Source organism: Rhizobium sp. N621, assembly GCF_001664325.1.
In the GTDB taxonomy this organism is placed as follows: Bacteria; Pseudomonadota; Alphaproteobacteria; order Rhizobiales; family Rhizobiaceae; genus Rhizobium; species Rhizobium esperanzae.
Genome location: NZ_CP013497.1, coordinates 230333 through 288003 on the forward strand (window position 1 = coordinate 230333; position 57671 = coordinate 288003).

General features: G+C 58.7%; 35 protein-coding genes and 14 pseudogenes (1 of these 49 cut by a window edge). 22 read left to right on the forward strand and 27 right to left on the reverse strand.

The features are described from left to right. From AMK00_RS23690 to AMK00_RS23705, 4 genes are all read right to left on the reverse strand, one after another. Positions 1 to 591, reverse strand: the start of a protein-coding gene (locus AMK00_RS23690) for a CapA family protein (RefSeq protein WP_064811993.1). Its footprint begins 645 nt before the window's first position; only the first 591 of its 1236 coding nucleotides appear in the window; its start codon is at positions 589 to 591; the stop codon falls past the left edge of the window. An 81-nt stretch (positions 592 to 672) separates the two neighbouring features. After that, complete coding sequence (locus AMK00_RS23695; RefSeq protein WP_064811994.1) at positions 673 to 1515, reverse strand: transporter substrate-binding domain-containing protein; 843 nt, start codon at positions 1513 to 1515, stop codon at positions 673 to 675. Positions 1516 to 1572: 57 nt separating this feature from the next. Further along, the gene (locus tag AMK00_RS23700; protein ID WP_064811995.1) at positions 1573 to 2322 is read right to left on the reverse strand and encodes an ABC transporter permease; all 750 of its coding nucleotides are present in this window, start codon (positions 2320 to 2322) and stop codon (positions 1573 to 1575) included. A 4-nt stretch (positions 2323 to 2326) separates the two neighbouring features. Next, positions 2327 to 2992 (reverse strand): ABC transporter permease subunit, encoded by a 666-nt coding sequence (locus AMK00_RS23705; protein WP_029875813.1) that lies wholly within the window; start codon positions 2990 to 2992, stop codon positions 2327 to 2329. A 242-nt stretch (positions 2993 to 3234) separates the two neighbouring features. Here AMK00_RS23705 and AMK00_RS23710 point away from each other — a divergent pair, with 242 nt between their 5' ends. Further along, positions 3235 to 4146, forward strand: coding sequence for a LysR family transcriptional regulator (locus tag AMK00_RS23710; protein WP_064811996.1), 912 nt, complete (start codon positions 3235 to 3237; stop codon positions 4144 to 4146). Between the two features lie 172 nt (positions 4147 to 4318). After that, positions 4319 to 4496: pseudogene (locus tag AMK00_RS33225) on the forward strand (IS630 family transposase); the annotation flags it as partial. Positions 4497 to 4705: 209 nt separating this feature from the next. On the opposite strand, the pseudogene AMK00_RS32195 reads toward AMK00_RS33225, so the two are convergent. Further along, positions 4706 to 4816: pseudogene (locus AMK00_RS32195) on the reverse strand (IS630 family transposase); the annotation flags it as partial. 58 nt (positions 4817 to 4874) lie between these two features. Beyond that, a complete protein-coding gene (locus tag AMK00_RS31280; protein ID WP_010068053.1) occupies positions 4875 to 5069 on the reverse strand; it encodes a hypothetical protein in 195 nt (64 codons plus the stop codon). A 474-nt stretch (positions 5070 to 5543) separates the two neighbouring features. On the opposite strand from AMK00_RS31280, the gene AMK00_RS23720 reads away from it, so the two are divergent. From AMK00_RS23720 to AMK00_RS23730, 4 genes and pseudogenes are all read left to right on the forward strand, one after another. Continuing rightward, a complete protein-coding gene (locus tag AMK00_RS23720; RefSeq protein WP_004668584.1) occupies positions 5544 to 5720 on the forward strand; it encodes a DUF3606 domain-containing protein in 177 nt (58 codons plus the stop codon). Between the two features lie 884 nt (positions 5721 to 6604). Next, positions 6605 to 6814, forward strand: a pseudogene (locus AMK00_RS33230) (DUF5372 family protein); the annotation flags it as partial. A 136-nt stretch (positions 6815 to 6950) separates the two neighbouring features. Further along, the gene (locus AMK00_RS23725; protein WP_011053402.1) at positions 6951 to 7409 is read left to right on the forward strand and encodes a hypothetical protein; all 459 of its coding nucleotides are present in this window, start codon (positions 6951 to 6953) and stop codon (positions 7407 to 7409) included. 98 nt (positions 7410 to 7507) lie between these two features. Beyond that, positions 7508 to 8005: a helix-turn-helix domain-containing protein gene (locus tag AMK00_RS23730; RefSeq protein ID WP_237350492.1), complete on the forward strand. Its 498-nt coding sequence runs from the start codon at positions 7508 to 7510 to the stop codon at positions 8003 to 8005. A gap of 26 nt (positions 8006 to 8031) precedes the next feature. On the opposite strand, the pseudogene AMK00_RS33235 reads toward AMK00_RS23730, so the two are convergent. After that, positions 8032 to 8203: pseudogene (locus AMK00_RS33235) on the reverse strand (IS66 family transposase); the annotation flags it as partial. Positions 8204 to 8638: 435 nt separating this feature from the next. Between AMK00_RS33235 and AMK00_RS23735 the strand changes: the two are divergent. Both AMK00_RS23735 and AMK00_RS23740 read left to right on the forward strand, forming a co-directional pair. Further along, positions 8639 to 9094: a phasin gene (locus AMK00_RS23735; protein WP_010024976.1), complete on the forward strand. Its 456-nt coding sequence runs from the start codon at positions 8639 to 8641 to the stop codon at positions 9092 to 9094. 263 nt (positions 9095 to 9357) lie between these two features. Beyond that, positions 9358 to 9657, forward strand: a complete 300-nt coding sequence (locus AMK00_RS23740) for a hypothetical protein (RefSeq protein WP_016737472.1) — start codon at positions 9358 to 9360, stop codon at positions 9655 to 9657. 341 nt (positions 9658 to 9998) lie between these two features. Here AMK00_RS23740 and AMK00_RS23745 read toward each other — a convergent pair whose 3' ends face one another. The 5 genes from AMK00_RS23745 to AMK00_RS23765 form a co-directional block, all read right to left on the reverse strand. After that, on the reverse strand, positions 9999 to 10262 hold the full coding sequence (locus tag AMK00_RS23745) for a hypothetical protein (RefSeq protein ID WP_016737473.1): 264 nt from the start codon (positions 10260 to 10262) through the stop codon (positions 9999 to 10001). 23 nt (positions 10263 to 10285) lie between these two features. Beyond that, a complete protein-coding gene (locus AMK00_RS23750; RefSeq protein WP_004680432.1) occupies positions 10286 to 10591 on the reverse strand; it encodes a hypothetical protein in 306 nt (101 codons plus the stop codon). Positions 10592 to 11117: 526 nt separating this feature from the next. Continuing rightward, on the reverse strand, positions 11118 to 12089 hold the full coding sequence (locus tag AMK00_RS23755) for a hypothetical protein (RefSeq protein ID WP_064811998.1): 972 nt from the start codon (positions 12087 to 12089) through the stop codon (positions 11118 to 11120). Positions 12090 to 12171: 82 nt separating this feature from the next. Next, complete coding sequence (locus AMK00_RS32710) at positions 12172 to 12453, reverse strand: hypothetical protein (RefSeq protein WP_064811999.1); 282 nt, start codon at positions 12451 to 12453, stop codon at positions 12172 to 12174. A gap of 290 nt (positions 12454 to 12743) precedes the next feature. Further along, the gene (locus tag AMK00_RS23765) at positions 12744 to 14771 is read right to left on the reverse strand and encodes a type VI secretion system Vgr family protein (protein WP_004680430.1); all 2028 of its coding nucleotides are present in this window, start codon (positions 14769 to 14771) and stop codon (positions 12744 to 12746) included. Positions 14772 to 15320: 549 nt separating this feature from the next. Here AMK00_RS23765 and AMK00_RS33615 point away from each other — a divergent pair. Beyond that, positions 15321 to 15458: pseudogene (locus AMK00_RS33615) on the forward strand (CoA ester lyase); the annotation flags it as partial. Between the two features lie 105 nt (positions 15459 to 15563). On the opposite strand, the pseudogene tssG reads toward AMK00_RS33615, so the two are convergent. The 7 genes and pseudogenes from tssG to tssA all read right to left on the reverse strand — a co-directional run. After that, positions 15564 to 16535: pseudogene (gene tssG / locus AMK00_RS23770) on the reverse strand (type VI secretion system baseplate subunit TssG); the annotation flags it as partial. Next, entirely contained in the window at positions 16499 to 18385 is a 1887-nt protein-coding gene (gene tssF / locus AMK00_RS23775) for a type VI secretion system baseplate subunit TssF (RefSeq protein WP_008536039.1), read from the reverse strand. The gene tssF and the pseudogene tssG, both read right to left, overlap by 37 nt. Then, positions 18385 to 18888, reverse strand: a complete 504-nt coding sequence (tssE, locus tag AMK00_RS23780; protein ID WP_004680427.1) for a type VI secretion system baseplate subunit TssE — start codon at positions 18886 to 18888, stop codon at positions 18385 to 18387. Before tssE ends, tssF begins: the two co-directional genes overlap by 1 nt. A gap of 86 nt (positions 18889 to 18974) precedes the next feature. Beyond that, entirely contained in the window at positions 18975 to 19508 is a 534-nt protein-coding gene (locus AMK00_RS23785) for an Hcp family type VI secretion system effector (protein WP_004680426.1), read from the reverse strand. A 115-nt stretch (positions 19509 to 19623) separates the two neighbouring features. Beyond that, on the reverse strand, positions 19624 to 21111 hold the full coding sequence (gene tssC / locus AMK00_RS23790) for a type VI secretion system contractile sheath large subunit (RefSeq protein WP_004680425.1): 1488 nt from the start codon (positions 21109 to 21111) through the stop codon (positions 19624 to 19626). A 2-nt stretch (positions 21112 to 21113) separates the two neighbouring features. Next, complete coding sequence (gene tssB, locus AMK00_RS23795) at positions 21114 to 21668, reverse strand: type VI secretion system contractile sheath small subunit (protein WP_016737476.1); 555 nt, start codon at positions 21666 to 21668, stop codon at positions 21114 to 21116. A 35-nt stretch (positions 21669 to 21703) separates the two neighbouring features. Next, the gene (gene tssA / locus AMK00_RS23800) at positions 21704 to 22696 is read right to left on the reverse strand and encodes a type VI secretion system protein TssA (protein WP_004680423.1); all 993 of its coding nucleotides are present in this window, start codon (positions 22694 to 22696) and stop codon (positions 21704 to 21706) included. Positions 22697 to 22789: 93 nt separating this feature from the next. On the opposite strand from tssA, the pseudogene AMK00_RS32200 reads away from it, so the two are divergent. Continuing rightward, positions 22790 to 23146, forward strand: a pseudogene (locus tag AMK00_RS32200) (IS3 family transposase); the annotation flags it as partial. Between the two features lie 1248 nt (positions 23147 to 24394). Here the strand turns inward: AMK00_RS32200 and AMK00_RS23805 are convergent. Next, on the reverse strand, positions 24395 to 27064 hold the full coding sequence (locus AMK00_RS23805; protein ID WP_237352973.1) for a hypothetical protein: 2670 nt from the start codon (positions 27062 to 27064) through the stop codon (positions 24395 to 24397). 965 nt (positions 27065 to 28029) lie between these two features. Further along, a pseudogene (locus tag AMK00_RS31320) lies at positions 28030 to 28577 on the reverse strand (transposase); the annotation flags it as partial. A gap of 653 nt (positions 28578 to 29230) precedes the next feature. Between AMK00_RS31320 and tssK the strand changes: the two are divergent. The 8 genes and pseudogenes from tssK to AMK00_RS23850 all read left to right on the forward strand — a co-directional run bounded on the left by tssK (position 29231) and on the right by AMK00_RS23850 (position 41321). Then, the gene (tssK, locus tag AMK00_RS23815) at positions 29231 to 30586 is read left to right on the forward strand and encodes a type VI secretion system baseplate subunit TssK (protein WP_016737477.1); all 1356 of its coding nucleotides are present in this window, start codon (positions 29231 to 29233) and stop codon (positions 30584 to 30586) included. A gap of 7 nt (positions 30587 to 30593) precedes the next feature. Beyond that, on the forward strand, positions 30594 to 31814 hold the full coding sequence (locus tag AMK00_RS23820) for a type VI secretion system-associated FHA domain protein (protein ID WP_185171510.1): 1221 nt from the start codon (positions 30594 to 30596) through the stop codon (positions 31812 to 31814). Continuing rightward, positions 31814 to 33103 (forward strand): type IVB secretion system protein IcmH/DotU, encoded by a 1290-nt coding sequence (gene icmH / locus AMK00_RS23825; protein WP_008536065.1) that lies wholly within the window; start codon positions 31814 to 31816, stop codon positions 33101 to 33103. The genes AMK00_RS23820 and icmH overlap by 1 nt, the downstream gene beginning before the upstream one ends. A gap of 9 nt (positions 33104 to 33112) precedes the next feature. Continuing rightward, positions 33113 to 36718, forward strand: a complete 3606-nt coding sequence (gene tssM / locus AMK00_RS23830) for a type VI secretion system membrane subunit TssM (RefSeq protein WP_012489525.1) — start codon at positions 33113 to 33115, stop codon at positions 36716 to 36718. 296 nt (positions 36719 to 37014) lie between these two features. Continuing rightward, a complete protein-coding gene (locus AMK00_RS23840; protein ID WP_012489526.1) occupies positions 37015 to 38631 on the forward strand; it encodes a hypothetical protein in 1617 nt (538 codons plus the stop codon). A 99-nt stretch (positions 38632 to 38730) separates the two neighbouring features. Then, a pseudogene (locus tag AMK00_RS23845) lies at positions 38731 to 38969 on the forward strand (SIR2 family protein); the annotation flags it as partial. A gap of 823 nt (positions 38970 to 39792) precedes the next feature. Continuing rightward, a pseudogene (locus tag AMK00_RS31330) lies at positions 39793 to 40119 on the forward strand (carbamoyltransferase N-terminal domain-containing protein); the annotation flags it as partial. Between the two features lie 191 nt (positions 40120 to 40310). Continuing rightward, the gene (locus tag AMK00_RS23850) at positions 40311 to 41321 is read left to right on the forward strand and encodes a LysR substrate-binding domain-containing protein (protein ID WP_012489527.1); all 1011 of its coding nucleotides are present in this window, start codon (positions 40311 to 40313) and stop codon (positions 41319 to 41321) included. Between the two features lie 209 nt (positions 41322 to 41530). Here AMK00_RS23850 and AMK00_RS31335 read toward each other — a convergent pair. Both AMK00_RS31335 and AMK00_RS23870 read right to left on the reverse strand, forming a co-directional pair. Further along, positions 41531 to 42088: pseudogene (locus tag AMK00_RS31335) on the reverse strand (radical SAM protein); the annotation flags it as partial. Between the two features lie 2251 nt (positions 42089 to 44339). Continuing rightward, on the reverse strand, positions 44340 to 45227 hold the full coding sequence (locus AMK00_RS23870; protein ID WP_064812001.1) for a hypothetical protein: 888 nt from the start codon (positions 45225 to 45227) through the stop codon (positions 44340 to 44342). 523 nt (positions 45228 to 45750) lie between these two features. Between AMK00_RS23870 and AMK00_RS32205 the strand changes: the two are divergent. The 3 genes and pseudogenes from AMK00_RS32205 to AMK00_RS23885 form a co-directional block, all read left to right on the forward strand. Then, a pseudogene (locus tag AMK00_RS32205) lies at positions 45751 to 46261 on the forward strand (transposase); the annotation flags it as partial. Positions 46262 to 46297: 36 nt separating this feature from the next. Continuing rightward, on the forward strand, positions 46298 to 49891 hold the full coding sequence (locus AMK00_RS23880) for a Ulp1 family isopeptidase (RefSeq protein WP_442966353.1): 3594 nt from the start codon (positions 46298 to 46300) through the stop codon (positions 49889 to 49891). A 284-nt stretch (positions 49892 to 50175) separates the two neighbouring features. Beyond that, positions 50176 to 51342, forward strand: a complete 1167-nt coding sequence (locus AMK00_RS23885; protein WP_011053406.1) for an IS110-like element ISRel9 family transposase — start codon at positions 50176 to 50178, stop codon at positions 51340 to 51342. Positions 51343 to 51677: 335 nt separating this feature from the next. On the opposite strand, the pseudogene AMK00_RS23890 reads toward AMK00_RS23885, so the two are convergent. From AMK00_RS23890 to AMK00_RS23905, 4 genes and pseudogenes are all read right to left on the reverse strand, one after another. Then, positions 51678 to 52984: pseudogene (locus tag AMK00_RS23890) on the reverse strand (helix-turn-helix domain-containing protein). Between the two features lie 118 nt (positions 52985 to 53102). Then, a complete protein-coding gene (locus tag AMK00_RS23895) occupies positions 53103 to 54113 on the reverse strand; it encodes an IS30 family transposase (protein WP_029531208.1) in 1011 nt (336 codons plus the stop codon). Between the two features lie 252 nt (positions 54114 to 54365). After that, the gene (locus tag AMK00_RS23900) at positions 54366 to 55739 is read right to left on the reverse strand and encodes an ISNCY-like element ISRel26 family transposase (RefSeq protein ID WP_064810414.1); all 1374 of its coding nucleotides are present in this window, start codon (positions 55737 to 55739) and stop codon (positions 54366 to 54368) included. 116 nt (positions 55740 to 55855) lie between these two features. Beyond that, positions 55856 to 56104: pseudogene (locus AMK00_RS23905) on the reverse strand (biotin/lipoyl-containing protein); the annotation flags it as partial. Between the two features lie 620 nt (positions 56105 to 56724). On the opposite strand from AMK00_RS23905, the gene AMK00_RS23915 reads away from it, so the two are divergent. Next, positions 56725 to 57453, forward strand: a complete 729-nt coding sequence (locus tag AMK00_RS23915; RefSeq protein ID WP_029532496.1) for a carbonic anhydrase — start codon at positions 56725 to 56727, stop codon at positions 57451 to 57453. Positions 57454 to 57671: the final 218 nt, after the last annotated feature.

Sequence of the window (57671 nt, forward strand, 5' to 3'; positions counted from 1 at the left end):
ATTCGCGCGCTCCAAGGGCGAACTTAGAAGACGCTCCTGGATGGAGCGAAGCAAGTCGAATGTTCCCGCTTCCAAGTCAAATACCCTGGAGACTTTCAGACTATTGATGCCGGGCCTTGCTATCCTGCCCGCAGTTGCGTCCTCAGCGTACATGAAAGACGGGCCTGGCCCAGCGTCCATGGCAATCAGCGCAACATTTCGGGATCCGAACGTCATTTTCTGTGCGGTGGAAGCGTGATGCTTGTTGTGGCCGATGCCGGCATGCAGGAAATTGTGTGCCGCAACCTCCTCCAGCGTCGAGAGGATCCCCGGCGGTCCAAGATCGAAAGCATGGTTGTTTGCCAGAGCCAGGCTATTGAAACCGAGCTCCTTCAAGGCCGCCAAGACATCCGGCGCTGCAGCGCCGAAATAGCTGCCTTTGAGCGGCCATCCACCATGACGACCATAGATAGTCGTCTCGAGATTGGTGAAGGCAACATCGCTTGCTTTGAGGACCTCGGCGATCTCAGCGAGCCGTGGATCGCCGATCGCTCGAAGATCATGACGGATGAGCGACTGGCCGGTGACAGCAATGGAAAAGGGTGCGGACATATGGTCTACCTTCGATCTTTGGGACTGCCGACTGCTCACGCGCTATGGCTTCGGGGGAAATGCGTGTCGTAGAGCCAGTGTCTAGTTCGATGTCTGCGGCGAAACATCGATCTTGAACCATTGCTCGCTCAGCCGCTTCAGGGTTCCGTCGCTCGTGGCGGCCTCGATGGCGCTGTCGAATGCCGCAACCAGTTCGCCGTCGTCTTGCCGAAGTCCGACGCCGACACCCGGGCCCCAGAGGCCACCGGAGAGCTGGGGGCCGTAGAGCGTTGCAATGCCGCCATCCGTGCTGTCGAGGAAGGCTTTCCAGGTGAAATAGTCGGCAAGGCCGCCATCGATGCGCTCAGCTACGAGATCGAGATGCATGTTGTCCTGGGAATCGTAGCTCCTGATCGTCGCGACCTTTCCGAACAGTTCATTGAGCACCGCTTCCGAATTCGATGATCGCAATACGCCTAAAGTTCTGCCGTTGAGAGCGGCTCGAAGCTCCTCGATCTTTGCCTGCTTTTCAGGATCGATAGTTGTGAGGTCGAGCTCGGCCGACGTATCCGTGGGCGGAAGATCGAGATCTTTGAGTATGACGAGTTGGTTGAAACCTCCGGCGTAGGGCTTGGAAAAAGCGATCGATTTCTTCCGCTTCTCAGTTATCGCCATCCCCGACATGATGGCATCGAACTTTCCAACGGTGAGCGCCGGTATGATTCCGTCCCAGTCCTGAGGCACGAAAGTGCACTCGAACTTCATCCTCCGGCAAAGATCGCGGCCGACGTCGATGTCAAAGCCGGCGAGCTCCCCTTGGGGGGTGATGGCATTCCAGGGCGGCGAAGCACCTTCAGAGGCGATTGTCAGTGTCTTCCTGTCCATTGCTCCCGCGTTGTTGGCGCAGACGACAAGAGACAGGGCAAGCAGAAGTGTTCGTTTCACGACGATGTTCCTTTCATTGCTGAGTTTGATTGTTGGCGTCCGGGATGTGGGCTGGCGTCAAGTTTCAGCCGAGGCGAGAGGCGGCTTTCCGTTCGCTCTTCGAGGTACAGGTTGCGCCGGCGGTGGACGGTTTGCCGTCGGCGTCCAACGCGTCTCCAGCATCTGGAAACCTTGCGTGATCAAGAGGGTAAGCAGCAGATAGAAAGCCCCCGCGGCAATGAAGACCTCGTATGGGGCGAATGTCTCCGACACCAGCTGTCGGGCGAGCCCGGTCACTTCAAGCAGCGTGATGGTGCTTGCAAGGGAGCTTGCCTTCAGCATTCCAACCACCTCATTTGCATAGGCGGGAAGAGCGATCCTGAGGGTCAAAGGGAACACGATAAGACTGGCAGTGTGGAAACGGGAAAGGCCCAAGGCTTTGGCCGCTTCAATCTGCCCACGCGGGACCGCCTGGATCCCGCCGCGCAGAACTTCTGTCGTATGGGCGGCGCTGTTCAGGGTGAAAGCAATGAAGGCGCACCAGAACGGCTCTCGCATCACGGCCCATAGAAAGCTTTGGCGGACGAGGGGAAGCTGGCCAATCCCGTAGTAAATCAGGAAAAGCTGAACCAGAAGTGGCGTGCCGCGGAACGCATAGGTATATGCCAGCACGGACGCGGAAGCCCACGGATTTGATGATGCCCGTAGGAAGGCGAGCGGGACCGAGACGGCGAAGCCTGCGGCAAGCGATGCGAATGTCAGAACCAGAGTGAGAAGAAGGCCGCGGGGAAGGGTGAGAAACGCTTCAAGCGCGATGGTCATGCTCATTGCCTCAACCTTTCATCGCCGGGAGCGAATAGCGGCGCTCCAATAACCGGAACGAAAGAAGCGACAGGCTTGTGAGGGCGAGGTAGATTGCAGACGCTGCGAGATAGAAGGGGAGTGGAGCGCGCAGTGAGCCTGCGCCTATATAGGCGACGCGCATGACATCCGTCAGCCCGACGACGGAAATCAGCGATGTATCCTTTATCAAGGAGATGCAGAGGTTACAGAATGCCGGCAGAGCGATCGGGATCATCTGGGGAATGATGATCAGAAACCAAATCTGCGAGTTCGAAAGCCCGAGCGCTGCTGCAGCCTCTCGTTGGCCTGGTGCAACCGCGTTGATCGCACCACGGAATATTTCCGCGGCGTACCCACTGAACACGACGGTCAGTGCCGCGACACCGGCCGCAAATGCATTAATCTCGATGTAGCCACCGGCAATCGCGCTCAAAAGGGCGGTTCCGCCGAAATACGTTAGGAGGATGATCAGAAGTTCCGGAACACCCCGGATGATGCCCGTGTAGGCCCGCATGCACGATGAAACCGACTTGCGGGTCGAGTTGCGGAGAACGGCAATAAGCAAACCTAATAGGGTCCCGAAAGCGCAGCTCAAGGCAAACACTAAAAGTGTATTCTTCAATCCAGATAAAAATTGATCTACAAATGCGTACAATGCAAGTCTCCAATATTCTTGCGAGCGCACCGAAATCGGAAAGGTATTCTCCCGACATATACTAAGAGCTTGCCGAGATTTAACCGAGGGTAGATTGGATTTATTAGCTTAACCAGCGCTCTAAGTTCGCCGTATTTCAAAAATATACTTTGACTTGCCGTCGTCAATTTATAAGATTCAGGAAGTTTCAATAAGCGCTACTTATGAGGCGCGTCGCTCGACCACGATTGAGATTCCCGGCCATGGAAATCACCGAATCCGGAGTGAAGATCCGCCACCTTCAAATATTGCGGGAGGTTATGCGCGCCGGCTCGGAAAGGCTCGCAGCGCAGATGTTGCGAATAACCCAGCCGGCGGTCAGCCAAAACATCAAGCAGCTAGAGGAGACTGTCGGCTTCGCGCTCTTCCGCCGGGAAAACAACAGGTTGATACCAACCGTCAAGGCATGGGAATTTCTACGCACAATCGATGCGGCGTTCGCCGGACTTGATCGGATTGGGCCCTCAATCGACTTCCTGCGGAACAATGATACTCGAATGATCGGCATCGCAGCGCCAAGTGCTTTCTCCTTTGCCACTTTGCCGAAGGTGGTCAAAGGGATCCGGGAGAGGAGCCGCTCTTACGCTGTCCAGGTGAAAACAGGAACGTATCAGCAGATCGCAGATCACGTGTTAAGCGGCCGCTCGGATCTTGGCATCTCCCGATTGCCTCTTGACGAGCGCATCCTTGATTGGATGCCGGTCGGCTCGGCCACCAACGTATGTCTTTTTCCGGCCAACCATCGATTTGCGGCACAGCAGCTTGTCACTGCCGAAGATCTTGCTAGTGAGGCGATCATCGATATCGACCCGCAAATTGCCTCTCACCAAATGAGCGTCAATGCCCTTCGATATATGGGAACCGCTCCTGACATCGCCGTGGAATATGACGCCAATGGCCATGACATTGGCTATGTCATGGCAGGGATCGGCGTTTCGATTACGAACGAGATCATTGCGAGCGAATATGCTGAATTCGACGTTGCATTCCGCGAATTTCAGCCAGGGGCAACATATCACTACGTCGTCGTTTGGCAAAAAGATCGAAAGCTGAGTGATAGCCTAAGATTTGCATTGGAAGAGATAGTCGCGGCTTTGACAGATCGGGCTGCTTGACGATCGCATCGAGGTATGACCCTCGCACCGTAAAACAGATGTTGCGAGTTCATGCTGAACCGCGAGTTGTGCGCGTAAGCTTAGAGCGGGATGATTTAGGTAGACCCGTGAGAAGGATTCCCTATGACGCAAGTCAGATTCATCCTTCTGGCCGGTCAGGAGGCTGAGCTGGATGGCGAGACCTGTTTCGAATAACCGCGAGAAGTTGTAGAAGCGGTGATACAGGAGGGGTGTGGTGCCGGGCGGCGTCCAAGCGCTTCCGCATTGGCATCAGCATCGCGATCGATTGGGTGCGGCGCGTGACGCGACGGACAGCGCAGCCCGGCAGGATGAGTAGCCACAAGCCGCGAACGGCGGTGGCTTACCTAAGCCACCGAGCAGATAGTTGCACCATATCGTAGAAGAACATCGCGACAATCGGAACTGCGTCGGTTGGCAGAAGCGGACCGGTTGTTTGTGCGATCATTGGTGCCATGTTCTCTTTAAGTGATTCTGCAGTTATCTTAAAATGGCGGATGACACTTCAATTGGACGCAATATCGACTAGAGCAAATCCTGTTCAATCCGGCTCATATCCAGCAGCCCTGGAGTAGTTTGCGCATTCTGTCGGCGTGAAGCGGAGCATCAATGCGCCTAGGACGTCCCATAGAGCATCGATCTTTCGTTCCGCGCCCTCCGTGGTTGACTGCGGCCCCTAAACCGGGACCGCGTGCCGGTGGCGACGGAAGCTATGAGATCACATGCTCAATGCGCTCGAGGTGGTGCTGAGGCACGATCTGAAGGGGTTCCTCGGCCGCTGCGATTTCCTCGACCGTAAGTCCGGTGGCGATGGCCAGGTCCTCAAGGCTGTAGCCCTTCGCAATCCTGGCTTCGCGGCGACGAGCGGCTGCGGAGGTGTTGTCGGCGGTAGCAAATTGATCCATTCCAAACTCCAAATCACGTTGATGTAGCGGCTGAGGGGGATCTGTCCCCGATGGGTTGGCTCCTTCGTGGTGCCGACTCGGTCAGAGGTTAGCCGCAACCTGCCGAGCCGCTTGGTTTCTCTTCGCAGACGACGCTCTTGCGTGGCTTCCGCCGCGATCTTGTTCTGCGTTCGGATGCCGAGCGCTCCTGCATTAGCGCTGTTGTTCTAGTCCTGCTTTCTATGACAATCAATCCATGGGTTTGCTCATAGGCACACGACGAGCCGTACCAACTGCCTGGGAAGAATTGTCCGCTACTGATTAACTGCGGTCGCAGATATGCCTTGCGCGATCTCATCGTCGAAGTGAACCATCTCGCCCGAGGCCATGTGCAGCGCGTCCGCGACATCGCCGAAGCGCGCCTCACCATAACGGAGGCCGGAACTTATTGAATCGGCGCCCGTTCGTAAGGACCGACATTAGGAGGATCTCACCATGGCAACCACATCCAAAGCCCGCAGCCAGGATCGTGCTCGCGTCGCAGGTGGTCAGGATCACGAGGTGAAGTACGAAGCCCGGAAGGAAGGCATTTCCAAGGAAGCGGTGAAGAAGACCGTGAAGAACGTAGGCAACAGTCGCAAGAAGGTCGAAGCCGAACTCGACCGGCACTAATCCGGGTTGGAGAGTTCAACCGTGAGGGTCCGCAGCCATAAAGTCAGCGGCGGAAACAGCCGCTGAAAGTCTGGCTCCGACGGATCATAACGCAGCGGCGGAAGGCGCCTGACTGCAGGAGTTGACGACCCCGCAGGAAGCGTTTCGGAGCAAGGCTATCGAAGCTGCGGGATACAGCGCCGTCGAGCAAAGCCAAAAGTATTGGGACGCCGGAGCGTTTCTTGCAAGGGGCGGAGCCGCATCGCATGAGGAAGGGGCTGGCGAGCGAACCCAACGAGCTCCAAAGTCGCGATACGCGACGGCGTCGGCTGACTTTACCTGCAGAACAGAATTCAGAGGCCCACAGACCGTGGGGCACCGCGTGCGGACGCCGGTCCCGACCGGTCCGTTCAATCGACTTCTAGAAGCTGCCATCCCGTTTTTGGGACCGGCCAGCATCGTCGATCTTCTCGTGCTCACTGCGCTGAATAGGAAGCGCGGTCGGTATTAAGCCATTCTCCCGTAACGCCAAAGGCGAGCGGCGGAGCGCCGATCAATCGCCCGAGTCGGGTCTCCAGTGTTTGAAACGATGCTCAGGGAAGCGGTCGACGTGAACCTCGCTTAAATCCTGCGGAGTATTCCATTGCCGACATGCCAGTCGATCAGATCCCGAAACAGGCTTAGCGAGTGCCACGTGCATCGTCGTCCCGATGTGGACTGTAGACTAGCTTCCTGCATAGGGCGATGCGATCCTGAGTTGCGTTCATGTGTCCTCTCCTTCGCGACGGAGAGACCCTAAGCTATGCCGACTAGGCGGCTGCTATGGTGCCGGAAACGTTGGCAAAGTCGGTTAATCGGCATAGTTTGCTGGTCAGTATAAACGTGCTTTTGCCGCGCGCGGCAAAATGCAGTTTGAAGCAGCGTCGCGATCGTCGCCCAAGTCCTGCCGCCGCCTTCCGAGCCGGGTTCATAATGCCGGATTTCCGACGTTTGAAGCAAGGGTCACCTATCCCTTCCATCCACTGGTTGACCAAACCGTCTTGGTAACCGGCAGCCATGAGCACGAAGGCGTTCACTATCTGCTCATTCTGGCACACGGTGGTTCATTTCAAATTCCGGCATGGATGTTTGATCCTGCGGCAAGTTCGATCGAGATCGTAGCTGCGCCGCGCCTTTCGGCAACCAAACTCGTTGAACTGCGCGCCAAGCTTTGTTGCCTGACTATTCCGTTGCGGTCGCTGCGGTCGCCGATTGCACATTCAATACTCCGGGAAAGGCGGCAATACGCAGCGATATGTTTGTCGCGGCACGTTCGGCGCCATGGCGGTCGGCAACTGTATCGGGTTCGGCGGCATGCGGGTCGATCGGGCCGTGGCGCAGGAGGTGCTCGAGCGATTGCAACCTCTGGGAATCGAGGCGGCCTTGCGGGCAATGGAGGCGCACACGCAGCGTCATAGCGACAATCAACAGCAACTCGAGAACTTAATCAAGCAAGCACAATACGAGGCTGCCAGGGCGCGCCGCCAGTATGATGCTGTCGATCCGGGCAATCGGTTGGTCGCCGGCGAACTGGAGCGGCGCTGGAATGAGAAGCTGATCCTATTGCGTGATCTCGAGGTCCAGTTCGAGATGCTCTCGACCGACCGTAACACGCCTGCTTTATCGGCCGACGACCGTACAAGATTGATGATGCTCGGTAGCGATCTATAGTAAGGCATGGCACAGGTCCCGACGCGTCTATCGAGACACGCCAAAAGATCATTCGGCTGCTGATCAAAGAAATCATTGTCGATACCGTTGACGACACATTGGCGCTCGTCATTCATTGGCAGGGTGGCGATCACACCCGGATGACGGTGAAGAAAAACAAGATCGGCCAGACCCGCTGGGCAGTTAAGGCTGATGTTGTCGATCTCGTTCGCAACTTGGCGAGCCAGTTGCCCGATTTGTCGATCGCAGCGATCTTGAATCGATCCGGCAAGCGGACAGGGCATGGCGCCAGCTGGACGCGAAGCCACGTCTGCAGTCTTCGCAACATCCACGGCATCTCCGTCTATCGAGAAGGTGAACGGGCCGAACGCGGTGAGAGAACCCTCGACGAGGCCGCCGACATTCTAAAGGTGAGTCGAGCTACCGCCTACCGGATGGTCAGCAGCGGTGTCCTTCCCGCTCGCCAGTTATGCACCGGAGCGCCGTGGATCATCCAGCTTTCCGACCTTCAACACGAAACCGTGCGCCGCGAAGCCGATGCCAGGCGATCCCGGCGTCCGATATCTCAGGATCCGGTTCAAAATCCTCTTTTATAGACATCATCAGATGAGGAGTATGTCGCGCCCTCGTCACCTTCAGCAAACAGGCTATTTTTTCTTAACGCCTGGGGCTTGATTGCCCGCTCAACATGTGGAGTCCACTTCGACGCGGCCGTCTTTCAGGAAGCGCTCGAAGATATCGCGGCGCGATATGGAATAGCGGAGAGCTCCGCGAGTTTTGATTTTCCGGGTAACGCCCCTTAGCCACGAACAGGCACATGATCCTTGGCGCGATTTGAAGTCCACGTGAATTCCCTTGTCCCCAGCGCAACCGTCGACATTTCTCGCAAATGTCGGGCATCCGCCACTTTTGTCAGGTTTGTCGTGATTGGAACGTTTTGTTCGCCGGTCTCTCCGTCAAATACACATCAACCTGCCCTCAACCCGCCCATTGATAAAAGAAAATGATCTTCTTGGCGCGTCGGAGCAGTTGGCATGGTGTTTGCTGATCCCTGGTTACAAGCGGCAGAAAGCAGTCTGCATTATGCCGGTTCATGAAACGAACGGAACGGAGGCCACCTGACCGTTCGTCATCGGATCCGCGTTCTACCAAGCGGCCATGCATCCGCCGGCGGAAGGGTCAATCCCGATGTCACAGCTTGCAACCAACTCAAAGAGAAGGAAAATGCAATGACCAAGATTTCCGAAAGATCCTTTGAAACGATCGAAAACCCGGGGTCATCGTCGCTCAAGGTGCCAGATCAGTTCGGCGCATCTGTTGAAAAGGGGAACAAGAAGGTGACAGAGGCTTTTTTGAAATTTGCGTCCGGCGCTGAAGCGACACAGAAAATGCTGCCTCCGATCCTCGAAACGACAAGTCTATTCGGCAACGAATTGTGGTGGAAGACGATCGCTGCACTGCAGGCCGACGCCGAGGCCAGCTTCTCACATTTGCAAGCTTTGCTGGGCGCCAATTCGCCGTCGCAGATCCTCGAACAGCAGTCGACCTTTTTCCGCAAGCGGGTTGAGACAAGTTTGCAGCACGCCAAGGAAGTCCGGGTGCTCTCAAGCAGGGCGGTGGAGGAAATCTCAAAGCCGGTCAAGGATGCTTTTGACAAGGTGCTGACGGACCTCAAGGCGACGTAAAAGAGGACTCGCACTTAAATCGCCTGGACTGATCGGGGGCGGCCTACCTTATTCATGGACGGAAAAGATGGTGACGGGGACCATCAGGTCGGGAGAGAGCTGGAAAGTGTGTCCTGCGATCTCGATAGCTCCAGCTGACAAGCTCCTGAAAACGGATCGCGGGCGGCCGGCGTGACATATTGGACGGTTTGAACTGGCGAAGAACCCACCATCTTGGTATCTAACCGCGTAGGCGGCAGGGGGCAGGGGGCAGGGAAGTGGTAATGGATTCACGCAGGGACATAGCCGAGCGGGTCATCGCGCGTTGGAAGGCGCGAGGAATCCGGATCGATGAAGACCCGGGTTTCATGGAACTGGTCGCTCTTTGGACGGCAGGGTCGATTGCGTCCGGTGAAATGCGCCGCCGGTATTCGGCGCTCCAGCGCGAGCGGTCGCTGTCCAGGTCAAATCCACTTGATGTGTATCCCTGCGACGAAGGGGCGGAGGTCGATCATCGATCGATTGCGATTCCAGACGACGAACCAGATGAACGGGGAGGTCTCGGACTGCCGGCGCAAGGGTGACTCTTACAAAGGGCTCATCACGCACCATTTCCTGGCGAGCGCAAACTTCACGAAACAGCGGGTCGACAAGCGCTGCGTCGCGTTGTGCATATTCTCGGGAAGAGTCCGAAAAATCCTTGCCACGAGCCGCAATGGCTGGCGGCTCAGCAAGGTAGAAGGTGAGGAGCGGCCGGCGGTACTGAGTCGACATCTTTATCAACTGTGGGCGTGTCGGCTCAGGGCATCTTCAAGCATGGCAAGGCGGTCGCTGCCCGCTATACAGGGTGCATCGCTAATGCCGAGCTTGTCGGCACATCTTCAACGCTGAGTCCCTCAGTCTCGTGCGCCCAGCGTCCGACAAGTTATTGTCTTCCATGGGAGTCCGGCTTGCGCAAATTGCCCCCGATGAAGGTTGGTCCGCCCGGGTCTTCCGCATGGAAAACGCGCGTTGCCTCAAAAACGCCGGTGCGCCATGCATAGGTCGTATCGTCGATCATCTGCGGCAAGACCTCCTGGTTTGTCGGACGGCCATACCATTTGGTGACGATGCGGGCGACTTTGGCGACGAGCGCGGTACTCATGCGAAGGTTCGAGTGTGCATCGAACATCTCCGGCGCCAATAGCATCGAGACCTCGTTTGGGCGAAAGGTTATTCCTTTGCGGCAAAGCCTAGCTCAACGCGGCTGACATCTAAGATCGCCCGAAGGACGTCGATGCCGAATTTGAGGCTTTCCACCTCGACATCCAGCGAGATGCCCTCGGTGACTGTGCCTTTTGCGTTAGCGATTACCACCTCCTCCAGGTCTTCGAACCACTGAGGACTGTTCCCTTTGTGAAGCTTCGATAGTTCCGCAATCGCGACACTAAATGCCGATTGGACCGCGATTAGAGCGGCGCCGAGCTTTCGTTCGTCTACACCCGAGATGCAAACAATGGGGCTGTTTTTCTCATCCATGGGCTGTTCCTCTGCTGGCTCGCCACGAAAACTCTATTTCAACTAATAGGCGACAGAGTCGTCGATCGCCGACGAATGCAAATAGGCCCGTAGGCTGGAGTCTCGGGTAGTTAGATCAACGAATACGCGATGCTGGGGGTGGACCATGTGGAAATGGTGGATGCGCTTGAGGCCTGTTGAAATCTGGGTCCAGCTTCCGAACGTTCCAACCGGCGGCAATGCCTCTAGGCCGTAAGCGTCGCACCTCCTGGTACGCGATAGCGGGTAATCCTTTGTACGAACTGGCTCGCATGCAAGGTCGCCCGAAGGACACAAGTGCCGAGCCTGGGCTTTCCGGCCATAGTCTTCAGCGAGACGTCTGTTGCTTCCACAACTCAACACATTCCGGCGAGCGGCATAAACCTGCAAACTCATTGTTTTTGATCCGCACGCGTCATACCTGGCCTGCACCCCACCGCCATGGCTTCGGCAAAAGGCCTTTTACTCAAAACGCAGGGACCTAGTTTGGCCCGTTTGTCAGGCAGCATCACAAAAAGATCTGCGGAAGGCTCGTCCCGCTTTGCGCGCTGAGGTGCGCCCGCAGTCGATCTGGCAGCGGATTGTTATTCAGGTACACTTTGCAATGAGGCGGAAGCTGCGACAGAATGTACGGCAGTGCAGTTCGCCCGTCGCCAAGTCCTCTCAGGTTGTTTCCACGAACGCTAAGCTCCTCCAGCCCCCTCGGCAGGTTAGGGGGCAGGTGGGTCAGTTCATTACTGTCGGTGCTGAGCCACTTTAGGGTGGCCGGGAGGTCCTCGGGTAGGCTAGTCAGTTCATTGTGAGGGACTTCGAGCCTCGTGAGCTTTGCAGGAAGGCGCTCGGGCAGGCGAATTATATTATTGAGTTCGGCGCGGAGATCCGTCAATTCGAGGGGGAGATTCTCCGGCAGGTGCGCGATTTCGTTGCGGGTGACATGAAGCTCCCTGAGCTCAGGCGGCAGGTTATCGGGCAAACTGGTCAGCCGGTTGTGGTTGACGTAGAGATACTTTAGTCGGGAAGGAAGCTCGTTCGGCAATCTGGTCAGCCGGTTGCCGTCGACGTAGAGCGTCTCGAGCATGTCCGGAAGAACCTCAGGCAGCGTGGTCAGCTGGTTGTCGCAGGCAGAGAGCTTTCGCAGACCGGGCGGGAGGTTGTTGGGCAGCCTGCCCAACCGGTTGTCATTGGCGTTGAGCCGCTGGAGGCCGGCCGGTAAGGTGGGGGGCAGTGCCGTTAGGGACAGCGATGCTAAGTTCAGGGGGGCACGAAAATTGCGGGTTTCCGTCCAGGCCTCGATCCGTGCCATTGCCTCGTGCCGGTCCTCGTCCTGCTCCTGCTGCCCGTCTTCCGCCCAGGCCAGTAAAATTTCTTTCAGTGCCGCTTCGCCGGACGAGGAGCCAGTCAAGCCTTCAACCCAGTTAAAGGTGTCTTCACCGCCGTGTTCGGAACTATTGCCAACACCCTCCTGCCTTCTGCCGTACATTGCGTCGTTCCTTAGGTCATTGCGTCACTGCTGATGTTACTTCCGTCGCGACCTTTCCTTCCAATACCAAATTCGTATCCCGTTATGCTTCGGGGGCATGGCCAGCGTCCTCCCTCGAGCTGGACAGCGCATGATTTTTATCGCGACGTTGAACAATCCCAAACGCAAATAGAAGCGAGACACCTTCGAGCATGGTGAAAGGCTTCGACTGCTGCTCGAGGCGGCCACGCTCCGCCAGAAGCGCTTCGAGGCGAGAGCCCGCCCTGCAAAGCAGCGCTGTAACGCCCAGATCGAGAACGCTGATTTTTGCGCCGCCCGCGCCCTGATCGCAATTTCGTGACGCCGAGTGATAAAGGTATTTCATCCACCAGTTCCAGCTTGGTGGAGACCTAAACCAGACGCATTTGGAGCCGCTTGCGGCCGATTTCGCGTGGCAACTCCATCTAACTGAGGCGCAAGTTCCCGGAACAAACGCTCACGCGCGATAACCTTTCCTCATTTTCGGGCAATCTCGCAGTGTCACGTTGATTTGGTAGGTCAGCTTACGACGCCGAAGCCGTTACGCTTTTTCTCTACGCCTGCAGGGCCCTGCCGACTTAAAGGCAACGACTTCCGGACAGCCGAGGCCCAGAACCAGTTCACCTTGACATCGTGTCACTCGGGCGTAACAGGCGGCAGCCCGAGTGTCGCAATAAGCTTCATTATCGACGGCGTGGGTGGACCCGGTGTCGGCGGCGGCATGGAGACGATGGACCCGAGCCGCGGAGGCGTTGCCATAACGCCAATCATCGTGCCGATAATGGCGATCCCATCGCCGCTGATTTCGATGGCCTGCGGGCCGGTTCTGCCCGATACTACAAGGCGGATCTTGTCGGGTGTTACCTCGACGCGGCTACCTAAGGCCGCTGCGGCAGGGGAGTCGGGCGCGGCGCCGCCCGAGGTCAGGAGGAAGTGTCTCTTGACGTCGATGCTGTAGATATTCCCGACCTCGACGGTATGATTCTTCTGGGCCTTCAAATAGACCTCCTCACGGCCCTGCTTGTCCTCAAAGCGCAGTTCATTGTAGGCATTAGCGGCGCCGCCATCGGTATGCGTCCGGAAGGTCGACCGCGTTTTGTCGGTCGGCAGGGTTTCAGGCGGCAGATTTGAGCCATTGTATACGACGCCGGTCACCAGGGGCGTGTCGGGATTGCCGTGGATGAAATCAACCACGACCTCATGGCCGATCCGTGGGACGACCAGGTTGCCAAAACCCTTACCAGCGAAGTTCTGGGCCACCCGAATCCAGCAGGAGCTGTTCTCGTTCTTTCCGCCTTCTCGGTCCCAGAAGAACTGAACCTTCACACGGCCGTACTTATCCGTCGCGATTGACTCGCCCTCGGGGCCCACGACGACGGCCGTCTGCGGTCCGTGAATCAACCGCGCCGGTGTGCGGCGCCTCGGTCGGTACTGGGTGGTCGCGGGGATAATCTCTACGTTGCTGTGATAGAGGAACCGCTCGCCCTTCCCCCCCACGGTGTCCGCAGTGAGATCGTCCCCCACCTCACCGATGACAGTGAAGTCCTGTCCGACTGCCAGAAAGCGATCGGTGGGTTTCGGGCGGGAACCGACCTGGCCGTAGTAGAAGGGATTTGCCGCCTTGAATAATGACCCGGTCGTTATCTGGCGCGCAGTGCTTTCGATCCGCGCGCGATAAGCGTTGCAGGCGAGTTCCTCGGCACGGATGGTGGCGTAGAAATCACCATCGCTTTTTTTTGTATACTGGCCTGGATACTCGAAGACCTCCCGCATTGCCGTGCAGCCGCTGCTTGCCGACGAGGTCTCGCCCGTTCTGACCGCCACGCTCTCCCGCGGTCGGGTGATGGCGCTTCCCGTGAGCTTGCATGGCGGAATGCCGCCTGTCCTCACGGGAGGAACACGCGCGACAGACGTCAGTTCTGCCATCGGCTTCTCATGGTCATAGTCCCTGAGAACGACCTTGTTCGGCTGTAGCGATACGACCTCGTCCCAATGCAGGATGACATCTTCTTGGTAAAGACTTCGGGCAGGCCTGAGATTGTGGTGGGTCTCTACGATCTCAGGCGTGCAGGCCATGTGACTCGCGGCGTTGTCGACCAGCACCAGGTCATGTTGGTCCTCAGCATGTTCAAAATAGTAGTAGATGCCGTCCTGCTCCATGAGGCGGCTGACGAAGGCCAGATCCGTTTCATCGTACTGGACGCAATATGGGCGCTGTGGGAACCGTCGGGCGGTCTGATTCTTGAAATTGCCTTTATGTTCTCGAAAAATCGTGGTGATGATCTCGATGCTCGTCTTGTTCTGAAAGACCCGACTGTTAGAGCGATGCTCGAGCAATGAAATCCACGGCCGCACCTGCGCCACGTAGTTGAGGTGCTCGGTATCGTCGAGGCCGAGATATTGGAAGCGCGTAACAACACCGTTGAAGAAGCGGGTTTGCGAGTCCTTGAGCTTAAGGCCGATTGTCAGGTTTTGACCGGGGATCGTAGCAAAGTTCTGAACTGGATTGCGGCTGGCGAGCTTCACCTCGTAGAGGAAAGGTTCCCCCAGCCGCTCGGTGCCACTGAGCCGCCGGAGAGAGATTTCATTCAACTCGGACGCGGCCGAAGTGACCGCAACAAAACGATTGTGCCTTAAGAGACTCTCGATTCTTGACTCGACCATGGTGGTGTGTGTTCCGCAGATTTGATGAGAAGGCGCGGTTGCGCCCGATGGCGTGAGTAGGATGCTGCCGAAGCCATCGGCGAAGATGCCGAAAAGCGTTTATTTCGTGCATCGAAATCGCCGACCGTTGCTCAGCCAAGATGTCTTGCTGGCCCGCATCGTCAGAGCCAAGCGGGGGAGGGCGGGGTGAAGAAAGCGTGTGGGTCTCTTGGAACTCACCCACGCTAAATCCCACCCAAATCTCGCCATGCGGCCTTGTAACATCGATGAGTTGGCGGATTCCGGCGGTGCTAGCGACGACGTGTCTCCTGGAAGATTCAACCAGGCCCAGGGCGCAGCGCCCGAGCGGACAACCACGGTGGTCGAGTTTCGCCGCGATCGTCGGCTCGATAGGCCTCTCCGCTGCTGAAGCCTCAAGGGCGTCAAAATGGCGATAACGTTCCAAAGAGGCGTCACGGCGAATTTTGCAAAGGGCCTTGGCGGTCCCATTGCAGTTTGCGTTGAGCTTACTGAAGAGAGTCGAGCTTCCGATGCTTGTCATAACGGGCCTTCCAAGCCGCCGCCCGCCGTGCCGCCGCACTTGGTATCGAGGTTACGTGGGCCATTCACCCGTTCCAGATCGATCTCGCCAAGGAGATCTTCTCCCCGCCCGAAAAGAAGGTCGAGCGGGCCCGCCGCATCATGGATGTCCGTTTCAGGAGAGTGCCATGCGGCAGCCGGTGGGCCCCGGTCAGTCGGGGTAGTTGTCAAGTCATCGGCGTGCTGGCGCGTTTTCCGCTTGCCCATCCAACTGGACCATCCGAGTCTGCCGCAGCGACCCAACTGCACTTCCGGGACCTGCTCCTGACGGAGAACGAGGTTAATCTCCCAGTCAAGTTCATCTCCAAGGTAGTTGCAGATGATCTCCGCTATCGACTTAAGGCCGGGAGCTGCGGGCAGAAGCGATTCGTAATGAGCCAGGCTGAGGGGACCCACAATGAGTCGGAACCGATGGTGCCACACTCTGACCCTCGCACCTGCAATAGCGTTGCTGTTCAGCGTGCCCGTGGCCGGGTCGCGGCCCAGGAGGCAGAGCGATATGCGGGGCAGATCCACCCACTTTGGGGCAAATTCACGGATATCAACCGGCGCCTCGACGAAGCTGGCGAGGATGGCAGCGAGCCCCTCGGCGTTGCGGGTGTGTGAGGCGAGACGGCCGGTGAAGTGGAGTTTGGCCAGATCAGGCATAGCATCCCGCGCGCGCAGGGAGGTCATCCCGAAGCCGGCTAGCGCGCCGAGCTGAAGGGCAAATCGATCTTCTTGTGGCCTGTCATAGCTCACGGTCGGTTCGCCCTCCGCCCATGCGCGGAAGAAGAACGAGGCCATTCGATGATGAAAGGTATCAGCAAATCGGATCAGCGTCTCATCCGCGGCGTTGTGCTGCCGGAGAAGGGCGTACTCCGTCAGATGCAATGGGAGGGGACCGTGGGGTCCAAACAAGCCGAAGGCGTAGGTGGAGATTACGGGGTCGTTCTCCTCGTGCGCAGTCACGCCCGCGATCGATCGAGTCGGAAATGCAAGGGAGGGCTGCTGGGCGATCCGCACGCGATCCAGGCTGGGACCGCTCGATTCTCCCAGCCGAGGCCGATCTGAGCAGATTGCATCGATCCGCCGCAGAGCCTGGAAGAAGTCGCAGGCATGCGGTTCGGCCCTGAGCGAGCTTAGGAAGTCGCCGAGTGCCCCCGAAATCAAAGGATCGCCCGGCGGCCGGCCATCGTCGGCCATCGCATTACCTCCCCGCGCTGTAGCGTCGAGACGACCATCTCGGTGAAGCTGTTGATGGATACGTATTTCGCGAAGAACTGGTTGAGCACGGAGGCGAGCGGAAAGATGCCAACGCCTTCGAAGGCCGCTTCGTCCAGGATGATACCAACCTCAATCCCACGTGCTACGGCGGCTTGTCCACCGCTGGACAATCGCCTGACCGCAGGCCTGGACCGAATCTCCCGGATCCCGTCGATCTGCCGTGAGGCGAAGGCATTGACTGGATCGACGTAGAGGCGGAGGAGTTCACGTAGCGCTTCTGCGCCCCGGTGGTCGTTCCTATCGGAATTGCTGATCGAGAGGTAGTTCAGTGAAAGATGGCTAATTAATCGCCAAGTGATATCGCCATTGGCGAAGGAGTGGCGCGGTCGGCTCGGGGGCGATACGCACCGGGTGGCGGTAACTGGAGCGCCGATTTCCAGGGTGAAGTCTGTCTCGTCCCGGCCGATCGGCAGCAGCAGCGCCAGATCCCGGTTCGAGCACAGGCAGTTTACAGACAAATGCCGGAGTTCCGCCGAATAGGGAGCCGCTTGGCGATCAACTAGAGAAACGAACGTTTCGCTGCCGATGTAGCCAGTCCGCGCGCCATTTAGACGCTGGTGCTCCGACATGAGGCGCTGCTCCCGGCGGATCGCGTAGTATCTGGAATGCTGCTCCTCCTGACCGTGCGCGCTGATGCTATAGAACGGGTAGAACCTCACGGGAGCCGCTTCGTTTTTCGCCCCGTCTCCGCTCATCTCGAGGATCGAGTGGACCTCAAAGTCGAGCGGCCTCATCCTGTCAACAATCACATGATGCTCGGTGTTCTTGTCGCTCACGTGGACGAGATCTGCCTGGCGTTCGAAGAGATTAATCGCGGGCGTTGCGAAGAGAACGATATTTTGGGGTCCGAGCTGTCGTTCCAGCCGTGGCTCGACACGTCTGAGTGCGAAGACGATCTCAAGGGTCTCGGCAGTTGACAGGGCTACTGCGTCTGCCAGCCCGCTAACCTCGACGAACAACGTCCGCTCCGCGAGGGCGAAATACTCCTGTAGGAGACGGTACCCGTCGAAAGAGCGTGGCACCTCGGGCAGGAGAGCACAGCTCGGCTCCAAACCGCGTTGCTGCAGCGCATGAACCGGAATCTTTTCCTGCCAAGGGATAGGCCGGCCGACCGGACGGGCTATGATATTGCATGCGTCACCGAGAAGCTGTTCGGCGAGTGCGGCGCCGATGCCACCGGGGCCTGTTAGGTGCAGTGTGAGAGCCTCTAGTCCGAGTTTATTGAACGGCATGCCATTGGTGGTGCGAAGGCGTAGTCGCAAAGCAGCCTTCGCATCTTGCCGGGCCGGAAGATCCAGTGCGGCGATCTGCCCCGGCGTCGAAAAATAATCGGCAGCGCTCACCACAATTGGCCAGAGATGCACATCATGGGCCGTGCGGAACTCGCAATGTGTGACGGCGCCCGGAGCAAGACGGCCCAAAAGCTTGGTTCCCCGCGGCACGAGGTATCCATTTTCAAGTCGTCCGGCATCCTGGTCGGGCTCGAAACGGACGATCGTCATCGAGGGGAGCGGCGGTAGAAAATGCGGATAGACCATCTCCAGGAGGTGCTGGGTGAATTCCGGAAAGCGAGACTGAAGCTTCAATTGCACCCGCGCCGCCATGAAAGCGAAGCCTTCCAGAAGCCGCTCGACGTAGGGGTCGGCGACCTCCGCTGATTCCATCCCGAGCCGGGCGGCGACCTTCGGGAATGCGCGGGCGAACTCGGCCCCCATCTCGCGCATATAAGCAAGTTCGTCGTTGTACAGTCGCAGGAGCCGGGGATCCATCAGCTTATCTCTGTACCGAGATGAACGCGGGCGGATTCGAGCTCGGAATCTACCTCCGTACGCATCACCATTCGCACCGGCAACGGCTGCGCCCACAGATCGGCTTCGATCCTAAAGCGAAAAGTGCCGCAACCCTGACCATCGTCCAGGACCGTGACCTTCAGGGTGTCCGGTAAGAGACGCGGCTCAAAGCGCTGAAGGCTCTCGATTATCGCTTCGCGCAATGCGCTCTTATCCATCCCTTCGCGAATTTGTCCGCTGAGAGGCCAGGCACCATAATTAAGTGCACTGGCCGCTACGTGAGGGTACGCTTGTAGATCTACGGTTGCACCCAATTGATTGGTGTTCAACAACCAGGAAACATCGCGTAGAATCACCTCTTCCAGTTGGCGAACAGAGAAGCTGCGCTTGTCCTGCGCTTCACACGAGCTGCGCGGCTCATCGTCCGTAAGCCGGTCCAGGAGGGATGGTTGCACGAGATCCCGCTTAACATCTCTGCCCATGTTACAATCTCCAGGTGCAATAGCGACGAGTCGATCCGTCGTTTTCGCGCGCAGCCCCGAATATTCCCGGGTTGCCGATGGCCCCATCAGCCGACGAGCCTATTGAAGTCGGTGCTGTTCGCGATTTGGTTCCAGATGCCCTCGCCGGCTTTGGTAAGAGCGCCTTTTTCATCCTGCCTGTAATAAATGACCTTGCAGGCGCCGAACCGGAATGTGATCGTCTCCTCGGGGGCCTCTTCCGCATAGGACCACTCGACCTTCTCGACTACCAGCATGTTGAAACTCCAGTGCAAGAACAGGTTCGATTCTGATGTAGCTTGTCCGCTCCCCGTCGCTTTGAAAAGTTTCAGTTCGACGCTATTGAAGTGGGCGCCGCGACCACAGGCAACGTACAGAGAGGGCGATGACGTATCCACCTGCTTCTTGATAGTGAAGACCTCGAATTCGGCCTTGCCCGCGCCCGCCCCGGCGGTATGAGGCCCAATGTTCAGCTTGTTTTCGAGTGAAAAGCTCCATTCGTCCGCTAGGGTGATACCGTCCTTTAGAATGATAGATTCGCCCTTGGGCAAAATGCCGTCCTTGGACGCTTGCGTGAATTTTATAACCGCGTCGAACGCCATGATGGACTTTCCTTTTCTCGTTGATCTGATTGGGCCTGGATTGCATCGGCCAGCCCGGGGCAGCTATTCCGGAGTTTTGGCGCCGAGAACGGAGCACAATCATCTGCGGGTTTTCTCAGTCCTTGCGGGCGGATGGCAGGCGCGAGACAAGTCTCAAAGAGATGGTTAGGCCTTCGAGCTGGTAGTGTGGCCGCATGTAAAATCTCGCAACGTAATATCCGGGATTATCTTCGACCTCTTCCACCTTGACCTCGGCTGAGGAGAGCGGCTGCTGTGCCTTACTCTCTTCGCTCCCAAGCTCGGGCGAGGGGTGGACATAGCCCTGAATCCATTGGTTGAGCCACTCCTCGACCTCGTGGCGCTCCTTGAACGTGCCAATCTTGTCCCGGACCATACACTTCAAATAATGTGCGAAGCGGCAGGTTGCGAAGATGTAGGGTAGCCGGGCACTGAGTTCGGCGTTCGCTGACGCGTCGGGGTCTTCGTATTTGACCGGCTTGTTAATAGTTTGAGCGCCAATAAATACGCCGAGGTCCGTGTTTTTGCGGTGCAACAGCGGTAGAAGACCGTTTTTGGACAGTTCGGCCTCACGGCGGTCGCTGATCGCGATCTCAGTGGGGCATTTTAGGTCGACGCCACCGTCGTCGCTGCGGAAGGTATGTACCGGCAGACCCTCGACCAGGCCGCCGGATTCGACGCCACGAATTCTGGAGAGCCAGCCATAGAGCTTGAACGAGCGCGTGATATTTACGCCCATGGCGTAGGCTGCGTTCGTCCAAAGGTATTTCTCGCTGTCGCCGCCGTCTGTGTCCTCCTCGAAGGCGAATTCATCGACCGGGTTGGTTTTGGCCCCGTAGGGCAGCCGGCCAAGGGTGCGTGGTAAGGTCAGGGCCACGTACCGAGAGTTCTCGCTCTCGCGGAACGCCCGCCAAGGGGCATGTTCGGGCGTGAGGAAGATTTTTGTGATGTCACGCGGGTTCGCAAGCTCACGCCAAGAATCCATCTGCAGCAGATGTGGTGAGACGGCAGATATAAGCGGTGAGTGGCTCGCCGCCGCGATCTGCGCCAGTCCCGAAAGCAACTCTACGTCCGGTGGGGTATGGTCGAAATAGTAGTCGGCAATCAGGCAGCCATAGGGTTCACCGCCGATTTGGCCGTATTCGTCTTCGTAAATTTTTTTGAATAGCGGACTCTGATCCCAGGTGACACCCTTATATTTCCGCAGAGTTCGGGACATCTCCACCTTTGAAACTGGGAGAACGCGAATCTTCAACGTTTCATCGGTTTCGGTGTTGATGGCAAGGTGATGCAAGCCCCGCCAAGCTGATTCCACGCGCTGGAAATTTTCGTGATGGAGGATCTCGTTGAGTTGTGCAGAAAGCTTCTGGTCGATCGAAGCAATCATTGCTTGGATAGTCGTGACGACATCGTCGCTGATTAGCGACGTGTTTTGAAGTGCCTGCTCGGCCAGTGTTCGGACGGCACTCTCCACCAAGTCACGGGAGTGGTCCGAGCGGATCTTGAACTCGAATCGAAGCATGCGGGTGAAATCGCCGAGATCAACGGTGGCGACCTGTACATCTGTGGCATCTGCAGGCATCATGATCAGTTCTCCTCTGTGTCTGGGGATGGCAATGGCGGAGCGGCAACCAATGCATCAGGCTTCTCAGTCTCGATGCCATTGCCGAGGGCGCTTAGCAGTGCCGAATCCGCGAGGAAGTGGGTGAGCAACTCTTCGGCACCGTTCTTACCGTCCATATAGGCCAGCAGATTGGAGAGCTCCGTTCGCGCCTCGAGCAGCCTGCTAAGGCTGTCGACCTTGCGCGCCACGGCCGCCGGCGAGAAATCTTCGAGCCGCTCGAACGTCAAGTCGACAGCGAGTTGGCCTTCTCCGGTCAATAGGTTCGGCACCCGCATCACCACCCTGGGCCTCAGCGATCTGAGCCGATCATCGAAATTGTCGATATCGATCTCCATCATCTTGCGCTCCGCGACAGGGGCAAGCGGCTCGGCAGCATTGCCGGCGAGGTCGGACATCACGCCGACCACGAAGGGAAGCTGAACCTTCTTCTGAGAGCCATAGGTCTCGACGTCGTATTCGATCTGTACGCGAGGCGGACGAACCCGCGCGATGAACTTTTGACTACTCGCCTTTGTCATGTGTTCCACTCTCCTGATAGGGAAGATTGCGCACGTCACGTGCCCTCGCCGACCGCCAGACCGGCAATCGAACGGTATTGGGCAACCCCTTCTGGCGCCAACTCTTTGATAAGAGCCATGAAGTCCTTCGAGACAAGTCGCTGCGCGCGCTCCAGGAGGGCTGGCAGCGGGCTCGCGGGCTCATTCACCTGGTACCAGTGGCAAATGCGGCCAAGAATTTCGACAACGTCATCGCGGTTGCGGATCACTTCGGGGTAAGAGGCCTTGCTAGAGTCTGGCAATGGAGATGCCGGGGCTGCAGGCTGGGCCCTTTTCCGATGGGCGTCGACCAGATCCTTGGCCTGGGTGAGTAGCACTATCAGAGGGTCGAATCGAACGGCCTCGTCACTCGCGACGTGCTGCCGAACACTCGCGTCTAGATGGGTGGCGGCTGCCAGGCTGGCGTGGAGACCAGTGCTGATCTGCTCGAGCTGCAGTGGATCGGTGTCGATGAAGGCGTGCTCGATGGTCGAACGATCAATTTCCGTAGATTGGGACCGTAGCGCACCAGCCCAATCGCGGAGCGTGAAAGTCCCGAATTGCCTGGAGGAGGTGAGTGGGACTTGGCGTATTTCTGCCAAGAGCCCGGAGAGATCGCAGAGGCTCGCTAGAGCGTTGAGGCGAACGGTCTGATCTTCGTCATCTTCTGGATCCGGTCGCGGATGTAGCTCTGACCAGTAGAGCTCGACATAGGCCGCGAGCAGCTCAAGCCCCCGACTTAGACCAGAGAAGCCGAACTGACTGAGGGCGGATCGTGTGAGCAAGATTCCGACTCTTAGATCCTTAGTGCGGGCAGAAAGGTCGAGGCCAAGCCGCCACACCTCTGTCCAATCGGGAGCCTCCTCGGTGGCGATGGAGTCGCCTATCTGCTGGTGCGGCTTGCCATGCGACGCTATCTCCAGCTCCAGGAAGCTCAAATCGTAATCGAGAGCATCCCCGCATGCGTTGCCGTCGCTGATCGGTTTTAATAGATGATCTGCATCGAGCATGACCCAAATCCCAGTTTTCCCGACATAAAAGATCGTCGCGCCTCTGTTTCTCAATGTTTAGCAATGAGCAGACGCGATTGCTCATGCACAATCGACATTCGTATATGTCGTGAATGCTTGGGGCGTGAATGCCGCCGCTTCGGATCTTGACGCAGCTATGTGCTGCTCAGGCGCGAGGGACACCTTGTGAACAACAAGAAGCTCTTCCGGGTCCATCGGGAGGAGAAGCTCACGATGCGCAAGCGCCGTGGCCGGAAACGAGCGAAAGGCAAGCGTTGGTGTTGATCCCGCTGGCTGCCAATGATCGTTGGCGCGGGTTCAGGCTTCTGATGGTCGTGAGGAAAGCCGGACTCTCGTCGCCGATACTTCGCTCTCCGGCCTGCGGTCGCCTGTGGACTGGATCGGGTTATCGAGGAGCGTGGCAAGCCAAGCACTCTGGCCTCGGCTAACTAACCCTGCAGAGTTCGCCCAGATCGGCAACCCGCGACGTGATGCAGTGCTGCGCAGCCGGAATGGTCTCCGCACCTAAACCCGCCGATGCCGCCGCAGATGCGCAACCCACCGCTGGAGCGAACCCCAAACTGGATAAACTTGACGGTACAAGCTCAGCCAGATTGAATTGACATCGTCGGGCAGTCGTTGCAAAGGGCAACCTGCGGAGTACCGTTGCAAACGTGAGCCTGAAGGCCTCCAACTACGAAGTCTTCGCGCGGCCGCCTCCGCGCCAGTTGCTGCATAAGGTGGATGGCGTCCTCGGCGATCGCTCTTGGGGGTGTCGGCGCCATCGCGCGTGCAGCGACCCGGCGTCAGTGGTAGAACGGCTCGAGCACTTCAACGGCATTATATCTCCTGCGCTCCGCCGGACCGCCGCACGAGGCATATAGGGCGACAATCTGGATGAGATCCGTATTGACCGCATGTAACGATGCTCCCCGAGATTCGCACGTTGCCTCATTCATTTTGCTCCCAGTTGGAGCGAAGGAGTGGGGTGCGGAGATGGCGGGGTTTCGCAGCGGCCGGCCTCCTTCGTGAGCGCCATTGCCGTTTTCGACGGAAGTCGAAGGTTAATAACCATCGTCGCGGTATTTACTTTTGACAATGGGTGTGATGCGGCTTTGCGTGATCTTCTAAAAAGAATCGAGTCCCGCCGCCAATCCCCCGTTCTATCGCGCACCTACCGCATCCCAACGTGACTGTCGACCCTGCTTCCATTAGTCGTGCAGGGCAACCACGCGGTCTCTCGTGCAGATCCCTGCGATTTCGAATTGACGGACACCGACCCCGTTTGACGGTCGTGGAGTGCACGCACTTAGTCACCCTAGCCGCCCGCGCACTGCAACCCCGCTGTAGCGATCCTTCTACCTCTATGCTAAAGAAAGTTTTGGAAAAACTTGCCTCGTCGCCATCGTTCGACGGCGGCCTTGGCGCCAATCTTGCGAGGAGCGGGCTGATGGTCGCAGCGGCATGCGAGCCGACATTCTGCGCTCCCGACCGTCGAAGACGAGGTCGCTCTCGGCGTGTTAGTCAGCCGGAATGCGCCGGCCGTCGTGCCCCTAAATATCGATCTCGAGCCAGGTATTGGCCTCCAGACTGAAGAAAAATTCGGCGCTCTCACATGCTCATGCAATCCCGTGGTGGACAACCAACGCACATGATGGTGCAGTTCCTAGGGAATGTGGTGATGAGTCATGAGCCGTCCTATATCACCTTGAACGCTGCCCTCCTGGCTATCCGTTTCTTCGAGGCACCCACGATTATGGCGGCATCGGCGGCGCTGAGATCGGGATGGGCCGCCTTCAGTGCGTCTGCCCACGCCCCCTTGCTCTGCCCCGGCAGCTGCGGTGTCTGCCTAGCGATTTCGTCCAGCCTCGCCTGGTCCTGGGCCGACACCGTCTGGAACGCCGTCCTCACGGCGATATCGCGCCTTACGGCACCCACGACTATGGCGGCATCGGCGGCGCTGAGATCGGGATGGGCCGCCTTCAGCGCGTCCGCCCACGCCCCCTTGCTCTGCCCCGGCAGCTGCGGTGTCGCCGCCTTGATCTCGTCCAGCCTCGCCTGATCCTGGGCCGACACCGTCCGGAACGCCGCCCTCCTGGCGATATCGTCCCTAAAGGTGCCCAGGATGGTGGCGGCATCGGCGGCGCTGAGATCGGGATGGGCCGCCTTCAGCGCATCGGCCCAGGCCGCATTGCTCCCCCCCTGCCGCGGTGTTGCCGCCGCGATTTCGTCCAGCCTCGCCTGGTCCTGGGCCGACACCGTCCGGAACGCCGCCCTTTTAGCAATATCCTGCTTTATGGCACCCACGATTACGGCGGCATCGGCGGCGCTGAGATCGGGATGGGCCGCCTTCAGCGCGTCCGCCCAGGCCGCATTGCTCTGCCCCGGCAGCTGCGGTGTCTGCCTAGCGAGTTCGTCCAGCCTCGCCTGGTCCTGGGCCGACACCGTCCGGAACGCCGCCCTCCTGGCGATTTCGTCCTTTGCGGCGCCCACGATGGTGGCGGCATCGGCGGCGCTGAGATCGGGATGGGCCGCCTTCAGCGCGTCCGCCCAGGCCGCATTGCTCCGCCCCTGCCGCGGTGTCACCGCCGCGATTTCGTCCAGCCTCGCCTGGTCCTGGGCCGACACCGTCCGGAACGCTGCCCTCACGGCGATATCGTCCTTTAAGGCGCCCACGATTGTGGCGGCATCGGCGGCGCTGAGATCGGGATGGGCCGCCTTCAGCGCGTCCGCCCACGCCCCCTTGCTCTGCCTCGACTGTCGCGGTGTTTGCCTGGCGATTTCGTCCAGCCTCGCCTGGTCCTGAGCCGACACCGTCCGGAACGCCGCCCTTTTTACAATATTATGCTTTACGGAACCCACAATTATGGCGGCATCGGCGGCGCTGAGATCGGGATGGGCCGCCTTCAGCGCGTCCGCCCACGCCCCCTTGCTCTGCCCCGGCAGCCGCGGTGTCTGCCTAGCGATTTCGTCCAGCCTCGCCTGATCCTGGGCCGACACCGTCTGAAAAGCCGCCCTCCTGGCGATAACCCGCTTTACGGCGCCCACGATGGCGGCGGCATCGGCGGCGCTGAGATCGGGATGGGCCGCCTTCAGTGCGTCCGCCCACGCCCCCTTGCTCTGCCCCTGTAGCTGCGGTGTCTGCCTGGCGATTTCGTCCAGCCTCGCGTGGTCCTGGGCCGACACCGTCTGGAACGCTGTCCTTTTAGCAATATCCTGCTTTACGGCATTCACGATTATGGCGGCATCGGCGGCGCTGAGATCGGGATGGGCCGCCTTCAGCGCGTCCGCCCACGCCCCCTTGCTCTGCCCCGGCAGCCGCGGTGTCACCGCCGCGATTTCGTCCAGTCTCGCCTGGTCCTGGGCCGACACCGTCTGGAACGCGGCCCTTTTAGCAATATCCTGCTTTACGGCACCCACGATTATGGCGGCATCGGCGGCGCTGAGATCGGGATGGGCCGCCTTCAGCGCGTCCGCCCACGCCCCCTTGCTCTGCCCCGGTAGCTGCGGTGTCTGCCTGGCGATTTCGTCCAGCCTCGCCTGGTCCTGGGCCGACACCGTCCGGAACGCCGTCCTCCTTGCAATATCGTCCTTAAAAGAGCCCACGGTTATGGCGGCATCGGCGGCGCTGAGATCGGGATGGGCCGCCTTCAGCGCGTCCGCCCACGCCCCCTTGCTCTGCCCCGGCAGCTGCGGTGTCGCCGCCTTGATCTCGTCAAGCCTCGCCCGGTCCTGGGCCGACACCGTTCGATACGCCGCCCTCCTGGCGATAACCCGCTTTACGACGCCCACGATTACGGCGGCATCGGCGGCGCTGAGATTGGGATGGGCCGCCTTCAGCGCGTCCGCCCACGCCCCCTTGCTCTGCCTCGACTGCCGCGGTGTCTGCCTGGCGATTTCGTCCAGCCTCGCCTGGTCCTGGGCCGACACCGTCCGGAACGCCGCTCGATTGACGAGATCGCCCGTTGAGGCCCCCACGATTATGCCGGCATTCGCGGCGCTGAGATCAGGCGCCAACGCCAGCGGCCTTTGAGCATATAACGTCTGCCTGCGGCTGGGCCTGGGATCTGCGTCCTTCTCAGTAGTCCGCCTCTTGCGCCCGCCACCGGTCGGATCGCTGGGCTCCGCGGGCACCTCGGACATGGCCGAATGCTCCTCTCTTCCACCCGGCACCTCGGTGGGCCCGGCAACCGCTGAGGCTTCTAAATTCCCAAGGCCATGCAGCCCCCCGCGCTGAGGGCCAGTCTCCAGCGGCTGGCCCTCGACGAGGTGAATAGTGCGATCGGCATTATTGTATTCATCTGTTGTCCTCGTGAGGTTGAACGCGGTCTCTGCCGGGACGACCGGAACTCTCGTCAGTTCCGTCATGTCAGCCATCATTTGCGGGGTTTGTTCTTCAGGGCTTTGAAGCTCGGTCGGCGGGCTTGGCTGGTCGACGCTTAGCCTTTCCACGTAACGCAATACCGAATTCTCTTGCCAGATGTCGTCCGAATTGAAGTTGTCGGCCACTTGATCGACACGCGCCACTGAAGACTGCGCTCTTTGATCCGCTGGGTGCCGGCCCTCATCCGGCCGCGAAGAGCCCTGCCCCTTAGTCCGAGGGTCCCTGTCAACCATGCTCACCCCCCTGGGATATGGCCTTCAGGAAACAAGGGGTCAGCTGTCGGGCACCGACTGCTGACGGAAGGTCAGAATTTATCAGGGGCTCAAGCGACTTAACCAGAGTGCAAGGGGCGCGACTGCGACCATCGACCGCTCCAGCTTGCCGAGCCTCGTTCGGACGCCGCTCAATCACCGTGGGTCCCGTTTTTTGCTGTTGTGGCATGGGGCGGCTCTGCGGAATCGAGCTCAGGTGACGGGAGGCCGGCAGATCCCGAAGACATGGCCAGGCCGTTGATAACTGGTAGCGTAAACGCATCATTGCAGCAGAACCTCAAAAACCACGGAGAAGAGCCCGCGATTCAAACTAGCGCAGTCCCGGTATTGGATTGCATGCACAGGTGATATGCTCGCATCCGGTTAGTGAGCGGCTATGGCGCAGCTCCTGCGTGAACCCATAACGACAGCGGCGATCCTTCGAGAGATGCAGCGACGACCCGTTCTCCAGACCGGAGGTCCGTGCTTGATGTGGCGATCGGCTCGGATTGCTATCAACGCTGACGGCCGCCGGTGCCGCGCAAGCCGGTTACGACGAAACATCGACATGATCTCTTCTATGGTGGGATTGGCCCAACGATACCAGGGTAGTGGCAACTGTCGCCAATTGCGGCGCCAGTGAGGTCGGCCTTCGTCTTCGAACTCCTTGCTGGCTTCCGCTAAACAACGCGGCCTTATCACAAAAGGCTGGGAGATCTAACGATGATCCCGGCATCCGGACTTCTGCGCATTGCCGGCCGGTAATAGCGCGAAAGACTTGCAGCAATCGCAGCGCCGGCGGCACCCGTGACTAGTATCCGCACTGCCTGGCCCGTAACAATGCGCTGTGACCAGCGGAAGCCGATCTCGTGGAAAGACAAGGCATGCTGCGGGCTGATATGATGAAAGACGCCGGCAATGGTGCGGCGGACCCGGGACCTGAAACCTCCCACCGAGTGGACGGCGACTTGGACGAATTCGCGGCTCGAATGCTTTACGTTCTCATGCGTAGCAAAGCTCTTGCCAATCGCCATGAACGCCTCACCGCCCATCAGGCAGGTTGCGGTTCGATCCCTTTCGCCGTCGCGCGCCCTGCATGTATCGAAAGGCCTTTTCGGCCCCGTCCAGGCGGTAGACCGTCCGGATCCATTCTCGGTCGCTCACCGAGATGAAAACGGTCGATCTCCACCGTGCCATCTTGCATGTGCTCGCGCGCCAACATGAGGCGCAGCGCATATCCCATTCGCTAGCTATTGGGCATCACCAAATGTGGAAATGCCTATCTTCGCCGCATGAATGATCCATGCCGCCAGGCTGCTATCCCGCACCTGGCGCGAACCGGGACTGCAACCGGTTCGTGGATCGTGTCCAGGAGGTGGTTGTCTAATCGCTAAACTGGTCGTCAAGGTGCTTTAGGGGCGGCGGCGCGTGAAGACGATGTTGGCGGCGGCACTGCCTCAGCGTATTCAGGAACATTTTCGACGAGGCAATGCGCATCACGTGTCACCTTGCCTGTTGCGCTGCTCTTTTGGCCCCGTACTTGCGGCGCCGGGTCTCAAGGCTTCCGGGCGGTCATTTGCGAGATTCATCCCGTACGAGTGACAGGACAGGCGAATTGGCGCGTTGTAGGTCAGTGTGAACATGAACGACCAATAAGGCTCTGAGGGCAACGGGCTACTGAGCGACAGTCTAGATGAGACCCCTTGCTTGTCGCGCTGCAAGGGGGCTCATGACCAATCCTGATGAGCTTCGGCGCTTGCATATCTGAGCTGTCCCGACACGCGATGCCCTTCTACCAGCGCATTGTTGGATATCAGATGTGCATGCAAGGGGGCAGTGAAGCTCTGCTACTTTTACGGAGAAAGCCGTTCTGTCAGGTGGACGCGAGGCGAGTCTTGAATGTCGTGGAATAATAGGGTCGTCTGGTCGGAGGGCTTGTTCCTCCGCCCGCAGCATTTTCAGCAGGCCGATCGTCACGTCGAACAGCTGGTGCGCAGCAGGACGGCGGTTTTGCATGGGTACGGGTGGGGTATCAGCGAGCTGCGGCTCAATCGAGAGCTGCTTGGTCTCGGTAAGATCGCCATCGAAGCGGCTCGCGGCGTCTTGGAGGACGGGATGCCCTTCAGTATTCCTGACGAAGCCAACCAGCCAACTCCCTACGACGTTCCGCCGGATTTTCGAGATTCGCTTATTCACTTGGCGGTACCGTTTTATCAACCCGGCGCTCTTGAAACCGACGCGCAAGCGGGAATTGACGTACCTATCCGCTTCGCAGTCTCCACTGAGGATGTTGTCGACACCAACGCTGGCGAGCGAGGCAGCGCCTCCATCGACGTAGCGAGGCTGGATTTTCGACTGCTGCCGGACGCGGCAGACCGGTCTGGCTACACTTGCATCCCAATCGCCCGTATCATAGAGGTCCGGGCCGACCGACAGATCATTCTGGACGAAACGCACGTGCCGCCAACCCCCGACTGCGCCAGCTCCCGGGTCCTCTCGAACTACATCACTGAGATCACCGGCCTGCTTCACCATCGTGGTGAAGCTCTGGCCACTCGGGTCTCCCAGTCGGGAACGAACCGGGTTGCAGAGCTCGCGGACTTCCTTCTGCTGCAGGCGATCAATCGGTACGAGCCGTACTTCTGCCACCTGTCCAAGGCCGCCGTTGTAAATCCGGAATCGCTGTATGTTCTCATGCTCCAGTTGGCGGGTGAACTAGCCACGTTCGCCCGCGTCGATAAACGTGCCCCGACCCTTGGTGTTTACAAGCACGACTCTCTCGCGGAGGCGTTTTTGCCAGTGATACAGTCGATCCGGGCTTCGCTGGGTGCAGTGATTGAGCAGACTGCGGTCCCCGTACCGCTGCAGCGGCAAAAATACGGTGTCCATGTGGCTGAGGTGGCCGACCGCTCTCTCTTTACGACCTCGAGCTTCGTGCTGGCTGCTCGGGCTGATATTGAGGTCGAGCGCCTCCGGCGCGAGTTCCCGTCTCAGATTAAGATCGGCCCGGCGGAGAAAATCACGGAACTCGTCAATGTCGCACTGCCCGGCATTATCATCAATCCCCTACCGGTCGCGCCGCGTCAGATCCCCTTCCATGTTGGATTCAGCTATTTCGAGATCGATCAAAATAGCCGCTTCTGGAAGGATATGCCCCAATCCGCCGGCTTGGCGCTGCACGTTGCTGGCGACTTCCCAAATCTCGAAATGGCTCTCTGGGCCATCCGAGCCGGACAGAACCCACATTTGAGTTAGCCCACCAATGCCCCTCACGCTACGTGTACACAGCAATAGATGTAGTTTTCCGGAATATCTCGTGCCGGGCGACGCGGCTGGTGGACTGACTACCAGCCGAGCAGGCAACAGCCTGGTTCTGCCGGATGATCAGCAGATGGTCTCGAAATCCCACTGCTCAATCGAGTGCATGGCACGGCGATACGTACTGATCGACCGAGGCCGCGACGACACATGTCAAAATGACGAGGCGGTGCCGCTTCCGTCAGAGGCGCCGGTCGCCCGGAAAACCAGCGATGTTATTCAGATCGGCGCCTATATGACCGATGTCGTCGCGGTGTCGCCTTCGATATCCATTGCGGAGAGTGCCGCCGAACCGGAGGGACAACTTGCAGCGACAAGTGAGGAGTTGAGTCTTCTTGGCCCCCTCGAAACGGCCTCGTCGCTCCTGGCGGGCAATTGCACCCGGGGTGAAGAAGCGCTGCTGGACCTGAGGGACGGCGAGTTCCTACCATTGCCGTTCTTAGGCACTCGTTTAGACGCGCTGGCGGGCATGATGAGAAGTCCGTGGGATATCTACGCAGACAGTGTGCCAGATCGGGCCCCCATCTTGACGCAACCCAAGGTGGAGCAATCATCTCGCCAAGAATCATCGAGCGGCGGTCACGGCTTTCCTTGCCGCCTGCGGCTTATCATTGGCAGATGTCCGGAATGCCGGCATCGTAAGCGTGCTGGATCGTGCAGGGAAAATGCTTCTGTATTCCGCCGCGCTGCACAGCATACTCTCCGAGCGAGAGCTGGCGAACAATTATTCAGAAATAAGAGTTCCGACGAAAAAACCCTGAGTCTCGTTCCCGATGTCGGCGAGGCGTTGCGCGCAGTTCTGTGCAATGACTCCAGCGGGTCCCTCCGCGGAGACCTGGCCGTTGAGCAAGCCTTCACCGACCGTGGGACGCATGACGTGTCATTCGCGGTTGTGCAGAAGGCTCTGTCCAGCGTCCGTGCACGCTTGTCCCTAGCAGGGATCGAGAAGGCGATGGGGCGGCCCCGTTCCCTTTTGCACCGCAACCATAAGGCGCGAAACCGGAGTGCGTACGTGCGCGTCTTCAATGACGTCGTATCGAGCATCGAAACCGATTTGCTCCGGAGCTTCGGCGCCGACTTCGCGCGCCCAGTGCGAGAGCGTAGTCGACCCGCCCGCCGATCCCACGATGAGAGCGTCCGCTCCGAAGGGAAGTGGGCGGGTTGATGGTGGTGATTGAGGAAACGATGCCAAAATCCCAGCCACTCGTCCTCCTTCACGCCGAGGAGCAGTTGGCTGTCCCTTCGCCGTCATCGCCAGTGGCGGACGAACTTACCTGGGAGATGCTTGCGCTCGACCGACTTAATCCACTGGTCGCGGCCGCGGCGGCGCTGCTGGGTCTCAGCGCTCAGCTCAAGAGCAGTGCTAGCCATATCGACGTTGAAGCACTGCGCCTTAGGGTGCTGCGGGAGATCGATGCTTTTGAGCGTCGGATCACGCCGCTCGGATTGCCCTCGCGAGCGATCAAGGTCTGCAAATACGCCCTCTGCGCGACCATCGATGACATCGTTCTGAACACAGCCTGGGGCAGCAACAGCGTCTGGACGACGCGCAGCTTGGTGGGATCGCTGTTCAGCGATACCTGGGGCGGCGAGCGCTTCTTCGATCTGCTGACGCAATTGAAAAATGAACCGGCCATCAATATAGAACTGCTGGAGCTGCTCTACTACTGCATGAGGTTGGGCTTCGAAGGCCGCTACCGCGTCACTGCGGGAGGAGCCGCAGAGCTCAGTGTGCTGTGCGAAGACGTCTACCGCCTGATCCGAGCAGCCCGTGGTGACTTCGAGCGCGAACTATCCCCGCACTGGCGGAGGAACTCAAATAATCCGAAGCCACGCCGCACAATCGTTCCAATCTGGGCCGTCGTAGCGTTTGGGGCAGGATTACTCCTCTCGATCTATACCGGACTCCTGCATGCATTAAATGCCCGCGCCGACGCTGTCTTCAACGATATCGCGACATTGCCGCCGAACGGCGTTGTCAGATCGGCGAGAATCGCATTGCCACCAAAGGTTGTTATGAGCAGCGACCGACTGCGTAACTTCCTCGAGCCCGAAATCCGCGAAGGGCTTGTCACTGTGTCCGAGGACCCACAGCAGATCGTCGTTATCATTCGCGCCTCCGGGATGTTCGATTCTGCTAGTCCGGAAGTGAAGAAAATGTTCCTGCCGCTTCTTTTACGAATTGGTCGTTCTCTGAACGGTGAGTCGGGATCGGTCCTCCTGACCGGGCACACCGACGCCATTCCGGTGCAATCACTCGCCTTCCCTTCAAACGATTCCCTTTCGCTCGCGCGTGCGAGCGCAGCTGCCGAGATTATCAAATCCATGATGGATGACCCAGGCCGCGTGCGAGAAGAGGGCAGAGGGAGCGGAGAACCGGTCGCTTCGAACCACACGCCCGAGGGCCGCGCGCGGAACCGTCGGATTCAAATCATCATCACAAAGACACAATGAAGACAAGCCATGCAGTCAATCAAGAAAGCGCTTAGGTGGCAATGGCTCCGTGTCGGCGGGGCGGCGATCGTATGTGCCTTAATCTTCACGCTCGGACCGCATATCTCGGTCGGAGGATTTGCGCCGCTTGACAGCCTTCGCAGCCAGATCGCGGCATCGATGCTGATTCCGGTCGGATACACCGTGATCTACTTGATCCAGTCCCAGCTTTACAAGGTTCAGGCCTATTTTGAAGACCTCGTCCAATCACGAGTGTCGGGAGCGCTGGACGCGGGTGGGGCCGAGCAGAAGAAGGGAGACCCAAGGCCTTCCGACCGAAGTGTGGGGCAAGCCAGCACGCTTGCTGAAAGAGAGCTGGAGGCGATTCGTCATCGTTTCCGCGAGACCCTTACCACACTCAAGGGGCGCCGCTACGCAGGAGGTATCAGCAGGCGGTGGCTCTATCAGCGGCCCTGGTATGTGATGATCGGTCCGCCCAACTCGGGGAAGACCACAGCAATAGTCAATTCCGGGCTCAGCTTTCCGATGGCGGCGAGGTCCGGTCTGAGAGCCGCCGGTGGGTTAGCGGGTACGGAAAACTGCGACTGGTGGATCACCGATGACGCGGTGTTCGTCGACACTGCTGGGCGCTACACGGTACAGGAGGGTGATGCAGACCGGGACAAAGCGGTTTGGCGTGGCTTGCTTCGTATGCTCAGACGCTCCCGGCCACGGCAGCCGCTGAACGGTGTCTTAGTCACGATCGCAATCAGCGAGCTGAATTCTACATCCGAGGAAGTGCTCGCCGATCGCGCGCGCTGTATCCGTGAGCGGCTCCTCGAAGTGTACAGGGAGCTTCGCCTGCAACTGCCGATTTATGTGCTTTTCACTAAGAGCGATCTGCTGGCGGGATTTGTTGAATTCTTCGACGATCTGGGTCGCGAGGGGCGGGAGGCGGTGTGGGGGTTCACCTTTGCGCAAGAGGCGTCGGAGGACGAAGGCGATCCGATGGCGTTTGCCGCAGCATACGATGCGCTTGTTGGCCGCCTAAACGAAAGGCTGCTTGAACGAATGCAGCACGAAAGCAACCTCCAGCGTCGTGCGCTCATGTTCGGCTTCCCACAGCAGGTCGCTAGCCTCAAGCACCTGACGCAACAGTTCTTGAAGGAAGCCTTTGGCGGGAATTCGTTCCAGGAACCGCTTATGCTCCGCGGCGTCTACTTCTTAAGCGGCACGCAAATTGGCATGCCCTTCGATCGAGTTGCGAACGCCAGATCTCAGACCTTCGAGATCGCTCAGCCGCCCTGTACAGCGCTTCGTGGCCCGGGCCGTAATTATTTCATCAGCCGGCTGCTGCGCGAAGTCGTTTTCGCCGAAGCTGGGCTCGTCGATGCCAATCACCGCTTCGATCGGCGCCAGCGGCGGATCCGGTATGGCGCCTACACGATGATAGCGGCGGTCATTGTTACCGCCAGCGTCTTATGGACGTTCAGCTATATTCGGAATGTTCAGCTGATCGAGAGCGTTCGCCTAATGGCTGGCAGCTATGCCAGAGGGGCTGAAAAGCTGAAGCTCGACCGGGTTGAGAGTGGCGATCTTCGACCCATCCTGCCACTGCTTCAGCGGCTGCGTGATGCCAACGGCGACAGCGCGGGCGGCCGCCTATCAAGTTCGGGTCTCGACCAGAGTAAGAAAATCAAGGTTCAGACGCTCGCGGCGTACCGCCGCGCCGTGAACACCATCCTGCTGCCGCGGCTGATGTTCCGGTTGGAAACCTTATTGGTCGAGCGGCACGACGATGATCAGTTCGTCTACCAGGCGTTAAAGGTTTACCTGATGCTGGGTCAGCAGGGTCCGCTCCAGCGCGCGGTCGTCAAAAACTGGATGGCTGCCGACTGGCGAGTGATGTTTCCGGCCGAAGCCGATGCCGGCCTGCGCAGCGCGCTCGCTGATCACCTGGATGCACTCATGGAAGGGCCGCTGCCCCATAGTGAGCTTAATGGCGAACTGATCGAGAGGAGCCGCGCGAAGCTCCAGACCGTCTCGATGGCGCGCCGCGTCCTCGACATCATCGCGACCAGTCCCGAAGCCTCGCGGGCGCCAACCTGGCGTCTGGCCGACCATGCCGGGCCGCTGGCGCAGGGCGTCCTGGCTCGCAAATCGGGACAGCCGCTCAGCGAGGGGGTTCCTGGCATCTACACGAGGGCGGGGTTTTACGGAACCTTCCTGCGATTGCTGCCGCAAGTGGCTGACGCTGTCGCTGCAGAAGGCTGGGTTCTCGACTCACAGGTAGTCGCGCCGATTGCAGCCGGTGATGTGAGCCAGAAGCTGCGGCGTTCGGCGGCGGATCTCTACGCTCAGGAGTTCGCGTTGCGCTGGGACCAGCTCATTGGCGATATGTCCATCCGCCCGTCTGGGGGTATCGATGACGCGCTGCGCACCTTGAACACGCTGTCCGCGCCGACGTCACCAATGCGCCTGTTCCTTTTCGCGGCGGCGCAGGAGCTAAAGCTCAAGCAACCACCGGCTCCCGAGGACGGCTTGACGAAAGGTGACAGTGTCCCCCAGGGCGAGGTGTTGCCAAGCGAGCTCGAGGCACTGTTCCGGTCTCAACCGGCCGCGGACACGCCTGAAGCTCACGTCCAGCTCTATATGGGCGATCATTTCCGGTGGCTGCACCAGCTGGTCGAAGTGCCGTCGAACAGCCAAGCGGGCGCGCAGGCGCCGATCGACAGTGCTCTCCGGGATCTCGGCGAACTGTATCGCTCCCTCAGCCAGGCGCAGGGGCTGGCGGGTTCGAACATCTTGGAACACAACGGGCAGGCGGGCGTCGCCATCCAACAGATCGAGGCGGGGGCGGCCGATCTGCCCGAACCCATCCGGCAATGGATCCTCGGCCTCAGCCGCCACAGCTCGGACCTAACCGTCAGCGGCATGAGGCGCGGGTTGGCGAGCGGTTGGGCGGGCGGCCCCGGCGATTTGTGCCGACGGGCTACCGAAGGACGGTATCCCTTCGCGAGCGGATCCCGCCGGGATATCCCTTTGAGCGATTTCGCCCGGCTGTTCGGCCGCAAGGCGGAGATCGACACTTTCTTCGCCGAGAACCTTTCCCCATTCGTCGACAAATCCAAAGGTTCGTGGCAGTTTCGGCCAACGAGCGGTGTCGATTTCCCTATCGGCCGCAATACCTTGGCCCAGTTCCAACGGGCAGCCACGATCCGCGACACCATGTTCGATGATGCCGGCCAGGTGTCAGTTGGATTCCTGCTCACCGTCGCCGAGACCGATCCGTTGACAGACCAGGTGGTGGTAGACATCGACGGCCAGCGCCTCGAACATCGACGAGGAACGGCCGCCGCGGCCATGCATTTCCATTGGCCTACGGCCGGCGGCGTCGGCGGCGCTTCCGTCGCTTTCATCGGTTTTCAAGGCGCCACCCTCTCCAAGAGCGGCCATTGGGCGCTGTTTCGCCTCTTAAATGAGGCGGATAAGCAGCCATTGGGAGGAGGGGACCTTATTCAGGTACGACTGGTGTCCGGTCGCCATTGGGCGGTTTTTAACCTCCAGCCTGACAGCGTGATGAGCCCGTTGTCCCGCAATCTGCTGTCAGAATTCCGATGTCCAGATTTCTTATGAACGCCGGGATAGCATCCGACTGGCGCTGGGAAAGCCCTATGGGGTCACGAGACGCCCACGCAGGTCTGCGGCGGGAGAGGTCGGCATGTCGGTTGCCGGCCGGATCGGAGGCGGTCACGGCTGCGACTGGCGGCGATCGTCGCTTGATCTCGGCGCGCCGCTTTCCCGCTCGACTAGACCGCTGGAGAGCGCGGTCACCTCCATCAGGCAGATCTTCGGGAAGTTGGGTGATCAGATCCTGTCCCACCCTATCAACCGACGTACACTGATCTAGAACAGGAAACTGGAGAGATATAATGGCCGGAATGAAGCACAATAGGACAAGAGCGAAGAAATTTCTGCAGTTGATCGACCAGACGAAGAACAGAGCGGATTTGGAGTTCTGCTTTGCGGTCGGCACGGTTGGCGATCTGCGGAAGCCTGCTGTCCTGGTGAGTAAGAAAAAGCTCAATGGATTGGCACAAACTTTGAAAAACATGCCTTTTGAAGATGATGAGGATAGTAGTAAGGAGAACTTTTCGCTTCTGCGGAGAGGCACGGGCAGGATGAACGAAAACGGCGTTATCCTCGTCAAGTTGGCTGATGGTGGAAAGGCCGGGTTCCCGCAGGTCCAAAAGGTGATGAAGAAGTATTTCGTGAACTTCCGCATGAGGTTGCCTGACATGCAGGAAGCAGGAATCTTAACTGAAGAAGACATTCAGCAGTTTGAGATGAACGCCGAGGAGAACTCCCAATTTCTTCCACCCGACGACTCTGAAGAATTCAATCGGCCGATGACGGCGCTCGATAGCGCGGAAGGGAACTCTGCAGGGAGTGTTGAAGAAACTGAAGAGAGAAGCAAGCGTGAAGGCGGGGCTGAGCTCCTGGAGCAGCTTCTCCCGGAAGTGAAGGAGGGCATTGCCGCCGCGGCCGCGACCATTTCCAATCACGCAGTAAGTCTCAGCGCGCAAATTGGCGCGGGACAGACCGCAGAGTTGTCCCATCTGACCACGAAGATCGCGGATTGGCTGCAACGTGTGCTGGCTGCGACGCCTCCGGAAGAGCAGGAGGCAACGCTGCACAACTTCGCCGGCCGACTTCTGTTGATGCTGGCCTATCCTGAGAATCTGCGAAATCTTCAATATGTGGATGACATGCCCGATGGGGCGGGGCAGGGCGAGACAAACGGCGACCGCCGCGAAGAGGTCGTGGTGAATGGGATCGATCTGAACAGAGTTCCAACGGGCGCTCTCGATCAAGACGAGGTAGTAGAGTCCTTGTTCCGTCTGATCAAGGCAAAGGCTCAGGAGCGACAGCTTTCTTATCCGCTAGAGAACGCGAATTCTGAGAGGATTGCGAAGATAGTGTCGTCGCAATGGCCGAAGGAACTAGGCGATGCAGCCCGTAGGCGCGCGGTTGTGGAGCGTCTGATCGCAGCGGTGGTCCCGCGGCTCGGTAACGATGATCAACTTCTGGTCCTTCTTGGCATCGCAGACCAGCCCGAAAGGACCAAATCCATCGAGAACTCGGTCGAAAGTATCATAGCTATATGGCAGGCTCATCTCGACACTGCCTTGACGCTGCGGGATGAGGTAAAGAGCAAGATCAACCAGATGGTCGATGTGGAAGCCCGCGGCGGAACGTGGAGGTATGTCGACGACATCTTCCTGCAGTTCGGAGGAGAGCTTTCAGATCAGCTCTCCGCCATCACCGAACGCAACGGTGAGGCACTGTCGAGCGCGACCGAGCGTGTCCGAACCACAGTCCAGAAGAAGCTCGATTATCTCAACGGCAGCGACATTGTAGCCATGCTTGACAATCCTCCAATCGACATCGGTCCGGGCACTATAGGGCAGACGCTGCGGGAAGGGCTCGCGGCCATCACCGATGGACTGAAGCGCATCGAAACCTCGCGCGCCGCGCCCGCCGCGTAATAATCGCCTGTCTCGATGCCGGCCGACCCACCGGAAGGCCGGGCGAGCAGGCCATCAACGGCCTCATCAGCGACGGAAGGAGTTCCGCCGCTCAGGTGGGTCAGCGAAGCGGTGAAGGAGCGGCGCACCAACAGAGGCTCTTCTTCATCGGCTGCCGCTTCAACGACCAGATGCTGCGCACCTACGCCCGACGGATCATGACGCGATCCAACGCACCACGTTTTGCGGTGCTGGATGCGGCAGCGCCGACCAACAACCAACGCCGTTTCCTTGCAGCAAGCCCGATCACGCTTATCGACGTGCCGACTGGCGAAGCTGCGGCTAGGTTTATCGGCTGAAAACCAGAGTAGAGAAGGAGTGTTGCGGGTACGACGATACACGAGGATTTCGGAGGTCGGTCGTCGGCACCGACGTCGGAGGCGGATTTGCCGTAAACGTTGATCATCACGGCCGCTGTTTGAAAGTGCCGCTCGCCTTGCTATGAATCCACCCATTCCTTTTTGCACGCATTCCATCCACAAAAACGATTTTACTGCTCAAAACGATTGCCCTTAGAAAACGCTGAAGAGCGCTGTGTAGATTATGTGGAGTTCTAAAAAAATGGGTCCTCAGGTGCGGAGACGATGCTGGAAATTCGACCTGGAGCCCTCTGTCAGTTGCCTGGCCTCGATTGTTATCTTACGCTGGTCGTGATCGGGCAGAATCTTCACCGTTGCTTCTCCCGTTTCAGTGCTGATAGGGCTCTCACAAGAAGCACTGTTCCCTGGTCGACTAACCTGTGAGTGCATCTCCCACAATCACTAGAAGCCAGAGCAGGCGCGCTCGCAGCCGCGAGGACTTGGTCTGCGCCTTTTGCAGGGCCACCAAACCTCGTGATGTTTTCTTGCGGCTGTCGGGCCGAAATATGAAGGATTGAGTGATGTGGATAGGTTAGGCAGTTCTGCTGCAAGCGCTTCGGCCCGGGTTTCTGTGCGGCGTCGCAACAATGATCAAGAAGGTTGCGCAGGATCGGTTGTCGGCAATGTCGCCGCGCCGGTCACTAATGGTATCGGCTTCGACCCCGTGAGCTCTAGCTGCACTGTCAAGCGCCACCCTATGAAACTACGAAGGCCGGTGGCCAGGCCAGAGCGACCTACCTTCCGAAACGAACTGGAGAGCAACATGCTGTGTCTAGGGCTCAGTGGCGGTCTAAGCAAAGATTACGAAAATTCGTCCGATCTACCGAGCACCTTTATGCACGATGGGGCTGCGGTTCCCGTTCGCGACGGGCGAGTGATAGCGGCGGTCGAGGAGGAGCGCCTTAACCGGATCAAGCACTCCAACAAGTTACCAATGCGTTCGATTCAATATTGCCTCGCATCTGCAGGTGTTCACCTGAGCGACATCGACCGCATCGCGTATTATGCGACCGAGGCCTATTGCAACGCTGTGCTCGAGCGCGTGCGCCTCTTTCACCCAAGCACCCCAGCATCGGATCCGAGACTGTTGCAACGGGCTCGGGGAAGTCGACACGGGCGCTATATTCCTGTGGGACACCCCGATGTTCCATGTGATCGCCATCGTCACACAGATCTGGCCGCCCCTTGGACGCGTGATGGCACAATGCCATGAGGTTGTCACCCGCGCTCCACCGCCGAGATGAACTCGAAAACGTTGGACCCGGAATTGATTGTTGAGGAATGAACGTCATGAAACGCTATGTAGAAAAAGAGGTGACGGATCAACTCGCTTATAGGCGAAAGATGTTGCAAGATTGGAGAGGAGAGCGCCTCACTGGACACCAGATAAACTTGGCATCAATAGACCTCAACCTCCTGGTCGCGCTCGAGGCTCTGCTCGAATACCGGAACGTGACGCACGCGGGCCAGCACATCGGGCGGAGTCAACCGGCGATGAGCCGGGCACTGGGAAGGCTGCGCGGCATGTTCAATGATGACCTGCTGGTGCGGTCTTCAACGGGTTTGATCCCAACGCCGCAAGGCGAACACTTGGCTCAAAGGCTGCCGTCGGCACTGCGTACGATCCGAGAGATGGTGACAAGCCGCAGCGTAATCTCAAAAGAATGGGGGAGGGGGGCAACGCTGGCGATCCCCGATCATCAAGCTTTGGCTGTACTACCGCGCCTCCTGCCGTGGTTACGCGAGCGTGCCCCTCATCTCGACACACTCGCCTGTTTGCCGTTTGATCGTGCCGTGCGGGGGCTTGAGCAAGGTGATATTGATTTGGCCGTTGGGCATATTGACGTGCAACTGCCTGGCTATTTTCGGCGCAGTCTCTATACAGACCGCTTCGCGTGTTTGTTGCGCCACGACCATCCCGCGCTGGCGCAGGAATGGACGATCGACAACTTCGCGACCTTGCGTCACGCTGCCATCAGTACGGACTCCCCCGACCATTTCGGCCCGATCTACGACCACTTGCCCAACCTGCGAGAGGATCGTAGTCCCATACTTTTTTCCAGCGTTCTCACGGCAGCGGTGGTGGCTTCGGGGACGGATTTGGTATTGCTCGTCCCGCGCCGCGTTGCGACCCAAGTTTCCGCGATGCTGCCGCTTAGGGTTGTTGATCCACCCCTCGAGCCGGCACCGTACAAGGTCATGCTCATCTGGCACGAGCGGTGCCATCACGACCCGCAGCATAAATGGCTGCGCAAGGAGGTCGCCGCAGCGTTGGAGACGGGAGCAGACTGACACAGAAGCGGTGATCGGGATGCTCCCGAAGCATCAAAGAGAGCAAACGGGGATTTTGCGCGGGGAGATGACCAAGAGCTCAGCGCTGCTGCGCCCGAGAGTGCCAGGCATGTTGGACGAATATCGAGACTTGGATGCCTATGTGCTCGCGGGGTCTGCTTGTATCCGGGCTTCTGCTGAGCTGCGGCTCGGCCCTGCAGTGGCGCGGATATCTTCGCGCCGGCTCTCGGATCGACCATTTTGATGGTGATCGTCAAGTGATCAACATTTATGTCAGCAGGCTCGCCGACACGGTCTGGCACTGCCGGACCGTTGGTTGAAAGACACAGCTTGATATCGGGGACCTCTGTGGCTCCGCGTGCAAATGTCGCCTTTGTCTTCTTCCGGTCATAACAGGCATCGCTTGGTCCGGCGATAAAGAGCACGGAAAGCTGAGGGACTTCATTGGCGACCGCAACGACCTTTCGCAGCGCCTGGTCAGGCGTAGGCCGGCTTTCGTTGGCGCAGTATTTACTATTGCAGTAGTTGCACTGGATATTGCAAGCTGGTGCGGCTACGACGTGCATGCGCGCGAAATAGTAGTGCGCTTTTTCTAAATAGCAGGAAAGGTCCGTGATTTTCTCCCAGACAGCCGGCTCGACGTGGTGCGGCTTTGCGGACGAACCGCACAATGACGCGGCGCAAGCAGTGGACTTCGCTGTGGCCAGCAGTTGGTTCATAGTTGTCGTGCTGGTCAGGTTCTTGAGCGAAATCATTGGTGGGGGCATTAAAGGCTCCGTTGCTGCTTAACGTCGCGGTTCAAGAAGCAAGGGCCATGCCAATGAAAATTGCGTTAGTTTTCAATTGGTTAGAGTTTTTTGTCCGGTTCCCTCCATTTGCGACCCGACATAGGGTTGTCAGGCATTCGACAATAGACCTACACCGGTAAAATGGCGGCTCGCCTCGAGTGCTTGAGTTGAGGAGGGCAGGTCGGGCCGCTCGACCACACCAGGCTTAGAACTTTCTTTCACCCCGATTTGATGCCCGCGGATGGCATAACCAGCCTAACGTGGGGTGACGCCGAGAGGCGAGCCGCCTGGCCCCAGATTTCTCCCTCGCGTCGATCAGCCGCTCCCGCTCGGTCAGACGAGCCCGATTGGGAGCCAGGCAGGATCGTTCGGATACAGGCTTTGGAGGAGACTTCGCCGAGACAGGCACCGGCAGCCCCGGCGGCCGCAAACGGGGATCCAGTCGACATTGGGCTCTTTCTGGCGAACTCGTCGATCGCATTGTCGCCGAATGGACCGTTAGCTACCTTCCACACAAGCGCAGAGAGGCCCTGGCTGTTCTTGCAGACAAAATCCAACGCACCAATGGTCCTTGATTGCGCGGGAGTTGCTGTCCTACGCACGCTGTTTGAGTTCACAGACGTTCCCTGGGAAGTGGCATTGCGAGGCCAAGTCAAGCGCCGACGGCGCGAATGTCCGTTCGCAGATGCATAGAACGCCATTTTCAACTCAAGACCAGACTTGCGACGGGCCATGGACCACGAAAATGGGTCGAATTGCATGATCGCGAAACGATCCGCGACTGTCCTATCGGTATTGCCGCGGGATAGACGGGCGGACGAGGCGGGGCTGCGCAGCTCCTTCTGGCCTGATGCGCAGGACGTTCACGGAGCGTACACGGGCTCCGCCGAGGGATTCATTGAGTTCACGCTTGGTGTCTTCAAGACCGAACCGCGCAACATCCACCAGATCACCAACGTTCTGATTGAGTTTATCAGCCCGGCTGAAGCACCTGTCGAGAGCTACTTCACTGCGCTCCAACGAGGGCCGGACTGCGGCCGGATCAAACGTTGCCAGGTTTCTCCTATGTGGTCGATATTGCGACCATTTTCTGAAAAGGGAAGGGGAGTGGAGAATTGCCGACCGCACAGTGGTCTATGATTGGCTCGAGGAGCAGACACAGCAGGCGGCGTCGCCAGAGTTTGAGCGGTTCGGTTTCAGGCAGCCGATCGGAACATCGCATTCTAACGACCCGGTCTATACGCTCGGAAGCGGCAAAGAGCATGAAAAGCCGAGGCGGAATAGCGGCGCGTTCAGCTGGTGCCGAACTCTTCTTTTCCGGGACGTGGTGCTAACTTGCTGTCATCTGGCTCCTTTAGCGTTAGATCGCATACGCCGGAGCAGGAGAAGCTAATCCATGAAGCAAGCAGACACCCGCCGTCATTACACGCGCTGCAGGCGGGATTGGCCGCGCTCTGGTCGATGCCTTTGCGACAAACGGCGACATTGTCGTTGCCGTGGATCTTCCTGGAAGCGGAACGGTGCGGTGCGGCGTTGCCGCGCGGCCCTGCGATCTTCAATGTGGCCTCGCTGGGCGGGTTGCTGGGCGCCCCAGACGCAACGGCTACGCTGCCTGGAAGGGGCCTGATCTTGATCACGAAAAGTTTGGCATGCGAGTTGGCGTCGCGTCGAGTGGGCCTGACGGCCATAAGAGCTCGGCTATGTGCGCACGCCGATGGTCGAGAACTGGAACGCGCCGACGAGACGGATCTCGCCGCTATTCGCCGACGCGTGCCGATGGGGCCCATGGGCGCGTCCCGATGATGTCGACCGGACCTTGCGGTTTCCGGTCAGCTCGCACGTCGATCATTCATCGACATCGTGTCGGACGGTCGCCTTGGGCTTGGCGACGGGTCCGGATACGAGCGATTCGAGTTCAAGCGCTTCGGTGTCGTTATTCATGAGGCGCCTGGGGAGTACCTGGGTGATCTTTTAGGGGCTCAACCAGAAGGTTTTCGAACCCGACGGCCATTATCAGAAGATACCCCCAACGGCGATATCGTTGCGGACCACCCAGAAGCCAGCCCCGCCAATCTGCATCGCGGCAGGATCGGAGTGCAGCATGAGGCGGGCCGTCGCAGAGAGTCGCAGCAATTATTGCAGTCTCTAATCTTCGCCTGCGTCCTCCCGTAATACAAGGGCGTATCAACTCAGCCGGCGGCGCAAAAAGTCCTCACGATGAGGCAAGCTTTTAGCCGCGGTTCAAATTGAGGTGTTCGAAGTACCAAGACGGGTCATCATCGGATGAATCTGTCTCGACACTGGCGTCACTCGAATGCTCCTCGACACCTGCTTCATCGTCGCTAAGATACTCCACGGTTTTAGAGAGATAACTCCAAGGTTTGTCGGCGCGCTGCCATCCACCCTTGCTATTCTTTGTCCACTTGTCGGGATGTTGCGTAGGGTCGAGCACCCAGCGATTTTCACCCACATTAACGAAACCCATCTGCTCTAGACGGGTTCCCATCTCCGGCGTAGCGGGACGTGACATGATCAACGGCTGTTCGCCGTCGAGTTGAAGTTGATGTTCGAGCAGAATATCGCCTGCGTTCTCGACAAGCGGATGAGTAACGCGAAGGTCTGCAATCGACGTGATTCTTCTTCGACCGGGAAATAGTTCCCGCCACGGCTCGTTTTCGATGCTAAATCCATCCTCTGTTCTTAAAAGCCCAACGCTTCGTTCTCCCAGATCATAGCTGAAATATCGCGCGCTGGGCGTATCATTGTCGGTGCCGCCGTAGAGTCGAGCGATGGTAGCCGTACGCAGGGCTTTAGAGGACACGAAGGGCGAGTACTCTTGTGGATTGACGGAAATGTGCTTGATTTCATCACCGTAAAATTCCCTTACTTTTCTGGCAAATGTCGATCTGTCGAGCACCTTAATTGGAGGTTCGGAAGAGAGCGAGTATGGTCGCGTTGGCGACGAAGGCGAAAGAGCATGGGGATCTGGCGTTGATCGGGACGGCATGCCCGTAAGCGTTTGTGCCCCGGTCATATTCTCGATCCACCCCGCCATGGCCCGGGTGCGATCATCTTCCTCGGAAATGTTGTAGCGCAGCGATCGTTCTGAGTTATCCATGGCGGTCTCTCCTGAGAGTGAAAGGTGTGATGAAGCGCATTCTTTTCAGTCGCTTCACATGGGAACGGTGCGCTCACATGTCCGGCCTATAAAGCGGATACGTGACTGCTAGACTCGATGAAGCGGGCGGTGCGCGTTGCATGCGCCGCTCCTGATCCCTTTACCTCAGCCCAAGCCTCGAGGATCCGCGAAAGCGTGGCTCCCTTCGCCAGACCATCGTCGAATCGGCTGACAGTCCGTCGGAGGTGTCTGCGCCGCGGCAGGGCTAAGATTAGCTTGAATGTTAGAGGCGTCTCGGAAAATTTACCGCCCCGCGGGCCTGTTCTGTTTTCACCGTTGTTGGTCTCCAATTGCAGATTACGCATATGCTAGTGCAACCGGACTGGTCGCCATCATGCAAAATCGATATTCTAAAATGCTTTGGAAAAGCGGAGCCACGTGACCCCTTAGGTGGTGAAGGTGACCTGCCACTGCGAATTTCCTCCAGAATTGATTAGAGTCCGGCCCATCAAAGGACGGACGAATGAAGAAGCAGAGGTTTACCGAAGAGCAGATAATTGCGGTACTGAAGGAGCAGGAGGCAGGCGCGAAGGCGGCCGACCTCTGCCGTAAGCACGGGATTTCGGAAGCGACGTTTTACAACTGGAAAGCCAAATACGGTGGTATGGAAGTGTCCGAGGCCAAGCGGCTGAAGGCGCTTGAGGACGAGAACGCCAGGCTGAAAAAGCTGCTGGCCGAACAGATGCTGGATGCGGCCGCGCTCCGCGAGCTTCTTGCAAAAAAAAATGGTAGGGCCTGCCGCCAAGCGTGAAGCCGTCACGCATCTGAAGGCCGTGATGGGTCTTTCGGAGCGGCGGGCCTGCCAGATCATATCCGCCGACCGCAAGACGGTGCGTTATCGGTCCTGCCGACCGCCGGAGGTGGCGCTGCGGGCAAAGCTGCGTGACCTTGCAAACGAGCGTCGGCGTTTCGGCTATCGGCGACTGTTCGTCCTGCTTCGACGGGAAGGAGAGCCGTCCGGCGTCAATAGGATCGAGGTTCCAAATTTGATTTCCGGAGGACCGGCATCGATGTACCCAAGACGGAACCAGCCGCGCGATGACGATTCTCGCGAAGTAAGTGAGTGGATCGAAGGCGTGACCGGAGCTTTCGATACGGACGCCTGGATCCGGGAGTACAATTCACAGAGACGAGATGTGGAACAGGATCTGAGCGACTTGCGCCTCGGTTCGCACGACAGTGACGCCGGCGACCGTGTGCCGCGTCGCAGATCCGTGGGCGGTTCGATGCGAGTGACGCCGCAGTCGTTGGCGCCGGAGAACTCGTTGAGCGGCGCCCGCCACAGCATAGACGTCTCTCGGGCGGGCTCCAGCAGCTTGCGATTCGGCGGCTCGGGGAGCAAGACATCGAGCAATATGGCGGAGGCGGGCGAAGTCGCCGCGGCGCCGCAGGGCAAACGCCGCGGATTTACGTCGCGCATGGCGTCAGGGTTCAAGAAGGCGTTCGGATTGAGCAGCGGCAAGACGTCGTCGCGGAGTTCGGGGCAGCAAGACGTCGATGCCGCAACGGAGACTCACGTGGTCTCAACCAAGGCTCGCGTCGGCGCCAAGCGTGGTCGCCCCGCCGACCGGGACATGCATCCCGATGACGAGACCCGCATCAACCAGTTCGCGGAAGCAGTCCGAAACTACGAAATTCTACCCGACGGTAGCGTCGGCCGAGGGGACGGAAGGGTTCCCGAGGCTACCGTCGAGAACAATTTAGGGATTCTTAGGAGGTTCGCTCGTTGGCTCCGAGCAGAAAACAGAGATTCGATGGCTTCTCGGTTTTTAAACGATCCAGATTCGCTAGCCGGTGATATCGCGGATTACTGGGCAAACGGTGGGGACGATCGTAAGCGTCTTAACTCAGCACTGTCTCATTTCAGGAGGCTCTCGCCTGAGGGGCAAGAACTCCAAGCCGTTGGACCTGGGCCGCGCCTGATGGGCCGCCGAATTCATGATCCTTATCCCGACGACGCCCTCATTATTGAGGCCTTGGCCAACGAAGAGCGGAGTAAGCTCCGACCGGTCTCGACTTCCCGGAAAAATGCCAGTAACCAACGAAAATTTAGCGCTTGGCTCAAAAGGGAGGGCAGGGAGAGCATAGTCAGCCGACTCACGGGTACTGATGAGCAGCAACGGTCGTTGCAGGAGGATTTTAGGAAATTTACCGAGGCCGAGGGAAAAGTGGTCGTGAGTTTAGATCGGCTGCGGCAGTATCTAGGCGCCGAGTCCCAGTTGAAACAGCATCATCCTTATCCCGACGACGCCCGCATCATTGATGACCTAGCCAACGAAGAGCTGAGCAAGCTCGGATCGGACTCGACTTCCAAGAGGAATGTTGTCCGGATTACGGCCATAAATCAACGGAGGTTTAGTAATTGGCTCCAAAAGAATGGTAGGGGGAGCATAGCCAGTCGCCTGACTGGCAGTGATCAGCAGCAAGGGTCGTTGAAGGACGATTTTAGGGGCTTTACCAAGGCTGAAGGAAGAATAAACGTGGGTTTTGATCGGCTGCGGCAGTATCTAGGCGCCGAGTCCCAGTTGAAGCAGCATGATCCTTATCCCGACGACGCCCTCATTATTGAGGCCTTGGCCAACGAAGAGCAGAGTAAGCTCGGACCGGTCTCGACTTCCCGGAAAAATGCCAGTAACCAACGAAAATTTAGCGATTGGCTCAAAAGGGAGGGCAGGGAGAGCATGGTCAGCCGACTCACCGGTACTGATGAGCAGCAACGGTCGTTGCAGGAGGATTTTAGGGCCTTTACCAAGGAGGAAGGAAAAAAAGTGGTCGTGAGTTTCAATCGGCTGCGGCAGTATCTAGGCGCCGAGTCGCAGTTGAAACAGCATGATCCTTATCCCGATGACGCCCGCATCATTGATGACCTAGCCAAGGAAGCGCTGAGCAAGCTCGGATCGAACTCGACTTCGCAGAGGAAAGTAGTCTTGAATCTGGCCAGCAATCAACGGAGGTTTAGTGATTGGCTCCGAAAGAAGGGTCGGGGGAGCATAGGCAGTCGCTTGACTGGCAGTGATCAGCAGCAACAGTCGTTAAAGGACGATTACAGTAACTTTACCAACGCTGAAGGAAAAAGAATAAGCGTGAGTTTCGATCGGCTGCGGCAGTATCTAGGCGCTGAGTCGCAGTTGAAACAGCATAATCCTTATCCCGACGACGCCCTCATGATTGATAGCTTCGCCAACGAAGAGCTGAGTAAGCTCGGACCGGACTCGACTTCGCAGAGGAGAGTCGTCTGGAGACTGGCCAGCACTCAACGAAAGTTTAGTGATTGGCTGCAAACCAGGGGTAGGGAGAGCATAGCGAGCCGGCTCAACGGCAGTGATCAGCAGCAATGGTCGTTGAAAAAAGATTACCAAGACTTCACCGAAGACATGGGAAAACACACTATCTCTTTCAAGCGGCTTCGGCAGTACCAGCAAGTCGTTGAGGCGAACGCAGCGTCGGGGTTGTCCCCTGAGCCGGCAAGTGGCCGCGAACCGGCCGGTCTGGACGGCCGTTCGGATTCACGTGCCGAGTTCAGATCAACTTCGCCGCTGCAGCAGGTTGATCCATCGATCGAAGGCCGCAGCGGATTGTCGCTCGACCATATCGAATGGCTGGGCGACCAGCATATCCAGACGGATTATGAGCTGCTAATGCAGGACTTGCAGCGAAACGATCCGGATCTCGCAGCCAGGACGCGGCTTATCGATCCCCTGATAGCCCATTATCATCTGCGCCTGGGCGATGAGAGCACCGCGCTGAGCGCTTTCCAGCGCATCGTTAATGATCAGAATGGAAGAGATACAGCCGACTTCCTGTTCCTTCCAGTGAGCGATGCCAGTGCTTCGGATCCTGATCACCGCGGCACCCATTGGTCGCTGCTACTCGTTGACCGTCGCAACCGCGAGGGGCCGGCTGCCTATCACTATGACTCCTTCCGGGGCCAGAACGACGAGTTTGCAGCAATGCTCGCACAAAGGTTGGGTACCCGTCTGGAGCCCGTCCGCATGACCCAACAGCGGAACGGCTATGATTGCGGAGTCTTCGTGGTTGACGGCACGCGGGCGCTCGTTAGACGTCTGGCGCGAAGAGACCGGCCAGCCGTGCTGCACCTCGACAACCTCGTCGCCGATCGGGAGCAACTCCAACGACGTCTGAGCACCGCGACCAACAGTGCTCGAGCGGGGGCTGCGGCGGCTGAACCGGAGTCCTCCACACAGATCGCCGATCCCGCAGAGTTTTGGCATGGAGTGGGTCAACCCGGCCAGCTTCCCGATAGCTGGAATACAGCGACCTTCCGGCAGGATTTGCCGTCAGCCGCCTATTCACCGGTGCAAAGCGTCAATCCGCCAGACGCACCATGGGAGCAAAGCTTGGGGGCATCGATCTTCGGCACCCCACAGTACACGCTGCCTGTGGACGACTTGGGAGGATTTGTCCCTCCGAGCTGGCAACACGGCAATCAACCGGTACCAGATGACCTTCTGCCTGCAATGTACTTGTTTGACTTGCTGCCGAGCGCGGACAAACCCACCAACTTCAGTATCCATGGTGTGCCCTACACGGCCACTCTGGGGCCATCAGGCATGCAGAGCGACATTTACCTTTTCCTGCAATAGGGTGGAGATGGATCGAGCAATAGATGCCAGTCGTTCTTACATTCTAACTTTGCGGTTACAATTGCTGTCAAAGCTGATTAGAGGGGCGACATTGTCAGCCAGTTAGAAACGCGACGCTGGCTCTGATGATCAGCCCCGATCCGACCGGCTGGGCCGGGTTGAAAGGGCGGAGCGGGGGCGGGTGAGGGGCGCCCATCGGCTTTAGATCCCATGAGGAGTGAACAGCGGCCGCCGCTCTGGCAGAGTGAGGTTGCATCAAAACACTCGCTCAGGAGGAGCAGTTTATGGAACCTGCATCCATTCATCCGACCGCTGTCCGCATTGATCTTGGCGCAATTTTTGTATCATTGGAACTGAGCCGATCGACCTGGTTGATCACTTCGCTGTCGCCTGGCAGTGGCGAGAAGATGTCGAAGCACGTAGTGGCCGGTGGCAATGTAGCCGAGCTGCTGGATCGATTTGAGCAGCTACAACAGAAGGCGCGGTTGAGAACAGGGAAGTTATTTCCCATCGTGACGATCCAGGAGGCAGGATTGGACGGCTTCTGGATACACCGCGTGCTGGAGACTCACGGCATCGAAAGTTACGTCGTCGACGCAGCTTCGATCGCGACTTCCCGTCGACGTCGGCGTGCCAAGACCGACAAGATCGATGGAGAGGCTCTGACGCGCACATTGCTTGCATTCAAGCGCGGCGAGCCTCGCGTATGTGCGATGGTCAGAGCGCCAGATCCGAAGGACGAAGATCGACGTCGGATTTGCCGGGAACGCAAAGTTTTGATTGCTGAGCGGGTCAGGCATGTCAATCGCGTGAAGGGGCTACTCTTCGCTCAAGGCGTCAGCGGCTATCAACCGCTCCGTAAGGATCGCCGTCAGCGGCTGGAGGAACTCCAGACCGGAGATGGGCGCGAGTTACCGAAACACCTGAAGGCTCAAATCAATCGCGAACTCGACCGTCTCGAGTTGCTGCTAGAACAGATCGCTGCAGTGGAGAGCGAGCGTAATTCTCTCCTATCGATGGACGAGCAGCCAGCGGTTGAGGCAACCTCGCCCGCAGCGATGCTGCTGTCCTTGAAGGGTGTTGGCGCTGAATTTGCCGCCGTTCTTTGGACCGAAGCCCTGTCCCGGCATTTTGATAATCGGCGGCAGATTGCCGCCTATGCAGGTTTGACACCAACCCCATGGATGAGCGGGACCATCGACCACGAACAGGGTGTCTCAAAGGCAGGAAACCCTCGGCTGCGCACCACGATGATCCAACTGTCTTGGTTGTGGCTACGCAATCAGCCAGCATCAGCGCTTAGCCGTTGGTTTGTGGATCGGGTTCAGTCGAATGGTGGACGCTTAAAAAAAGCCGCGATAGTGGCCCTGGCGCGCAAACTCCTTATCGCACTGTGGAAGTTTGTCACCGCGGGTGTTGTCATCGAGGGGGCTGTCATGAAGACCGCCTGACGACCCCAAAAGATTGCCGAATACACAAATCTTCCAGGACTGATCACTCCTGGCGGATCCAGGTGAGCGAACCGCCTCAAAGTCGGGCTTTAAATGCCGCGCTTTAGATTGGTCCCGTTCTCCTGAGCCTTGCCGCTACGCAAGCGGGATAATGGTGCTGCCGGACAAAACGGCGACCGTATGTGAGTTTGAACCGGTGACGGAAACGTGCCGCGTCAAGCAAAGTGGCTCAGACCATGGGTTCGAAACGAAATTGAAGGGAACAAGCTATGAAACTATGATTGATCTTGACGGCAAAATCCTCATGTGAGCTTTAAGACGATGCGATCGACGCCTCACTCGGCAGCATCGCGCTTTGCCAGCGCAGCTTTATGGCGTTCGATGACGGCCGGATCTTTCGTAAAATCCTTCCGCCGTCCCGGACCGTGAGCACGTCGCACATAGCCGTTCATCTCGCTATTGCTCTTTACCACAGGCTTCGATTGCTGCTCCTGCCGCTCCTTGATATAGGCCAGAACATCGCCGAGCCGCTTGTTCTCGACGATCGCCGCATGCGTCACCCGCTGGTCCTTGTCGAACACCTTGTAGGGCAGGGAGTGTCCCTTCCACCGCACATCGAGCCGGCCGTCCGCATAGGCATAGGTCTCGACATAGCGACCAGCCAATCCGCGCGTCACCTCGCTTTCCACCAGCATGATCCGCTTGCGCTCAAACGAAAACGTCAGCTGCGATCCGACATAGCGCTGCTCGCGTTTGCACAGGATCTCTTTCAACCGATCCGGTGCAAGATTTACCGGCCGGTGCAGGTCATCGGATCGGGCAGGGACAATCGCAAACCGCCCATTGTAGTCCACCATGAAGCCCGGCAGAAATGCATTGCCTGCCTCCATGCTGTCGATGCCTGCCAGTCGCAATTCCTTGACCAGACGATCCTGCAGCGTCCGGTTCATCCGCTCGACACGGCCTTTGGCCTGGCTGGAGTTTGCACAGAGAATCTCGATATTTAGCTCCGAGAGTGCCCGAACTGGGTCATGCCCTGACCACCCTTGGCCTCCTTCTTCGTCACCCGGAAGACCGAGTGCTTGTCGGAATAAAAGGCAGAGCGCACGAACCGCAACTGCATCAACTTGCCCGTGGCATCGTCGACGAACACCAAGAGCGAGCACGGATCTCCACGATCTTCAAACCAGCGATGCTCGGACCCGTCGATCTGTACCAGCTCGCCATAGGCTTCTCGCCGCAACCGCGGCTGATGAAACGTCCGCCGCTGCTTGCGTGACAGCCACAGGCCGGCCTCCGACATCCAACTGCGCAACGTCTCGCGCGACACACGCAATCCATCGCGCTCGGCAAGCTTCTCGGCGGCCAACGTCGGACCGAAATCCGCATATCGTTCACGAACCAGCGTCACCGCGTAATCCCGAACACCGTCGCTGATCCGGTTGTTCGACGGCCGGCCAATCGCCTTATGGCGGATCGAGGCCGCGCCGTCGGTGCTGATGCGATCCAACAGCCGCCGCACCTGGCGCTCGCTCAAATCAAGCACATGCGCCGCAGACACCAGCGTCATCCGGCCGGCGATCACCTTCGACAGAACCTCGATCCGCTGCAGGTCGCGCTCGCTCATCGCTATCAATCCCATCCGCAAATCTCCGCCGTCATCGAAAACGGGGAGAGAGTGACATTCTTACTTTGCAGAATCAGGACATTCTAACTTTGCGGTGTGAGTTCATGCCGAACTGCGACTTGCGCGTTTGACGCTAGCCGACACGTCGGATTTGCGCGAGTAGTTTCTTGCGAAAGACCTCCGCCGGGGTTCGGTAGCCCAAGCACTTCCGCGGTGTCGAGTTGAGCCGATCGCAGATGTCCTTCAGCTCGCCGTCGGTGATCGACAGCGGATCCACCTCTCTCGAAAGCCATTTGCGAACGCGACCATTGGTGTTCTCGACCGTGCCTTTCTGCCAGGGCGACTGCGGGTCGCAGAACCAAGTCTGCGTTCCGATGCCAGCCTGCAGATAGGGCCATTCGCTGAACTCAGTGCCTCGGTCGAAGGTGATTGAGCGTCGAGCAGCGCGGGGCAGGGGTTGGAGCACCTTGATCAACCCGTCCATGATCGGCTTCGACTGCCGGTCGTTGTTGCGCAGGAAGACAGCAAATCGGCTGACCCGCTCGACCAATGAGGTCACGTTGGCCTTGCCGAACTTCTTACGAAACTGAATGAGATCGCACTCCCAGTGGCCGAACTGCTTGCGCTCGGCGACAGTATCGGGACGATGAAGGATGTTGAGTTCCGGGCTGAAGCGGCGACCGTGACGCCGGCGGGCATGCCGCGGTCTGCGTCTCGCACGACGCTCCGGCAGGTGCCGCCACAGTTTGATGGCCTGACCGTCTGCGGAATAGGCGAACTTGTAGATCGTCTCGTAACTGACGCAGATTGGATGGCGCTCCAGCCGCATGCGGCCGGCGATTTGTTGTGGCGACCACCCATGCATGATCCGTTCGATCACCGATTGGCGCACATCAGAGAACCGGGCGAGCTTGCGCAGCTTGGCTCTACGCTCACGCGTCATCTCCTGGGCAGTCACGCAATAGTAGCCGCTCAGATCCGGCATCTGCCGGTCTTCAAAAGCATTCCGCTTGAGCTCGCGGAAAATCGTCGAGCGGTGCCGGCCGAGCTTCTCGGCAATGACGGTGGCGCTCAGGCCAGCCGCCCGCCAGCGAGCGATCCTGCGACGTTCATCCATGTCGATCTGGGAGTAGGTGCGTCTCATCAGCCATTCCTTGCGAGTGATAACCATTGGTATCTATCGCAAGTCGCACTTCATCCTTGAACCCACCCGGCTACAACACCTGTGGCGGGGAAGTTGGAATGTCCGCCGTTGTGCAAAGTAGAAATGTCCGCGAGGTTGCTACGCGGCACACCGATCAGCCCCGATCTGAGCGGCTGATACCGGTTGCAAGAGCAGATCGGGGCGGGTGAGACACCCCTTCGGCTTTAGCTTTGAGACTATCCGATCGACGGTTCACTCGGCAGCCTGCTGCCTCAACAGCGCTTTCTCTCGCCGCGCAATCACCGCCGGATCATTCATGTAGTCCGTGCGCCTTCCGGGCTTGCGACCTCTCGGCTTATAGCCATTTTTGTCGCTGTTGCTCTTCACGACCGGCTTTTCCTGCTGGTCCTGACGCTCCTTGATATAGGCCAGAACATCACCGAGCCGCTTGTTCTCGGTAATTGCCGCATGCGTCACCCGCTGGTCCTTGTCGAACACCGTGTAGGGCAGGGAATGTCCCTTCCAGCGCACATCCAGGCGGCCGTCAGCATAGGCATAGGTCTCGACATAGCGGCCCACCAGACCGCGCGTCACCTCGGTCTCCTCCAGCATGATCCGCTTGCGTTCAAACGAAAACGTCAACTGCGCCCCGACGTAACGCTGCTCGCGCTTGCAAAGGATCTCAGTTAACCGACCCGGGGCCAGATTCAGCGGCCGGTGCAAATCCTCGGACCGGGCAGGGATGATCGCAAACCGCGCATTGTAGTGCTCCATGAAGCCAGGCAAAAACGCATTGCCAGTCTCCATGTCGCAGATCCCCGCCAGCCGTAATTCCTTGACCAGCCGATCCTGCAGCGTCCGGTTCATGCGCTCGACGCGACCTTTGGCCTGGCTCGAATTTGCGCAAAGAATCTCGATGTTTAGCTCGCAAAGCGCCCGCCCGAACTGGGTCATCCCCTGGCCACCCTTGGCGTCCTTCTTCGCCACCCGGAATACCGAATGCTTGTCGGAGTAGAAGGCCACAGGCGCGCCGTGACGCCTGAGGTATAGCGCCAGTGCCTCGAAATAGCTGAAGGCGCTTTCCGAGCGCACAAACCGCAACTGCATCAATCTGCCAGTCGCATCGTCGACAAACACCAGCAGCGAGCACGGCGGCCCGCGATCCTCGAACCAGCGGTGTTCCGACCCGTCGATCTGCACCAGCTCGCCATAGGCCTCGCGCCGCAGCCGCGGCTGATGAAACGTCCGCCGCTGCTTGGCAGATAGCCACAGGCCAGCCTCCACCATCCAGCTGCGCAACGTCTCGCGCGACACACGCAATCCATCGCGTTCGGCCAGCTTCTCGGCCGCCAGCGTCGGACCGAAATCCGCATAGCGTTCGCCAACCAACGTCATCGCATAATCGCGAACGCCGTCGCTGATCCGGTTGTTCGATGGCCGACCGATCGCCTTGTGCCTTATCGATGCCGCGCCGTCAGTGCGGATCCGATCCAGCAGCCGACGCACCTGGCGCTCGCTCAGATCAAGCACATGTGCCGCCGACACCAACGTCATGCGGCCGTCGACCACCTTCGACAAAATCTCGATCCGCTGCAGATCGCGCTCGCTCATCGCTATCAATCCCATCCGCAATCTCCACCGTCATCAAAAACGGGAAGAGAGTGACATTCTAACTTTGCAGAAACAGGACACTTTAACTTTGCGGCTACAACACCAAATAGCATAATCAACGTTATGGAACTTTACGCTGAACCGGCCGCGATAGTTACAAGCAGGTCCTTGGCATCGATCTGGTCGCCGGCTTTGACGAGAACTTCGGCGATCGTGCCGTTCTCCTCGGCGTGAATTGCCGTTTCCACCTTCATCGCTTCGGTCGACACCAGCACATCGTCGGCATTGATCGCCTGTCCGGGCGACATAAAGACGCGCGAGATGGCGCCCGGCATCGGTGCGCCGACATGAGCGGCATTGCCGGGTTCGGCCTTGGGTGCGAAGACGGCGGCCGGTGACGCTGAGGAATTTTGCGAGCTCTTGCTGTTGGTTCCTCGCGGACCCGAGCCGCATCTCGTTGTGCACCTAACCGGCTCGGCTCACGTGACAACAAACACAAGAACATCTGGTTGTTTCTATCAAGTTTGGCGCAGGAGGCGCAGGAGGAAAATCAACATGACTGTCGCGGCTAGGCCCATGATTGCCAAAGCGTATAGGCCTGTAGAAAAACCTCCGGGCTGACTACGGAGATACCCTATAACGAACGGCCCCACAAATGCTCCTAGGTTCCCGAGTGAGTTAATGAATGCGATCCCGCCGGCGGCAGCGGAGCCACTAAAGAAGCAGAAGGCAGCGCCCAAAGGGTCCCTTGCAACCCAATATGCCGCGCATGAGCATCCCTCGCCAGAACCCGTCAGGGCCGGGTTGATCTACCGTACGGCCGGGGCAATACTCCAGGATTGGCTTAGCTCCTCCGATGCGTCAAAATTCCGCTTGATGAGTGCCATATCAAGGCATAACCAATCGGCCATTCTCCGATTCCCGGAGAATTGCCGGACATGACTTGGAGCAGGTGCCATTTCTCCGCAGCCATCCCGGATATTGCAAAAGGACCGATACCATGTGCTTTGAATGCAATTCCTCCCCACTCAGCCGTCGCTCCCTGCTGAAATTTGCCGGCATCGGAGGCGTGGCCGTCATGACTGCAGGCTTTGACATGACCATGCCGGCATTCGCCTCGAACGCTCCCGCCCTCCTGCCGGATGAAGCACTGGCAAAACTCCAGGAAGGCAACAAGAAATTCGTCACCGACACGGAAGCCTGCGCCGCCAATATTTCCAAGCGCCGGCAGGACGTCGCCAAGAGCCAGGCACCTTGGGCGATCGTGCTGACCTGTTCCGACAGCCGTGTCGTGCCGGAACTTGTATTCGGCGGGGTGACGCTCGGCGAACTCTTCGTCGCCCGCAATGCCGGAAACGTGGTCGACACCGATGTGCTCGGCACGATCGAATATGGCACCGAACATCTGCATGCGCCGCTGATCGTCGTCATGGGCCACAAGCGTTGCGGGGCGGTCTCCGCCGCCTGCGAGGTCGTGTCCAAGGGCACCAAGCTCGATGGCTCAATCGGCAAGATGACCCAGCCGATCCTGCCCGTGGCTTTGGCGGAGACCGATCGCGGCGACAATTTTGTCGACAAGACCGTCCATGCCAATGCCTTCAACGGCGCCGAGCGCATCCTCACCGAAAGTGCGATTGTTTCTCGCCTGGTCGAGGAAGGCAAGGTGAAGATCGTGCCCGCCTATTATGATCTCGATACCGGCGTGGTCGATTTTCTGCACAAGGTCTGACCTACGAGGCGACTTCATGTTGCCGACGGCTATCCGCGGGCGCCTCGTCGCGTTCGCGGAACCATAGTCGCTGATGACCCTTGCCGCCCGCAGCATCACCCGGCGGGTTACGCGGGCCGGAGCTGAGGTCGCGAGCTGGCTGCCTGGGCGACGCTCTTCTGGAAATTTCCGACCATACGCCTGCGCAATTTGGTGAGCTCAATCGACAGGTCCGACAG

Bases quoted from the DNA above. Each gene is read 5' to 3' on its own strand.
- AMK00_RS23850 (WP_012489527.1), top strand. From the start codon at position 40,311: ATGAACGTCATGAAACGCTATGTAGAAAAAGAGGTGACGGATCAACTC.
- AMK00_RS23750 (WP_004680432.1), bottom strand. From the start codon at position 10,591: ATGGATGAGAAAAACAGCCCCATTGTTTGCATCTCGGGTGTAGACGAA.
- AMK00_RS32710 (WP_064811999.1), bottom strand. From the start codon at position 12,453: ATGAAATACCTTTATCACTCGGCGTCACGAAATTGCGATCAGGGCGCG.
- AMK00_RS23870 (WP_064812001.1), bottom strand. From the start codon at position 45,227: ATGGATAACTCAGAACGATCGCTGCGCTACAACATTTCCGAGGAAGAT.
- AMK00_RS23820 (WP_185171510.1), top strand. From the start codon at position 30,594: ATGCCCCTCACGCTACGTGTACACAGCAATAGATGTAGTTTTCCGGAA.
- AMK00_RS23880 (WP_442966353.1), top strand. From the start codon at position 46,298: ATGTACCCAAGACGGAACCAGCCGCGCGATGACGATTCTCGCGAAGTA.
- AMK00_RS23735 (WP_010024976.1), top strand. From the start codon at position 8,639: ATGACCAAGATTTCCGAAAGATCCTTTGAAACGATCGAAAACCCGGGG.
- tssA (WP_004680423.1), bottom strand. From the start codon at position 22,696: ATGCTCGATGCAGATCATCTATTAAAACCGATCAGCGACGGCAACGCA.
- AMK00_RS23740 (WP_016737472.1), top strand. From the start codon at position 9,358: ATGGATTCACGCAGGGACATAGCCGAGCGGGTCATCGCGCGTTGGAAG.
- AMK00_RS23840 (WP_012489526.1), top strand. From the start codon at position 37,015: ATGGCCGGAATGAAGCACAATAGGACAAGAGCGAAGAAATTTCTGCAG.
- tssF (WP_008536039.1), bottom strand. From the start codon at position 18,385: ATGGATCCCCGGCTCCTGCGACTGTACAACGACGAACTTGCTTATATG.
- AMK00_RS31280 (WP_010068053.1), bottom strand. From the start codon at position 5,069: ATGGATCAATTTGCTACCGCCGACAACACCTCCGCAGCCGCTCGTCGC.
- AMK00_RS23805 (WP_237352973.1), bottom strand. From the start codon at position 27,064: ATGACGGAACTGACGAGAGTTCCGGTCGTCCCGGCAGAGACCGCGTTC.
- AMK00_RS23785 (WP_004680426.1), bottom strand. From the start codon at position 19,508: ATGGCGTTCGACGCGGTTATAAAATTCACGCAAGCGTCCAAGGACGGC.
- AMK00_RS23895 (WP_029531208.1), bottom strand. From the start codon at position 54,113: ATGAGACGCACCTACTCCCAGATCGACATGGATGAACGTCGCAGGATC.
- AMK00_RS23765 (WP_004680430.1), bottom strand. From the start codon at position 14,771: ATGGTCGAGTCAAGAATCGAGAGTCTCTTAAGGCACAATCGTTTTGTT.
- tssC (WP_004680425.1), bottom strand. From the start codon at position 21,111: ATGATGCCTGCAGATGCCACAGATGTACAGGTCGCCACCGTTGATCTC.
- tssB (WP_016737476.1), bottom strand. From the start codon at position 21,668: ATGACAAAGGCGAGTAGTCAAAAGTTCATCGCGCGGGTTCGTCCGCCT.
- AMK00_RS23700 (WP_064811995.1), bottom strand. From the start codon at position 2,322: ATGAGCATGACCATCGCGCTTGAAGCGTTTCTCACCCTTCCCCGCGGC.
- AMK00_RS23745 (WP_016737473.1), bottom strand. From the start codon at position 10,262: ATGCTATTGGCGCCGGAGATGTTCGATGCACACTCGAACCTTCGCATG.
- tssM (WP_012489525.1), top strand. From the start codon at position 33,113: ATGCAGTCAATCAAGAAAGCGCTTAGGTGGCAATGGCTCCGTGTCGGC.
- icmH (WP_008536065.1), top strand. From the start codon at position 31,814: ATGGTGGTGATTGAGGAAACGATGCCAAAATCCCAGCCACTCGTCCTC.
- AMK00_RS23710 (WP_064811996.1), top strand. From the start codon at position 3,235: ATGGAAATCACCGAATCCGGAGTGAAGATCCGCCACCTTCAAATATTG.
- AMK00_RS23900 (WP_064810414.1), bottom strand. From the start codon at position 55,739: ATGGGATTGATAGCGATGAGCGAGCGCGATCTGCAGCGGATCGAGATT.
- AMK00_RS23720 (WP_004668584.1), top strand. From the start codon at position 5,544: ATGGCAACCACATCCAAAGCCCGCAGCCAGGATCGTGCTCGCGTCGCA.
- tssK (WP_016737477.1), top strand. From the start codon at position 29,231: ATGTCGTGGAATAATAGGGTCGTCTGGTCGGAGGGCTTGTTCCTCCGC.
- AMK00_RS23915 (WP_029532496.1), top strand. From the start codon at position 56,725: ATGTGCTTTGAATGCAATTCCTCCCCACTCAGCCGTCGCTCCCTGCTG.
- tssE (WP_004680427.1), bottom strand. From the start codon at position 18,888: ATGGGCAGAGATGTTAAGCGGGATCTCGTGCAACCATCCCTCCTGGAC.
- AMK00_RS23885 (WP_011053406.1), top strand. From the start codon at position 50,176: ATGGAACCTGCATCCATTCATCCGACCGCTGTCCGCATTGATCTTGGC.
- AMK00_RS23755 (WP_064811998.1), bottom strand. From the start codon at position 12,089: ATGTACGGCAGAAGGCAGGAGGGTGTTGGCAATAGTTCCGAACACGGC.